The sequence below is a fragment of the Prosthecobacter sp. genome (assembly GCF_049294395.1).
Classification (GTDB): domain Bacteria; phylum Verrucomicrobiota; class Verrucomicrobiia; order Verrucomicrobiales; family Verrucomicrobiaceae; genus Prosthecobacter.
In genome coordinates this window covers 1-42,636 of sequence record NZ_JBAQCR010000100.1, presented here as the reverse complement: position 1 = coordinate 42,636, position 42,636 = coordinate 1, and the positions used below count along the sequence as shown (strand labels likewise).

Genomic DNA, 42,636 nt, shown 5'->3' with positions numbered 1-42,636 from the left:
GGACTAAAGTCCGCGCTCCGCTACCACTCGCTGAACGGCACCGCGCAGAGGTTCGAGTTCGTGTAGCGCATGTCATGGCTCACCTCCTCGCCGATCCACTCAGGCAGCGTGAACGGCGTGTCCTCCTCAGGCAGTTCGATCTCCGCCACCACGAGGCCCTCATTTGCCCCGTGGAAGATGTCCACTTCCCACAGCATGCCTTCATGCACGACATGATGCCGAGTTTTGTCGATCAGGGGCTGGTGGCAGAGCAGCAGCAAATCCCGCGCGTGCTCCAGCGTGATGGGGAACTCGATCTCCGTGCGCGTGATTCCCGTGCGGCGGCTCTTCACCGTCATGAAAGCATCCTCACCGACAAGGCGCACGCGCACGGTGCGGTCGGGATCGCGTGACAAATAACCCTGCGCCATGCGGCGGCCCGGGCCAGTGGGTTGCCACTGGCCGGGCTTGAGCAGGTATTTGCGTTCGATCTCAGTACCCATGGGGAGACTCAACCCTTGGAGGAGGAATACAGCGCTACGAGTGCGGCACCGATGGATTGAGAAAGTTCCCCCAGAGTTGCTGGCACGAGTTGGAGTTCATCGCGCTGTTTCGGGAAAAGGTAAGGCAGCGCTGCGGCGCGGATGCCGCCGAGGTAGCGTTCGCGGAACTCAGGCGTCGTGCTTTCAGGGTCCACCAAACCACCGCCGATGACGATGATGCCGGGGTCCAGGGCCATCGACAAATTCGCGACGTGGATGCCGAGGGCACGCGCCTGAATGTCGAAGATCTCAAGCGCAAGGGGGTCACCATTCTGCGCACGGCCGCGCAGGGAGAAGCCTTTGCTCCTCAGTGTGTCGTTGCTCAGAGCGAGTTCGTGATCCGGATATTTCGGCAGGAAGAACTCCAGGAACTGCGAGAGGCCGGAGATGGTGGAGTAGGCCTCGATGCAACCCCAGTCACGACCGCAGCCGCAGCGAAATGCGGGCACTTCATCCAGACCATGGCCAAGGAGGTGCCGCGGGATGGGCATGTGCCCGCCCTCCATGCCTGCGAGGTGATCGCCGCTCAGGGGCAGACCATTGGTATCGATGTAAGCAGCGCCCAGGCCTGAGCCAGGAGCCAGCAGGAGCACGCTCGCTCTGGTGTCGCCGCGCACGCGGGCGGCCTCGCCCACACCACCGAAGTCGCCATCGTTCCCCACGTAGAGAGGGATCTCACGGCCTGCTGCCTTGGCGATGGCTGCGGAGTAGTCGGCATGGAAATTCCAGCCGATGAAGCTGTCCGGCAGATTGGAAGATTTCTCGAGCACACCGTAGCGCTGGTAGGGGCCCGGAAGGGCAAGGCCCGCAGCAGCCACGCGATCCCACGTGAAACCATTGTCCTTGAGAAAACCTTCGGCTCCTTCGACCCAGCCAGCCACGACAGCAGCCGTTCCATTCTGGGAATTGGTCGAGCTCTGGCGGAGGTGAGTGGAGACGGGTTCACCATTGGCGAAGACGCCGCCGGTCTTGGAAGTGGTGGCTCCGGAATCGGTGCCGAGATAGATGTCGCGAGTAACAGATGGCATATCGGGGCGACGACTTTGGAGAGTAAATGGCCGGTGGTCGAGAGGAATGCGCCGCGATGGGCATGCTTACTCGGCAGGCAAAGGGCCAATCAACACCCGAAAAGTCCCACCTCAGTCCTGATTGAAAGCTCTGTGCTCATCGTGCCTCTGTGGTTAACTCTGATTCATTTGCCCTCGCACCGAAGACTATTACTGCAGAGGCACGATGAACACAGAGGTATGAATTTGTGATACTGAATGGAATTCTCTGTGGCTGCCGTGTCTCTGTGGTTTAAAAATCGCCCCCATGAACATCAGTGCAGACAATCAACTCACCGGGGCCATCATCGGAGCGGCAATCGATGTCCATCGCCAGCTCGGCCCTGATCTTGATGAGGCCGCTTATGAAGAAGCATTGAATCTGAAGCTCACCCAACTTGGCATCATGAACAAACGCCAGGTTCCAATGCCACTGATCTATAAGGACGTGCGCCTCGATTGCGGCTATCGGCTCGACCTCCTGGCAGAGGAGCGTGTACCGCTGGAACTCAAAGCAGTCGTCGAGACTCTGAGTGTGCATGAAGCCCAACTGCTGACCTATCAGCGTGTGGGGCGCTTCCCTCTGGGTTTGCTGATTAATTTCAACGTGCCCGTGCTCAAGCATGGCATTCACCGCAGTGCCGAAACCCGGGTCTGGACACCTCCAAACGCAACTTCAGCCGAGGTTGATTCCGTCAAGGCCTTCGACCCTGTCTCTGCAGCCATCGTCCTCGCAGCCGTTGAAGTTCATCGCCACATCGGCCCAGGCATGCTGGCCAGTTCCTACCTTGCCTGCCTGTGTCATGAGTTGAGTCTGCGCAAGCTCACTTTTGAGAAGGAAAAACGGCTCCCGATCCTTTTCGATGGCAAACCTCTGAGCGCGCATGCAGAAGTGCCACTCGTGATCGAAAACGAAGTGCCGGTGTTCCCTATGAGTGCAGACTGTATCACCGCGCTTCATGTTTCCACCGCTCTCGCACGACTTCGGCAAGGTGGTTGGAGACAGGGACTCATTTTGAATTTCAACTCGACCAGCATGCTGGGAGGCATGAAGCGTGTCGTTCTTTGACTGAACGCCTGCTCAAAACCACAAAACGATATACACAGAGGCCTGAATTTGATCCTGAATGGAAAACTCTGCGGCCATCGTGCCTCTGTGGTGAAATCTGGCACCTCTGTCGCCTCGCGCCAAAGACTTTCACCACAGAGACACGATGAACACAGAGGTCTGAATTTTCAGTCCTCTACCTGCCGATGACCCAAGGCATATCAATCCTTGGCTCCCTCACGCAGTTCCTTCATCCAGTCTGCCGTGGTGCGGGCGCGCGTCCACCTTGCACCGCAAAGCCAATCATCGCCCGCGCTCCAAGCGGACGCTCTTTGGGTGGTGTAGATTTGGCTGCCTGCTGGGTGTCGGGCCAGATCAGCAACTTGGAAGCAAGCTGCTCGTCGATTCCCGCAACGCGTTGGATGGCAAGGTCAATCGTGCTCATGAGTAGAAACTAGTTCAAAACGGCTGGGTGAGCAAGGAGCTGATCAACCCTTCCGACTTAAGGAAACGAACTAGTTAGCAAGCCTTAATTTCGCACTTGGTATTCCAAAAACAATCCGTCACAGTCCCAGATCATGACCACCCAAGAACTCTTTGCTCAAGCTGTACGCCTCCTCGTAAGAGGAGAGCACCGTTTCTCTATCCGGCGTCTCCGGTTGCACAGTCAATCATCTTGCCTAGTTTAAATGTAACACCTTCATGCAACTTTCACTAGAGCTCATCCTTGGGATTATTGGAACACTAACAGGAACTCTCGGCCTCGTGTTGCAGTGGCGACAATGGAGCATCGATCAGCCCGTTCTTAAGATGGAAGGAAAAATCAGCATAAGAAGATCAATTCAAATTCCGGCAGACCACTTGTCGCTTAAAATCAGCCTCAAAAATCATGGCAGACGGCAAATCAAGATCGTTGAGGTTGGATTTTTGGTCGCTCAGAACGAATGGCAGACACAGGGTAACAAGAGCGATTTTTTGCAAGAAAGTCGACTGAAACCTGGGTTTCTTCAACCAAAGCAGTTTGCGCTTAGCGAAGGAGATCGACAAGACTTTGAGATCTACCCTCTTGAATTGACATACATCAAACACGCTCGAAAAAAGGAAAAACGAGAACTGGTTTTTTACGCAATGGATTCGCTTGATCGCGAATATCGTCTATCAATCAATATACCTCGTGAGGAAACGATTAGTCGGCTAGAAAGCTCTTGATTGGCAACGCCTAATCAAATTAAGCTTTTCTCAAAAGGTAAGCAGAAAGCGCCCCTGACGGACCAACAACCAGCTCTGCTTCGTCAAAACTAGCTGGCTTCCCTTCCTCAACATGGCGGCCGAATTGAGAGGTATATCCCCACAACTTATCAATGCCAACTCCCAATGGCTGCGGAAAAGCGGATGGATTTTTCTTCAACCACTCACCTAGTGTTAATTTAGGCTCTTTGGTCACATCTCGCGCAACGCATTCTAGCGCGGCCATAGCATGCTGAATCGCGCCGGTAACTTCCGGTTCAGGACGGCGAGAAAGATCTTTTAGTGCTTCTTGTAGTTCTCTGCGAGCGACCTCTCGTCCACTGTTCACAGCCAACGATATCGCCAGATGAATAACTTGCTCGAAAATCTCCGGACCTCTGACTTGGATACATCCCTCCACCATTTGCCAGCCCACCCCTTTGCGGCGAAAACACTCATTGAGGCAGGACTCAAAGCTCGCCGCCATTTGACCATCGTATTCGATCTTTTTTTGGTAAATCCACTCCATCAGGTCGTAAACATGATACCATTCTGCTTCTTTGATCATCTGCCTTACTTCCTCATCAATATTCGGAAACTCGGACCAGGCATGGCTAGGGCTAGTCATTAGTAAACGGCAAAGATGGGCGCGTAGATTACTCGGTTTAAGTTCTGCCTCTTGGTAAGCTAGGTCCACAACATGATCACGAAGCCAGTCGGGAGCTTCGTGACGAATCGTAATCTCAGCGTCCTGTGGACTAAGACCTAGCCGTTGCGAAAATGTAGGCATACTTATCCCTCAGAGTGCATAAGGACCACTCACCCCACCGCCTCCACACACCGACCACACAGCGTCGGGTGCTCGGCATTGGCTCCCACATCAGGCAGATACTTCCAGCAGCGGCCGCATTTGCAGTGGGTGGACTCCTGCACGACGGCGGAGAGATCGCCGCCGCGGGTGATCTTGAGGTCGCTGAGGATGAGGAATTCGTGGAGGGTGGCGGGGTCGTTGAAAACGGGGTGGTCAAAGCCTTCGGCAGGCAGCGTGAGGGCCACGGTGGCTTCGAGGTTGGAGCCGATCTTCTTTTCCTGGCGGGCTTTTTCGATGGCCTGCTGGATGACGCCACGGACCTTGAGCAGTTCATTCACCGCGAGCGTGGCATCGCTGCCGGGGAAAGCAGGATTCGGCTGCGGGAAGGACTGCAGGTGGACGCTGTCGGTGTAGCCGAGGTGCTCCCAGGCTTCGTCCGCCGTGAAGGCGAGCATGGGGGCAAGGAGGCGGCAGAGGGTCTCGGTGATCTCGCGGATGGCGGCCTGCGTGGCGAGGCGGCGCGGACTGGTGGCGGCATCGCAGTACATCCGGTCCTTGGTGATGTCGATGTAGAGTGAGCTGAGGTCGCCGGTGATGAAGCTGTTGATGACACTGAAAACCTTGCGGAAGTCGTAGTGCGCGTAGGCGTCCACGCACTCCTTGGTGATGGCGTGCAGACGCTCAAGTATCCAGCGGTCAACGAGGGTGTACTGAGGGGCGACCGCAGCGGTTGCACGCGGCGTGTGGGAGCCCTGCGGTACGTCTTCATCGGGCAAGCGAGACGCCTGCTCGACGTCCACATCTGGCAGGCGGGAACCTTGCGTTGCTTCTCCGCTGAGGTTGCCAAGCAGCACGCGCAGGGTGTTGCGGATGCGGCGGTAGTTTTCGCTGTTCTGCTTGAAGAGGTCTTCGGAGAACGGCACTTCGTTTTGATAGTCCACACTGGCCACCCAGAGGCGCACCATGTCGGCGCCGTAGGTGTTGTAGTAGTGGTCGGCGGTCATGGGCTTGGAGCTCTTGCCCGCGCCCTGGTCGCTCTTGCTGATCTTCTTGCCGCTGGTGTCCACCACGAAGCCGTGGGTGATGACGGCCTTGTACGGCGCGTGCCCACGGGCGATGATGCTCATCATGAGGCTGCTCTGGAACCAGCCGCGATGCTGGTCCGTGGCCTCGATGTAGAGATCCGCCGGTGCGTGAAGCTCGGGATGGCGGTCCAGCACGCTGACATGCGAGCAGCCGGAATCGATCCAGACGTCGAGTGTGTCATTGCCACGTTTCGTGCCCGCAGGCAGGCCGACTTCCTCAGCCCACCAGGCGTCATCTTTTTCAAACCAGAGATTGCTGCCGTGCAGCTCGATGACGACGGCCACCTTGGCGATGACCTCGGGGTCCATGATGATCTCGCCACTGGCAGTGTAGAACACCGGAAGCGGCACACCCCAGGTGCGCTGGCGGCTGATGCACCAGTCCGGACGGCTCTCCACCGTGCCGTAGATGCGGTTGCGGCCCCAGGCGGGCATCCAGTGGACGGTGTCGATCTCGTAGAGAGCCTTGGCGCGGATATCGTCGATCTTGATGAAGAACTGCTCCACCGCACGGAAAATGATCGGCGTCTTGGAGCGCCAGCAGTGCGGGTACTGATGCACGTACTTCTCGTTGCCGAGGATCGCGCCTTTCTCTTCAAGCAGGGCAATGATGCCGTCATTGCTCTGGAACACATGCTTGCCCACGAACTCGGGCAGTCCGCACTCAGCGGTGTATTTGCCATCGGCATCCACAGGGGAAAGGATTTCCAGCCCGTGCTCGCGTCCTGCCTGGTAATCGTCCGCACCATGACCGGGGGCGATGTGCACCGCGCCGGTGCCGGTGTCATCGGTGACGAAGAGGGTGTTGATGACCTTTGAGGTGCGCGGGAGGAAGGGATGTTGCGCTTCGCAGCCATTGAGCGCGGTGCCCTTGAGTTCTTCGTTGGCGTGCTCGGTGTTCAGCTTGAAGCCGGTGGCAGCTCCGAAGGCTTCGACGCGGGATTTGGCGATGACCAGTTTCTCCACACGGCCGCTTTCATGCGTGAAGGTGCCGCTGACGTAGTCAAAGGTGGGGTGCAGCGCGATGGCGAGGTTGGCAGGCAGCGTCCACGGCGTGGTGGTCCAGATGACAAGGGATGCGCCATCGCAGCCGGGCGGCGGATTCACCAGCGCAAACTTCACGTACACCGCAGGGGAGGTTTTCTCCTTGTACTCCACCTCGGCCTCGGCCAGCGCGGTCTGCGCGCCGTAGCTCCACAGCACCGGGCGCTTCATGCGATAGACCAGCTTCTGCTCCACGGCCTTGCCAAAAGTGCGCAGGATGCCGGACTCGTAGCCGGGGTCCAGCGTGAGGTAGGGGTTCTCCCAGTCGCCGAAAACGCCGAGGCGCTTGAAGCTGTTGCGCTGGATGTCGATGTACTTGCGGGCCTCCGCCTCGGAGCGCTGGCGCACCTCCACCGGGGTGAGCCCGGCGGCGGATTTGACGACCTTGAACTCGATGGGCAGCCCGTGGCAGTCCCAGCCGGGGATGAAAGGCGTGTGAAAGCCCGCCATCGTCTTCGACTTCACGATGAGGTCCTTGAGGATCTTGTTGAGCGCGGTGCCCATGTGCACGTCACCATTCGCAAACGGCGGGCCGTCATGCAGGATGAAGGTAGGCTTGCCTTTGGACTGTGCCACGATGCGCTGGTAGAGCTTCCCCTCCTGCCACTTCGCCAGGCGCTGCGGCTCCCGTGCGACGAGATCGGCCTTCATGGGAAAGTCGGTCTTCGGCAGCAGGACGGTGTCTTTGTAGTTCTTGGCAGTGTCAGGGGCGCTCATGGTTCGGGAAAAGGAGCGCGAAGCCTAGCGAGATGGGGGCGTGTGGCAAGGACGGAGGGAGTTGGGAAATTCGTCCTCGTGCTCCTGCTCGTTCTCGTCCTCGATCCTACCACTCCGCTGGGACACAAAGCTCACGCAATTGCCTCAAATCCACCTCCCCCACGCCAATTCCCGCCCACAACACCCATTTGCCCTCACGGCAGCATGGCGTATCGCTGGGCAACCATGTTCCCGACCCGTTCTCTAATCCTCGCGTTCACTGTGTCCCTGCTTTTCACCGCCCATGCCTTGGAGGTGAAGGTCTCCCCTGCCCTCACGCTGCCCCAGGCGCTGGAACAAGTCCGCGCCGCACGGAAAGGCGGCGACAACTCCCCGGCGACCATTCTTCTGCCTGAAGGCACCACGGAGCTGACACAGCCGATCCAGCTCGAAGCGCAGGATTCGAACCTGACCATCACAGGCACCAAAAGCACGCTCATCGGCGCCCCCCTCGTGACCACCTGGGGGCCGGTGGCAGGCACGATCTTCAAGGCGGATGTCTCCAAACTGCTGCCGAAGGGTTTCATCCCCAAGCAGCTCCTCTGCAACGGCGAGCGTCAGATCCTGGCGCGCTACCCGAACTTTGATGCCAAAGATCCCCTCTACGGCGGCTGGGCCTTCGTGGCCGAGTTCCCACCCGCAGGCGCTCCCGAAGGCCACCTGTGGAAACGCACGCTTTATGTGAAGCCCGAGGATGTGCGCCAGTGGGCGCACCCAGAGGACGTGGAACTCGACATCTTCGCGCAGTACGGTTGGTGGAATTTCGTGGAGCCTGTGGGCTCGCTCGATCCGCAGACACGCAAGCTCACGCTGAAAAAGAACTGCGGCTACGACCTCCACCCGCACAACCGCTACCATTTTCAAAACGCCCTCGAAGAACTCGACGCACCCGGCGAGTGGTTTTACGACAAGCACACCGGCACGCTCTACTTCTGGCCTCTTCAAGGGCACTTGACCTCGCTTGAGGTCCGCATCCCCACTCTCGACAGCTTCTTCAAAGTGAAGGCGGGCGCGAAAAATGTCGTCATTCGCGGCCTCACACTCACCGGCTGCCATGGCAGCGCCATCACCTTTGAGCGCGCAGAGGACTGCCTCGTCGAACGCTGCGTCATCACCCAGGTCGGTGCCTTCAATGGCAGCGGCATTGGCGTGAGCGATGGCAAAAACGTGCGGCTCTCGCACAACGAGATCAGCTACACCGGCAGCAACGGCATCAGCCTGAGCGGCGGAGACCGCAAGACGCTCACCGGGCCGGGGCACATTGCGGAGGACAACCACATCCACCACATGGGAGTCTTCAACAAGAACGCCTGCGGCATCAGCATGTACGGCGTGGACAACACCGCCGCGCACAACCACATCCACGACGGCCCGCGCATGGGCGTGCAGATGAGCGGAAACAACCTCATCGTTGAGTACAACCACCTGCACCACCTCTGCCTCGAAACCCAGGACGGCGGCGCCATCTACACCGGCGGGCGGGATTGGATCAGCAGCCGCGGCAGCAAATGGCGCTACAATTTGATCCACGACATCATCGGCTGTGGGCAGGAGTCCGGCGGCCTGAAGCATCCGTGGTTCACCTTCGGCCTCTACCCGGACGACAACAGCGGCGGCCTCGACATCATCGGCAACATTGTTTATCGCGTGGCCCACACGCCCATCCACATGCACAACTCCCGCGACTGCATCGTGGAAAACAACATCTTCGCCCTCGGCGGCAAGTTTCAGTTCGACCTCCACGGCTGGACCAAGGACCAGCGCTTCTACACCGGCCACATCGAAACGATGATCAAGGGCTACGAATCCGTGGCCGGCCAGCCCGCGTGGAAGCACATGCGCCACATGGACCTGCACCCCAAGGACGCCATCCGTGACGACGGCACCATGATGAGCGGCAACAGCTTCCAGCATAACATCATGTTTGGCGACACCCCCGGCGTGAAATACGGCGACATCCGCAACGCCACGCCGAAGTGGAACACCATCGACTACAACATCGCCTGGAACAGCGGCCACCCCATCGTCACCGGCATCAATCAAGTCGGCCCGGACAAAGGCGCACCACTCGCCACCGAGAACTTCGACACCGTCGCACCCGGCAAAACACCTCCGGGCTGGGGCTTCAACCATCGCCCCAACAAGGACGTGCAACTCGTCGTCGCCGATGGCGCACTGCGTGTGGACTGCGCGCTCGGCACCGATCCCAAAAACCCCAAGAGCGTCTTCCACAGCCCTGATGTGCCGATCAAGCCCGGTGCCGCGTATCGCGTGAAGCTCCGCGTCAAATCCAGCGAACCCACCGCCAAGATCAGCCTCGCCTTTGCCGCCTTCAAAAACGGCGAAGGCTACTGGCAGGCCGGCAGCACCAGCATCACTGCTACGAATGAGTGGAAGGAAGTCGAAGCCACCGGCCGCATGCTGCGCGAAAACGAAGCCGGATGGAAACCCTGGATGACCGCCTTCTGGCTGCGCGTGGATTGCCACGAGCCCAAAGGCCAGGTCTTCTTCGACGACATACGCATCACCGAAGCCGAACCGCTGGATGAATGGGCCGCCTGGCAAAACGCCGGATGGGACAAGCATAGCATGGTTGCCGATCCGTTGTTCATCGACTGGAAGAACGACGACTTCCGCCTCAAGCCTGAATCCCCCGCCTTCAAGCTGGGCTTCAAAGCGATCCCGGTGGAGGAGATTGGGGTGAGGAAGGAGTGATGAATGCTTCGCAAATCATCAAGGTTCTCAGAGTCACCGCAGGGATCGCCCTTCTGCTGATCTCTTTGTTTGGTGGCTTGAAATTGTTGGTGGACAGCGAGTTCATGCTGGTAACCGAGTATCCTTCGATCGTACTCTCCAGAAGGGCTTTGCCTTCGCTCGGGATTTTCGTGGTAGCAGCGGCAGTCGCAGCCTTCTTGGTGCCGCGCTGCCTTCAAATTTATCTGCTTATCATTGTTGCCTTCAGCGCATGGCTCCAGTTCGGGTGCTTTTATTGGACCCCGCTTATGATGTCCTTAGCTGCCTCATTGCTGCTGACCCTCATGCGCTCCCGCTGGGTTCGCTGGGCATGGATACTTCCCTCTCTCACGATTGCCCTTTTGACGGTCGATGCCTTCGCGTTTCATCACCGCCTTGCTGTATCGGCGCATTCCCTGCATTCACTCTCATTCGATTCCAATCCGAAAATCATTAGATCACCTTCAGGCAAAACGACTGCGTATTTGATGACCGGCGGTGTTATGGACACTGTTTATTACGTCTGCATTTCCAGCAACCAGCTTTTGCCAGAGTCCCGTTTCATCCATTCAAATGAAGCTGGTCGCCCAAGATATGAGGACATGATTGCCCGATGGGACGGCCCGGTCTTCCTGGCCGGAGACAAGCTTGTCTCCTTGGCCTACGATGAGCGAACTGGCGAAATAATCGACAAAGAGTCATACAGTCGCGGCGGCATAAGAATCAACGATGAGGAGTTCATGAAGCGCACTAGAACGCCTGAAGCTTTTGCAGAGTATTTGCTTTCACTGCCGCCGAAAAGGTAACTGCTCCTTCAATTTTTGAATCGCTCATTCACGGGAGTCCACAGACTCAAAAACCGAATTGGAGTTCGGGAGCAATCAGCTTCACCGTCTCACGCAGTTTGTCCCTTTCTTTGTCAGTGTCTCCATCCTTCAAATTGACTTCACTCAGCCATAGCCCCCTCAGATGCCCCTTGCCGGTGCGAACCGCCTGCACGAGGGCGGATGATGTCAGGCTTGTGGCGGAAAATTTCAAATCTTCTAATTTCGGACTCTCAATCAATTGCACGAGACCCTTGTCACTGACGCGAGAGTAAGACATGTCGATGCTGCGAAGGTTGGGCATCAACGGAAACCTTTCACCTGTCAGTTCATTCGGCACCATTGTGAGGGTCTCCAGAGTGTGCCATTTTGCCAGCACAGGCAGAATGCGATCATCCACCTCGACATTGAAAATCAACAACGATTTTAGGTGAGGCTGGTCGCCGCAATGAGAGAGCAGAAGGTGAATCTCATCCGCTTCTCCCGCACCGATAGAAAGCGTTTCCAAGCTGCCAAAATGGCAGAGAAGATCGCCCAATGCGGCAGCATCCTTCATTGGGTAGTCGATCTGGACCTTGCCCAAAGTGGACCCCGGCCAAAGTCTGGCCAGATAAGGCTGATCCTCCGCCCAGGAAGGCATGCGCCATTCAACAAACAGCCCGGCCGCAGTTTCTGTTTCCAGCGCCGCCAGAGCCCGGCCCCGTTCAAGAATCCACCGGCAGGCCAGAAACCCCAGCACCAGCATGATGGCGGCGGCTGATATCCAAAGCATCCGCTTCTTGGTGAAAGAGGGCATGAGGGGTCTCATGGTGGAAAATAGGCCGGAGGGTTGCAGGGCTTATGCTGATCATGGCTCGTGCGCCTCCATCTGTCACCAAAAGTTTGCCACGCGGCCACTCCGCCCCACTGTGCAGAAAGCACAGCCTCATTCCCTTTCCCCACGTAATCCCTTCACCATGTCCCAGTTTCTTCAATTCGACCGCACCGGCAATCCTGCTGAAGTTTTGCAACTCCACGAGCGCACGCTCACACCACCTGAAGGGCATGAGGTACGGGTGCGCATGCGCTATGCGCCGGTGAATCCGGCGGATCTCAATTTCATCGAGGGCACCTACGGTCGTGCGGCGCATCCGCCTTGCATTCCTGGGCATGAAGGTTGTGGCGAGGTGGAGGAAGTTGGCAGCGCGGTGACATCGCTGGCGAAAGGCGATGTCGTCATTCCGCTGGTGGGCACCGGTTGCTGGACGCAGCATCTCACGGCGGCGGAACATCACTTTGCCAAGATACCTTCTCAAATGGATGCCGTGCAGGCCAGCATGCTGCGTGTCAATCCCGTCACCGCCTGGGCTTTGCTCAAGCACTACACCGACCTCCCGAAAGGTGCCTGGGTGGCGCAGAATGCGGCGAACTCTGGCGTGGGCCGTGCCTTCATCCAACTGGCGCATCACTTCGGACTGCGCACCATCAATTTCGTGCGCCGCGTCGAGCTCTTCGATGAATTGAAAACGCTGGGGGCTGACCTTGTCATGCTCGACACCGACGAAGGTGTCGCTGAAGCCAAATCCATCATTGGCGATGAGCCCGTGATGCTGGCCACCAATGCCGTCGGTGGTGACAGCGCCATCCACATGATGGACCTTCTCAGCCCCGAAGGCATCCTCGTCACGTATGGCGCCATGAGCCGCCGCAGCCTGAAGGTGCCGAACAAATTCCTCATCTTCAAAAATCTGCAGCTTCACGGCCTGTGGATCACCAAATGGTTTGAGAAAGCCAGCACGGCAGAACTTTACGAAGTGCTCGAACCTCTGACTGCCCTCATCCAATCCGGCGAACTCGTCACCGCCATCGACGAGATCGTGCCGCTGGCTGATTTCAAACAAGCCATCACACGCGCGCAGGAAGGCTCACGCGGCGGCAAAGTCATTCTTGATCTCGCGTAAACCCATGCACGTCCTCCTCACGAACGACGACGGCATATCCGCCCCGGGATTGCAGGCTTTGGAAAATGCGATGCAGCAGCTGGGCTGGAACTACACCATCGTGGCTCCGGCCACGGAGCAGAGCCAGTGCGGGCACCGCGTCACCACTCATCAGCATTTGAAGGTGGAGACGCTCGGAGAGAACCGCCACGCCGTGCATGGCACCCCGGCCGACTGCGTACGGCTGGCCTTGTTTGCGCTCGATTTGAAACCTGATCTGGTGCTCTCCGGTGTGAATGCCGGTGGCAACATGGGGCAGGACATCGTCATCTCCGGCACCGTGGCCGCAGCACGCGAGGCGGCCTACCATGGCTTTCGCTCCATGGCGCTGTCCCACTACCTGATCCGCGAACTCACCGTGGACTGGCAGCGCACCGCCGCATGGATGGCGGAGATCGTGAGGAGACGCACGCCCAAGACCACGCGCAAAGCACCTTCTGGAACATCAATCTTCCCCATCTGCCAGCGGATCAGAGCGCCCTGCCGCCACGCATCCTCAGCCAGCCGGCACGGTCGCCTCTCAATGTGAGTTATCGCAAGGAAGAGCACGGCTATGCTTACTCCGCCTCTTATGCATCACGCCCGCGTGATCCCGGCTCGGATGTGGAGACCTGCTTTAGTGGCAAGGTCTCCGTCTCGCTGCTGCAGGTTTGAGGCTGCCTGCTGATACAGCGGGCAGCCCCCTCCCATATGCCCGTCTATTTGGCAGTCTTGGGCTTGAGGATGAAGGCGTAGGATTCCGCCGTCACTTCCAACCCCGCGAGTTCCGCCGTGTATCGCAGCGCGTCGGTGAGCGGCACGGTTTTGAGATCCAGGGAGATGTTCACGTTGGGCGGCACGTCGGACTCGCGGATCAGGATGCTCACGCCTTTCTTGTCGGGATCAAACTCACGCGCTTTGGCTCGCAGGAACTCCAGGGCCTCAGGAACCGTCGCGCTGCGAAACTGCACTGTCGGAATGACGATAGACTCTGCTTTGACAATCAGTGGTGACTTCGGAGCTGCGGGCGCAGCAGGGACCGCAGTTCCTGGAGGCCCACCTGCGTCTCCTGCCACGAGAGTGCTGATCAGGTCTTCCACAACCCGCTGCTGCGCCTGGGTGTTTTTGACCACGAGTTGAGTGCCGTTGGCGACGAGCGCCGCTGAGGCTGCCCCTTCAAAGACCACCCCCTTGCCGTCAAGCCATTTCCTAGCATTGTCGACTTTGGCCGCTGCACCCGCAGGCAGCTTGTAGGAGCGCGTGACCATTTCTCCCGGTGCAGGCATGGGAGCGATCACGGTGGCCAAGGCTTCATATCGCACCACCCGGTTGCTCAAAGAAGCGACGTAGGACAGAGCTTCATAGAGCGGGATATTGGTCAGGTCGAGCGTGATCCTGGGACCCTTTTCATAGTCGGGCTTTTCGATGACGAGGTTCAGTCCCTTGTGCTCGGGATCCAGTTCAATGGATTTGGCCTGCAGGTACTCAACGGCCTGCAGCAGAGTAGTGTCACTGAATTTGACTTTTGTCAGGATGATCTCCCTGGCTTTGTCACGAAGCTTGCTGCTGTGAGTCGTAGCCTGCGCCGTTTTTTCATCAGCCCCACGCAACTGCGCTGTGGCGCACAGTACGAGCACCGCGAAGGCAGTGGCTAGACCGGTGAGCGCCCCGCGCATGCTGTAGGAACTGCGGTTTCGCGAATCGTCCATGATCGCCGAAAGCCGTGTCTCAAGAGTGGAGGGCTGGGCCATGGCCATGGCAGGAGCACGCAGTCCACCGGCGGCCTGCACACTGCGTGCGGCTTCGAGCAATTGCAGCGCATAGTTTTCCGCCACCGCACCCGAGCGGATGACCAGGTCGTCCGCAGCCTGCTCCTGCACTGTGCGCCATGCTTTGGCCGCCAGCCAGACAAACACATTCGGCCAGTAGGCAGCCGTGATGAAACAGGTGATCAAACGTGTCATCGCATCGCAGTGGCGGATGTGCCCCATCTCATGGCGCAGCGCGGCTTCCAGGTGCGCCTCGTCCCACGCCAGCGCCTCGGTCGGCAGCAGCAGCACAGGTTTTATCCAGCCCCATGTCAGCGGTACTGAGACGCTGGACGCCATGCGCAGCGAGATGCCCCGCTCCACGCCCAGATCAGCCGCCACGCGTGCGGTGAGCGCGAGAGTGCGCTCATCCTGCACAGGATGGCTCTGGGATCTCAAACGGCGCAGCTGCAAGCTGCCCACCATCCGATGAGCAAGAAGGCAGACCAAGCCTGTGAGCCATACCAGCGCGAGCCACTGTGCCATGCTCAAGCTTGGCAGCCACCTTTGCGTTTCAGGTTGCGCTGCCTGGACCGTGAGGTTTGAGGCTGACTGCGTGATCGCACCGTTGAGTGCGGGCAATGGCACCTCCCGCACCGACGGCATGAGAGCAATGGACCACTGCGGCTGCCAGAGCAGCGTGACCGGCAGCAGGAGCAGCACGAAGAATGCAGCCAGCCAGACCGCACAACGCTGCGCGGCGGAGGCGCTGCGCCAGAGGCTCAGCGTGGCGAAGGCGAGAAGAACGATGCCAGCGCTCTTGGCCAGCAGGTCGACGACATGGAACAGCAATGGATTCATAGGTGGGTTGGTTAGCGGTTCTTGGCCTGTTTGATGATGGACTCGAGACGTTGGATCTCTTCGGGGGAGATTTTCTCGCGCCCATCCACCAGCGCGGCGACGGTGTTCACCAGCGAGCCTTCGAAGAACGTGTTCACGATGTTCTTGAGCGCGGAGCGGCTGGCTTTCTGGATGGGTTCGGTGGGCAGGAAGATGTAGCGCTTGCCGTCTTCGCGATGCTTGAGCATCCCCTTCTCCTCCAAGATGCGCAGCAAGGCGCGCACGGCGGAGTAGCTCGGGGCATCCGTCATGGCACCCGCGACCTCGGAGGCGGTGGCCTCTCCCTTCGCGTAGATGATGTCCATGATCTGGCGTTCGCGACGGCTTAACTGGCTGGCTTTTTCCGACATGCTAAATTATTAGCACATCGAGCCGGATCAACGCAAGCCCAATGTGCTAAATAATTAGCACATGATTCATGCAGAGCTGTTTTCTCTGGAGTGTGGTCAAACCACACCTGCAAACCTGCGTGGCAGGCGTCCCACATCTCCTGTCTTTCCACATTCCCTGGACGGCGCACCTGTTTGAATGCCCGCGACGCCACAGACCCGAAACTTCGGACCCGCACAGCGGTTCCCTACCAGCCCTGAGGCACGCGCTGCTCTGGATGGTAGGGATGCGCTGTGCGCGTCCCTAGAAGTCTTCGTCCCATCGTGGGCTGCTGCCTCATCACATGCCCCCCCCTTTCCAAAAGCTCACTCCCCAAGCGCATACCAGCTGGCCTTGCATGCGCTGTCTGTCATCTGTCCCCTGGATCTGCACAGAAGCAGTGATGCAGCTTGGAGCGCCGTGCGCTTCAACGGCCAAGTTTTCATCTCATTGCTGCAAGCTTTGATGCAGCTCACTTGGGAGCGTTTTGCAGAGTCGTGACGAGCTGCTGCAGATCTTTCGTGCTGGGGTGATCATTACCCAGTTTGTTCTTCGCCATCGTCAGCCCCGCCTCGACTTCCTTTCTGGCCTCGGCATATTTCTTTTCCAGCGTCAGGCAAAGGGCGAACTGGTAGCGGAACGTCAGCGTGTCCACGTGCGCCTCACCGGGGTTGATATCCATAAACAGCAGCACTTTTCGGAACTCCTGCTCGGCTTCCGCCAGCTTGCCCTGCTCGCGCAGGTTGACGGCCAGAGCGCCCCGGGCCATGAGGGTCGGCTGCTTGTCGATGCCGAGAACGCGCACATCGATCTCGACCACGTCCCGCAGTTCCTTCTCGGCCTCGGCAAATTTCTTCTCATCGCCCAGCACCACGGCAAGGTTGGTGCGGTTCAGCAAGGTCGCAGCATGCTCGGCTCCGTACACCTTGGTCATCTCCTTGACCACCGCACGGATCTCCTTCTCCGCTTCCTCAAATTTCCCTTCTTCGTGCAGAGTCTCCGCCAGAGCGTTGTGAATGCGCAGCGTCTCAGGTTTGTCCGCCCCTGAGTACTTCACATGTCCTTCCCATGACGCACGGAATTCAATCTCCGCTTCCGCTGGTCTGCCCTGCGCGCGCAGGCAGGTGCCCAGAGCCCCCTGGCACTCCGGCAGCAGTGCATTGCCTGGACCGAAGTAGCTCTTGAAAGCTGCGATGAGGGAGCGCAGCACCGGCTCGGCCTCCGCGTATTTGCCCGCCTGCATGTACTCACGCACGGTCGCCTGCTGCTTCTTGAACTCCAGCGCCTGCTTCTTGAGGTCCTCAGGCAGTTTTTCCGGCAGTTTGACTTCAGCAGGCGGTGTCTCCGCTGAGTGCAAGACAGCAGAACCCGAGAGGAGTGCGGCAAGATGAAAAGCGACGATGGTTGACTTCATGGCAGGCCGCAAGGAACGCCAAGTGCGCCGGATGTCTTGTATTTTTAGCGTGGAGTTGAAACGAAACGGCACCCTCCTCAGGCAAGCTGGGCAATCACCTGCGCCGCCACAATGCGCAGCAGCATGGTGAGCGGATACACCGTGGCGTAGGCCACCGCGGGGGAATCGCTGCGAGCCATGGTGGTGGCAAAGGCGAGCGCGGGCGGATCGGTCATGCCCCCGGAAAGAAGCCCGCACAGTGTCATGAAGTTAACACGGTGAAATTTGCGTGCCACAAACCCGACCAGGAGCAGCGGCAGCATGGTGACGAGCACCCCAAGCAGCACCCACTGCAGCCCCTGCGCCGAGAAAACCGTGGCGGCAAAATGCTCCCCGGAAAGCAGGCCCACATTCGCTAGGAAGAGGATGATGCCCAGCTCACGCAGGGCGCGGTTCGCATTGATGGGCATGTGCATCACCATGGGGCCCAGACGTCCCAGATGACTCATCAGGATGGCCACAATGAGCGGCCCGCCGGCCAGCCCGAGACGCACCGGCGCTGGAAGTCCCTCAATACGGATGGGGTAGAGGCCCAGCAGCACGCCGAGAAGGATGCCAGCGAAGATGGCGGCAAACTTTGTTTCCTGCAGCATCTGCACCGCATTGCCGAGCCTTTGTGTGGCCGCGTTGAGGGAATCCTCGTCGCCCACAAGCTGGAGCATGTCGCCAAACTGGAGGCGCAAATCGGGCAGCGCCGTGAAGATCAAATCCCCACGGCTCACACGGGTGACGGCCACGCCATGAAAGTGATCGAGGCCGAGTTCACGCACCGTTTTGCCCAGCAGCTTTTTGTTGGTGAGCACCACGCGGCGGTAGGTGATCCTGCCAGGAGCTTTCATGAGGTTCTCTTCGCTCACACTGCCGATGACCAGCCGGAACTGCTCCAGATGCGTCTGCGTGCCCACGGCCATGATCACATCCCCCACATGCAGTTTCGTTTCCGGCGTGGCGGCGGTGACTTCAACCTCTGCGGCCGCGCGATGCCGCGAGATGACGACGCTGGTTTCCTGCACACCGGGAACGTTGGCGATGGCGACACCGTCAAGATTCGGATTCTCCACCCGCAGATTCATGCGTTGTAGCGGCTCGATGCCAGCCCCCTGCTCCTGGCGGAAGGTCTCAGCCTCCTGCGTCACATCCACCTTGAAAAAAGCCCGCATGAGAATGAGTGAGACAATGATCCCGACGACGGCCAAGGGATAGGACGCCGCATAGGAAAGCGCCGGCAGCGTGATCAGCGCAGGGTCCACATGGGCCGAAGCGAGCGCCTGCTGCGCGGCTCCGAGTGCGGGCGTGTTCGTGGTGGCACCGGCAAACAAACCCGCCACGGCAGGCAGCGGCATGTTCAGCATCCAGCCCCCCGCCAAAGCCACCACGGCCCCCAAAAACACCAAGGCAAAGGCATAGGCATTCAGCATGCGTCCCTGCCGCCGCAGCGAGGCAAAGAAGCCCGGCCCCATCTGCATGCCGAGCGCAAAGACGAAGAGCACCAGCCCAAACTCCTTCAGAAAGTGCGCCACCTCCGCATTGGGACGCATGCCAAAATGAGAAACGGCCAGACCGGCAAAGAGCACGCCCGCGGTGCCCAGCTTGACTCCCCGGAAACGAATGTTGCCCAGGCCGATGCCGCCGAGAATGACGACGCTGAAGATGAGCAGGTCACTGGCCACGGGATTGTCCTGATGCAGTTGCTGAAAAAATGACATTTCCCTCTCATAGGCATGATTAGTGCCAGAAACGCAATGGGATTGTATGTCATTCTTGCGGGCGTATCACGCGGCAGCTGGCATTCGCTGCGCATTGTTTGTCCGGAGCTGTTTTGCCACGGCATGACGGCGCTGTTTGTGCTTAAAGCATCCCTGCATGAATACGAACAAACCCTCTCTCTATGAACGTCTCGGTGGTGAAGAAATGATCTCCGCCCTCATTCCCGCCTTTTATGTCCGCGTGCTGGCCGATCCTGAACTCGGGCCTTTTTTCATCCACACCGAGCTGGAGAAACTGCATGCCATGCAGCGCGAGTTCTTTGCCATGGCCACCGGCGGGCCGATCCACTACAGCGGCCGTCCCCTGGCGCATACGCATCATGGACGCGGCATCACCCGGCAGCACTTCGCCCGTTTCACCGGACATCTGGTGGAGACGCTTCTCGACATGGGCGTGACCCAGGAGGAAACGGATGAAGTCATCGAACGAATCAACGCCATGACCAACGAGATCATCGGCGCCTCCTACTGATTCACCGGATGCGCCTGCTGCTGATATTCCTCTGCCTTCTTTCAACTCTGACCGCACAAGCCGACGAGTGGTGGGCCTGGTCAAATGTGGACTATTATCGCAAGCCGCCGTGGACCGGCAGTGTGTTCATGGGCAACTTTGCCGATGAAGTGGACGGTTCCTACGCGCAGATGGTGAGCCCGCGCGTGAAGTATGCCGCTTCCAAGTGGCTGGATCTCGGACTCGGGCTGTCGATGATTAGGCTCGAAAACACCGCCACGCACGACCGCTACGACCAGCTCCGCCCGGAGCTGGAAATCAATCCCCACTACGAACTAAAGCAGGTGCGTCTGGACTGGCGCAACCGCATGGAATGGCGCGAGAACCAAGGCGCCCCCTCCACGGCAAACCGCACCCGGCACCGCATGCAGATCGCCTGGACACTGCCCCAGCCGCTGGGCCCGCTGACACGCCTCTATGCCAGCGATGAATGCCTGATGGACCTGCATCTTCGCCGCCCAACAGAGAACCGCATCATCCCGCTGGGAATCACCTTCAAGCTCACCGATTCGATGGACCTCGACCTCTTCTACATGATCGACTCCAGGCGCACCAAGACGACCTGGAAAAGCGAATCCGTGCTGGGCACGTATCTGCGGGTGCGGTTCTAGAGAATGAATGAAGGCGCGGCTTTGCGTTGCCCGCGTCCTGATTTGAAGCGTAGAGAGAGGCATGCCTGAGCATTCCAATGCACGCCTGTTTGTATGGTTCCGCATCCTCTTCAACTGCCGGTTTTACTACCCGGTGTTCACGATTCTGTTCCTCGATCTAGGCCTGAGCATCGGTGAATTCGCGGCGCTGAACGTGGTGTGGGCGCTGACCAGCGTGGTGCTGGAGGTGCCCTCCGGGGCGCTGGCAGACCGCTTTGGCCGCAGGCCGCTGGTGGTGGCGGCAGGTGTGCTGATGGTGCTGGAGATGACGGTGCTGTGCCTGATGCAGCCGGGACACCATGACCTCGTGCTGTGGCTGTTTGTGGTGAACCGCGTTCTCAGCGGGGCTGCCGAAGCCTGTGCCAGCGGGGCGGATGAGGCGCTGGCCTATGACTCCCTGCCGGCTGCTGAACGCACAGCACTGTGGCCACAGATCATGGCGAAGCTTTCACGCGGCATGGCTCTGGGCTTTGTGGTGTCCTCGATCACCGGATCGGTGCTCTATGATGCGCACAGCCTGACGACGGCGCTGCATTGGATCGGACTGGATGTAACGGTGGCCAAGCAGGTGTCCATGAAGCTGCCACTGCTGCTCGGCCTGGGCACCGCGCTGGCCTGTCTGGTGGTGACCCTGCGCATGACCGAAGTGCGCGCCCCTGCCCCCAAGACTTCCCTGCTGCAGAGCATCCGCGAAACCTGGATCTCCATCCTGCAGACAGGCGGCTGGATCTGGCGCACGAAAGCCGCCTTCGCTCTGATTCTGTTTGGGCTGGTCTTTGACAGTGTGATCCGTCTCTTCCTGACCGTGGCCAGCAATTTCTACCGCCTCGTGGGCATCGAGGAAGGCTGGTATGGCGTCATCGGCACCGGGGTGTCTCTTCTCGGGCTGGTGACCGCAGGTCTGATGGAAACGAGCGCCAAGGTCATGACCGCACGGCAGAATTTCATCTGGCTGGGCCTCGTGGTGTTTGGCGGCTTGCTCGCGGCGGCGCATCCGCAGCCGGGCTGGGCAGGCATCGTGCTGGTCATGCCGCTGTTCCTGGGCATGCGTTTCCTGCAGTTCTTCCTGTCCCATTACCTCAATGAGATCGTGGACTCCGAACAGCGGGCCACCGCGCTGAGCTTTCGCGGGCTGACGATCAATCTGGCCTATGGCACCCTCACCCTGCTTTTCGGCTGGCAGACCACCTGGGTGGGCGGCCATTTGCACCTGAGCGCGGACGATCCCCGCGTGTTTGCCGCAGCACTGGGACTGTGGCCGTGGTGGTTTGCCGGAACCGTGCTGGTGGCGGGCGGCTGGATGCTGCTGCGCGTTTTTACAGCCAGCAAAGCTGAACGAAACGTAGAGTCATCAGGTCATTAAGAACATTCGACAAGTAACTTCACCGGCAACAAAATGCTCCCAGCCATGAAAAAGCCCTTCTTCGTCCGCCTCTGTCTGGTTCTGGCCGTCGCCATCCTTTTTGTCCAGTGCTCCTCCACGCCCAGCACGCGCATTGAGAAAAACCCGCAGATGTTTTCCAAACTGAGCGCCAAGGACCGCCAGCTCGTGACGCATGGCCTGATCCGTGAGGGCATGACCCGTGATGCGGTTTTCCTGGCCTGGGGACGTCCTGACGCCGTCTCGGTGGGTATCAATCGCGGCAGAGAAAGCGAAACCTGGACCTATGAAGGCCAGCGTCCCGTGCGCTCCATGAACATGAACATGGGTTTTGGCTACGGTTACGGTGGCTTTGGTTATGGCGGTTTCGGTTACGGCGGCCTGGGTGGTTTCGGCCCCTTTGGCTACGGTGGCTATCCCATGTGGGGCAGCGGCACCTCTGTGACGTACATCCCCTACACCGCAGGAACGGCGGATTTTGTCAACGGCCGGGTGGTGAGCTGGAAGTCCACGGCACGCTGAGTTCGAGCTCCCTCCGCCGATGAGCGTGCCCGAAGAACATCTGGCGTCACGCCGCAGTCTGAAATCCCGCGATACCCGCTGGGCGCATGCGCTGGCAGGCTGGCTGGCGCGCTCCGGTCTGACACCGAATGCGATTTCTTTGCTAAGCGTGGTCTTTGCCGGCGGAGCGATGGCCTGCTTCATGGTCGCCGGAGATCAAAGCAGCCTCACCGGCATTCTCGCAGCCTGGCTGGGTGCCCTCGTCTGCATCCAGATGAGGCTGGTATGCAATCTGATGGACGGCATGGTGGCGGTGGAAGGCGGCAAGGGCTCACCTGTGGGAGCGATTTATAACGATGCACCTGACCGTGTGGCAGATGTGCTGATCATGGTGGGGGCGGGCTACAGCGGTGCGGGAGACCCCGGAGTGGTGAAGCTCTTCCATGTGATTCCGCTGGGCTGGTGCTGCGCGGTGACGGCGGTGTGGACGGCCTACATCCGCGTGCTGGGCGCCTCCCTCACCGGCAAGCACGACTTCCGCGGCCCCATGGCCAAACAGCACCGCATGGCCGTGCTGTGCGGCGGGCTTTTGATCGAAATGATTCAGCATCTGACCGGGCACGAACGCTGGGGCATCCTGCTGGCGCTGACGCTGATCTTTTTCGGCGGACTCTGGACGTGCTGGCGGCGGCTGTCCGTGATGGCTCAGGCACTTCGTTCAGGCGACAAGTCGGCGCTTTGATGGCATGCCCGCGAGGAGTTGAAATATTCATGCCGTGGTTTGCGTCCCTATCCACGCACCCTCATGAAAAAAGCGCTCCTCGTACTCGCCACCCTGTTCTCCCTCAGCCTTCACGCCGCTGATTTCCCCAAAGGCAGCCCGAAGTTTTTCACCTCCTCGGGAGCAGTTTTGAAGGCCGCGAAGGGGAACGGCAAGCCCGTTATCCTCGTTTTCTCCGCCGCCTGGTGCGGCCCCTGTCAGAAAATGAAAAAGGAGGTCTACCCGAGCAGCGAGGTGCAGCCGCTGCAGGACAAGTTCAACTGGGCCTACCTCGACATCGACGAGGAAGCCAACAGCAAGCTCGCCGAAGGCTTCAAGGTGGAGACCATCCCCCACCTCTTTTTCCTCGATTCAACGGGCAAGACCACCTTGGACGACCTCAAAGACGTCACTCCCCCCAAGGATTTCGCCAAAAAGCTGACCAAAGTGCTGAAAAAAGCGGAAGCCGCCCCCAAGAGCGGCAGCGGAAGCTGAGCCTGATTTTGCCACGGCCATTGCAGGCTCAATCACAGCCAGGAATGCACACAGAGTTTCCTTTCACGGCCGGAACTCCTGTCTTTTTTACCCTATTCAGCCCCCTTCTCAAAAGTGGTCCGAAAATCAAAGATTGATTTCAGCGGCGATTTACCCCACAATAAGTATTCTAAAAGGAAAGTTAACAATCAGATATTGTTAATAAAAATGCGATACCACACACTCCTTCTCTTCGGCCTCTCCGCTTTACTTCTGGCGTCTTGTGAATCCTCAGGCTTCATCGGCCGGGGCACTCGGATCACCTCTGTTCGCACCACCGCCTACACTCATGGCGAGTCTGACCACATCATTTACGGAGCCAAGACGGCCGTCGGAACCCAGCTCAAGTATGGAAACGTGCGCAGCGCTGCTGCCGACTGGTCGGTATATCCAGTAGGCACGATCTTCCAGATTGAAGGACTCCCTTACGTTTATCAGGTGGATGACTATGGTTCCGCCTTGGTGGGCACCAACACCATCGACCTCTACAAGCCGGACAAGGCCACCATGAATGCCTGGGGTGTGCGCAACGTGAACATTCGCGTCATCAAATGGGGATCGTTTTCCAAGAGCCTGTCCATCATGAAGGAGCGCACCGGCTACGAGCACATCCGTCGCATGGTGGCGCGCATTGAACGCAGCTCCTAGTCCCGGCTTCTCTGACCTACTCCAGTGACCAAGCAGGAGCGCGCGGATTACATCCGGAATCGGCTGGGTCAGTTGTACCCTTCACCTCCCGTTCCTCTGGATCATGAGGATGCCTTTACCCTGCTGGTGGCCGTCCTGCTCTCTGCCCAGTGCACCGACGTCCGCGTCAATCAGGTGACGCCAGCCTTGTTTCGGCTCGGCAAAACCCCGGCTGCACTCGCAGCCGCCCCGCTCGATCAAATCGAAGCCATTGTGCGCCCCTGCGGCCTGGGACCGCAGAAAGCCAAGGCCATCAAACAGCTTTCCGGCATCCTTCTGGAGGAACACCAAGGGCAGGTTCCCGCCTCGCTGGAGGCCTTGGAGCGCCTCCCGGGAGTCGGCCACAAAACCGCCCAAGTCGTGATGGCTCAGGCCTTTGGCATTCCTTCTTTCCCGGTAGACACCCACATCCACCGGCTTGCACAGCGCTGGGGCCTCACCAATGGCAAGTCCGTGCTACAGACCGAACGGGATTTGAAGCACCTGTTTCCGGAGGAATCCTGGAACAAGCTGCACCTGCAGATCATCTTCTATGGCAGGGAGTTTTGCAGCGCACGCGGCTGCGACGGGACCGTGTGTGAAATCTGCCGCACCTGCTACGCGAAGCGGCGGAATCCCGTCAGCACCAAAAAGGCCTGAGAGTTCCGCCGTTCCCAAAGAAAGACCTGCCCCATGCTTACCAGCGCAGACGCAGGCTGGTGCGGAAGGCGCGGGTGGTGTTGCCGAAATCGCCGCCGATACCGATGTCAAACATGGGCAGCACCCGGAAGTAGGTCGACAAATCCACCATCTTGCTGTCGTACTTGTCGGCGCTGCTCACGGTCACGCCGGCCTGCACTTCCAGCCAGGTCAAAGGAGTGAAGCGCAATGCAGGACGCACATAGATGGAACCATCGCTGAAGCTCACGGAAGTGTCCTGCGCTTTCAAGCTGGCGTAAACCAGACCGGCCTCAGCCACAAAGGTGAGCTTTTCGTTGATCAAAGAAGTGTGGAAACCAGCGCCTGCCTGGATGCTGGCGAAGTCATAATTCCCCTTGGTCGCACCGGTGACACTGCCACCACCGCCGCTGCCCCATGAAGCGCCAAATTTCAAATAGAGCGGATTGAACAGGGCCACCGTCAGCGTTGCGCCAATGGTGTTGGCTCCAGACAGGTTGTCGGCCTTGGGAGCCACGTAGCGGTAATAGGCTTCCAAGTTGTTGAAATTGACCATGTTAGGCCCGCTTGGCTGTGCGCCGTAACCGGCTGCACCTGTCGGCGGCGAACTGTAATTGCTCACCCCCTGAGGCGTGTACGAGGAGACGCCACCAGGCTGTGGAGCGGCGGCGTATGGATCTGCATAGCCCGGAGGGGCCGTCACGGCCGGCGTGACGGAGGCTGGCGGCAGTGAATTGGGATACGCAGGAACATTGGGTGGTGTGCCGTATCCCGGGGGCGGCGTACCATAACCGGGAGGAGGCACCCCCATGACGCCATAACCAGTCTGAGCCACGGCACTTTGACAAAAGGCAACGCTGACGCTGAAAGCGTAAAATAGGATCCTTTTCATGAGAAGTGGGGCATCTATTGATTATTTAGATATGTTAAATAATCTCTCAAATCAATAGATTGAGCAAATCTTTTTTTTGGTTTTGAGATTTCCATTCAATCCAGTCGCTATGACACTGTCTTAGCAATCAGCCATAGAATGGACCTTACGGGACCTATACGTCCTATAAAGGGCCCCCGGCGCACGAAAACCGCCGCTACTTTCTCAGCCAGCGTGGGATCAGTACCAGCAAGGCCAGTCCCGCTGCCAAACCGGCAATCAGTCGGCCTTTGTGGCTTTCAGCCGGTTTCTCAATCTCGGGCAGGATCGTCACCAATTCAGGAACCGCGAGGGGTTTGAACTCCGGGAGGGTCGGAGGCGGAGTCGGAGGACTGGCCGCTTCAGATCCCGCAGGCTGGGCCGCGCTGGCGGCCGCTGCTGGCAGCGCCTTTTCCCAGTCAAGATTGAGCAGGATGTCCCAACCGGGGCTTTCGTTTTTCAGCCGGCAGCCGCAGCGGCCCACGAGGAACATGCAGGCATCTTCCAGCGACGCATCATCCAGAATGTCCAGCGGCCAGGCTCCCAGCACCCTGCCCCGGCCAAAGACCGCCCCGGCAAAGCTGGTGCTCGTGGGATCAAAGGTCCCCCTCGGTCCGGCAAGCATGTGCAGCAGCATGGCCTCCGCAGGATCATCGCGCCGCAGCCTGAGGGTGCTGAATTTCAGGCGCAGCGGCGGCCCGGGTCCAAGCTGGCTGTCTGGGTCGTTGGGGTCCTGAATGGGCAGCGACGCACCTGCTCCAGGAATTTGAGCCGCTTTTCGATCCGCTCCACCTCCAGCACATCCACCGGCGATCCGCTGTCAGCGATCACCCAGATGACCGAATCCCCCGCCAGCAGCTGCTGCACGAGTTTCTTACGCGCCGGGGAATCCAGCACAGCACTGAGCGTGGCAGCGTCCAGCTTGCCCGCCCACACCTGCTTCTCGCTCTCCCGCGAATAGCGCAGGATGGTGTCCTGCTGCGCGGGGTCCTTGGAGGTGGAGAAGTCGAGGTTGGCCTTGCCATTGGCGCGCAAGGGGCGCAGCAAATCCTGCACCTCCGGCGTTTGCGAGACGGCGGCAGGCATGACGAGGTGAAACTTGTCCGCCTCCCAGCGGTCCAGCGCAAAGCGGAACACCGGGATGGTACAGGCACAGGCACCACTCGTGCAAATGGCTATGATGAGGGTGGCGAGTCGCATGGCGCTATTTCCCAAAGCACTGCAGCCTGCCGTCCATCGTGCTCACATACACACGTCCTTGAGCGACGGTGATGCCATCCCACACGGCGGGACTCGTCAGTTCAAGGCCCGCACTTTGCTCACCGGTCTCGGTGTTCACGGCCCACATCTTGGCGCCGCGTTTGCCGTCCAGAGCTTCGTCCTGTTCTTTGAGTTCCTGCAGAATGGCAGGGTCTTTAGCGGCGAGACGCTCAAAAGCATACTCCTCATCAATCGTGTCCGGCGCACCGCTAACGAGCACTGTCTTGCCGGCCAGCGCCATGCTGCGGGCCACGATGGGCACAAAGCGGTCCCAGGTGTGTTTCACAAAGCTGCCGCTGCCTTTGCCTCCCTTGCCGCCTTCGTCGGCACCGCCCTTGAACCAAAGAGCGCCACCCACCTTGCCTTTGCCGGATTCCACCCCGGCCCCCACGCCATGCACCTCATTGCCGGAGCTGTCGCGGGAGTCACCATTGTCGAAGTTGCAGACCAGCACGGCATCCGAGGGCTTCACTTCCGGTTGCTCGAAGCGCTGCTGCACCTCGGCGGCGCTCAGCGCCTTGTGATAGACGACGAACTGATCCAGCAGGCCGCTGTAGCCACCGGCACTTTCTTCTGCCACGCCACTTCCATTGCCCACGATGAGCGGATTCGCCGGTTTGCCGGCCACCAGCTCCCCAGCCATGCCTTCGGCGACAAGCTTGCCATCAATATAGAGAGTCATCTTTTTGTCAGCAGCAAGGACACCCGCAATGTGATGCCAGCCGTCGGTCAGCGCCTCGGCGGAGACGATGCTGCTCACTTTCGAATCACTGCGGATGTGGAACTGCGGTTTTTTGTCATGGAAGTCGAGACCCACGCCAAGGCGAGGCCCGCCATGGTTGATGATGGTGCCGCTGGGCTTGTCCGGAAGCACCCAGGCCTCCACGGTGATCGGGGTCTTCGTAGGATCCAGCACCGGGACATCCGGGAACTGCACGCTGCCAGGCATCGGCGCGCCTCTGGCCCCTCCTTTTCCACCGCCTTTTTTCGGAGCGTCTGCATTCTTGCCTTTGCCCTTCTTCTTGGCCTCCGCCTGCGCCTTCAGAGTCTCGCTGTGGCCCACCTGCGTTTCACCTTTGGGCTGCACGGCGAGTGGTTTGCCATCCTTGTCCAGCACCACGCTGTTGCCCTTGCGTTCGGTGGTGGCGGACTCGGTGTCGTAGGCTTGCTCCGGTGGTGCCTTGGGCGTGGCGAAGAGCGTGTACTCCATCGTGGTCGTCCACTTGTAGTACTGCGCTTCGCGACCGTAGGAGTACACGTTCTTGTCATCGTGCACGAGGATGCGGCCTGCCGGGGCATACTTGCCCGCCTGGAAGTAGCCGCTGTGACCACCGGCAAAACTTTTGCCATAGACCCAGTAGCTGCGGTGGAAATTGGAGTCATCGAGGAAGCCCATCGGCGCAAAGAGGTGCTGCCCCTCGCCTTTGTGCGCGCCGCCCTGCTTGTCGAAGTCTCCGCTCACCGGGCCCACTTCCACACGCTTGCCATCGACCCCGATTTTCTGCGTGCGCAGGAAGGTCCACTTGCCGTCGCTGCTCAGGATGTCGTTCAAAGCGACCGGCATCTGCAGCGTCTTGTGGCGGTCGTTCAAGTCGCCACCGGTTTCAGGATCGCGGTCGTCGTAGTTGATTTTGACCTTCATCTCGCCGGTCTTCGCATCCACGCGGTAGAACCACAGGCCGCCATCGAGGAAACAGGAATGGCCGGAGACAAAGCTCACCAGACCGTTTTCCACCAGCACGCTGCCGTGCACGGGCCACACGCTCTCCATCATCTCCCACGCGCCATGGCTCAGCATGACCGGCGCCCCCTGAAACTTCCACACCAGCGCGCCGTCTTTGGCACGCAGGCAGTACACATTGCCGTCATTCCCGCCGATGAACACCCTGCCCTGCCAGTAGGTCGGCGGTGAATCCATGCGACCACCTGCGATGAAATGCCAGGCTTCCTTGCCTGTGGCGGAGTCGAAGGCATGCAGCGTGTGCTTGTCCACCTCGGAGACAAAGGTCAGGCCAGCGGCGCTCGTCGTGGTGCTCAGCGGTGGCGTGAGCTTCACCTCCCAGGCCATGCCGAGGTCCTTCTTCAGGTCCTGGTTCGAATACCCGCTGCGGGCATTGTCGGAGCGGTAGGTGGGCCAGTCCTTGGCATCGGCGGGAGTCTCCGCAATGGCTTCGGCATAGGCGGGTCCCTTGGTCAGACGTGCGCTGTCCGCTGTGTGCGGCGGCATGGGATAACGCGGCGCGGAGGCCATGGCGGCCATGCCATCCAGCTTCGCTTCGGGGTAGCAGGCGCAGTTGTGCGGTCCGGCGTAGGTGAGACCGTTGCATGGCAGCACACCATAGAGGCAGGCGCCGCGCACCCAGTGGTTCAGGTCCCAGTGCTGCTTCTCCATGTCCACATACTCGATGCCGGTGCGGGAGGGCATGATGAACTTCTCCGTGGCCTTCGCCATGTAGCAGCGGTGGTGGAACCAGTAGGTGCCCTGCGGCACGTCGGGAAAAAACTGCTTTTTCACCACGCCCGTCAGCGGATCGCGGCCCGTGTATTCACCCGTCTGATTCCCCTGCGTGGTGCCCGCATTCCAGACGAGCCCCTGCGCCACGATGACATCCTCCATGCTGCGATAGCCACTCTTCTCATGCGAGGAACTCCACAGTTCCTTGCCCGTGTCCGCGTTGATGCCTTTCATCAGACCATCGCCGCCAGCATACAGAATCACGTCATTGTTCAGCACCACACGCGGGGCAAAGTTGAACTCATAAAGCTTGCGGCGGGCCTCGGGCACATCGGCAAAGAGCACCGCGCCCGTCTTCACGTCACGGCTCGTCAGACCATCGCCATTGTAATAGACCATGCGCTTGTCATCGAGGGCTAGGGTGATGGGCCCGACCTTGTCGTCCACTTTCCAGAGCGTCTTGCCGCTCTCCGCGTCGAGCGCCATCAGGTGGCGAGTCTTGCCATCCCAGTTGAACTCCGTCTCCACGCGCTTCTGATCACTCTGCTGCTTCACGGCAAACTCTTCGTTCAGACGCCACGCTTCGGGGTTCACCAGGGCATACAGGTTGCCGTTTCTATACAGCAACTCTTCCGCGCCCTTGGTCTGCGGATACTCACGGATCACCTCGCCCGTCGCTCCATCCAGGCAGGTGATGGGATCTGAAATGCCCAGCGTCACATAGACCTTGTCACCGATCGCCGCGAGCCGACGCGTCAACTGCGTGGGGCCGGACTTCAGGGGCCACAGATGCGTGCTCCACTGCGGGATCGACTTTTTCCAAAGAATGGTCCCATTGAAGGCATCGCGCGCGATCAGCGCAAACTTGGCCGGCATCAGGATGGAGATGCGGCTGCCCTCATCCATGATGTAATAGAGACGTCCGCCCGCGCTCACCTCGGCGCTCACGGATGACATACGGTCATGGTGGCGGCTCCAGCGTGGATTTCCCACCCACTGCATGCGTGAAGGCGGGCCGGTGAGGATGTCCTTGGAGGTGGGATTGCCCTTCGAGTCATACGCAAAGTGCGTCCACTCATCCATGCCCTTGGGCCATGGCTTCACGATCTTCTCCCAGCCGCTGGCCTTGCGAACCATCGCCACGCCCAGCGGTGTCAACACGCGATCAATCTCCGCCTTGTCCACCGCAGCGGCATCTTCGACCACCAGCAGGTTCACGTAGTTCTCAATATAAGGCAGATGCTTCCCATCCCAGGAATCCACCGCAACGGGGCCATACTTGCCCGCCTGATAAATCGTTTCGCGAATCCCCGGCAGCGCCGCAGAATCCTGCGTGAGTCCCTGAACTTGGTAGCGATCACTGGCCCGCAGCGCCTGCGTCACTTTCCCATCCCCGCAGCGCACATGCACCACGATCCCGCCTTTGACCCCGGACTGGGAGATCAGGTCGGCGGCATCATCAGCCAGCAGCGCGGAGGAAAACAGGAGGCAGGTCAGAAGTCTTTTCATGGTGGGATCGGTCACGCGTAACGAAGGGCTGATGCAGGATGTTTCCGCCCATTTGACGTTGAATCAGATTCTCGACAAACCGCGCCAGCCTTGTTACAATCAAACAACCATGACCCGAGTAGCCATTCAACTTCCCGATGAGCTGAATCAGTTCGTGAACAAATCGGTTCAGGCCGGTGATTTTCACAATACGGACGAGTTTTTCATCAGCGTCGTTTCAATGTACAAGGATCAGGTCGAAGAAGGACTCAGCGAAGCTGAACAAAAAAAGCTCGAAAGTCTCCGTCGTGATATTCAAGTCGGAGTCGATCAACTCGACCGTGGCGAAGGCAGCGAAATGAATTGGGATGCGTTTTTCGCAGATCGTCACCGCGCCTATGCAGAGCGTCACGGCGTCTCCTAGGTCATGGCCAGAGTCGTCTATTCAGAGATTGCCAAGGCGGATCTCCGTGAGATTTGGGACTACGTTTCTGACGACAGCCAGCTCCAGGCTGACCGGCTCATGGAGCGGATTCGATCAAAACTCGAACACCTGGCCCAATGGAACACCCTTGGCCGCCCTCGCCCAGAAATGGCGCAGAATTGCCGCAGCTATCCCTTCGGCAAATACTGTTTCTTTTTCCGACCTGTCGACAATGGCATTGAAGTCATACGCGTGATTCACTCTGCCCGTGATCTCGATCAAATCGAGTTCCGCGAATAACACCCTACGAGATGAAATGGTGGATTTAAGCCGCCGCTTGTGTGACAGGCTCCGCTCACTCTTTTCCATACCCATGCTCCGCTTCACGCTCTTCGGCTTTCCAATCCAGATCCACTGGATGTTCTGGTTGAACACCGCACTCATGGGCGGAGGCATGAGCGCCAATACCCCCGAGCAGTTTCGCGGTCTGCTGGCCTGGGTGGTCGCTGTCCTGCTTTCCATTGTAATTCATGAACTGGGCCATGCGCTGGCCATGCGAAACTACGGTGACCGCCGCGTCGGCATCGTGCTGTATGCCTTCGGCGGGCTGGCGATCGGCAGCAAGCCACGCACCCGGCAGGAAGACTTCCTCGTCAGTGCGGCAGGTCCGGGGCTGCAGATCCTTTTTGGCCTTGCCGTCGGCTGGTCCATGACCCTCTGGCCGCCGCCATGGCTCTGGCTGCATCAGATGATGGATGCCTTCACCGTGGTCAGCATTTTCTGGGCGCTGCTCAATCTGGTGCCCGTGCTGCCGCTGGATGGCGGTCACCTCTGCCAGGCTTACCTCGGCCCGCGCAAGAAGCGGCAGGTGCTGCTCATCAGCATCACGTGTGCGGTGGCCCTGGCTCTCTTGTCGGTGACCAGCGATCTGTGGCTGGGCCTGCAAAACGGCGTCCTGCGCCTGCTGGACATCGACGCGGATATTCGCGTGGGCAGCGGCATTTTCACCCTGCTGGTGTTTGGCATGCTCGCCTGGAACAATTGGAAGGAGTTGCAGAATGAGCCGCAAATTCCTTGGATGAACGCGCGTTGAGAGTGCATTGGACTGTTTTCGTCCCCTGATGCGCCTTCTCCGAACACTTTTTATCCTTGCTGCGGCCACCACCCTCGCCGCCGCACAATCGCCCAAACCAGAACTGATCTCCCCGCAGGTCAAAGCTGCGGTGGACAAGGCCGTGGCCTGGCTGATCCGGCAGCAGAAATCAGCGGGCTTCATCGTCGATGAAAAATCAGACGCCAAGCCCAAGCGCGGAGATCTGCCCTCTCACAGCGCGGCGATGACCTCCCTCGCCCTCATGGGACTGGCCTCCGTGGGGCACATGCCGGATGATCCCACCCCGGAAGGCATCGCCTGCGGCAAGGCCCTGCGTTACATCGTGGAAGGCGTGGAGCCCGATGAAAACGGCTACCTCGGGCGCAGCGACCGCTCACGCATGTACGGCCACGGCATCATCTCCCTCATGATGGCCGAAATGATCGGCCACGCGCCGGATGAAGCCACGGACAAACGCCTGCACAAACAACTGGAGGGCGCGATTCAGCTCATCCTCCGCTCCCAGCAGGTGCCGAAGAGCGAGGCCAACCGCGGCGGCTGGCGCTATGAACCAAGCTCCAGCGACAGCGACATCTCCGTCAGCGTCTGGCAGGTCATGGCGCTGCGTGCCGCCAAGGACGCCGGGTTTGAGGTGCCCAAGGGTGCCATCGACAACGCCGTGGCCTACATCAAGCGCAGCTATCGTGTGGAGCGCGACTCCAATGGCAATCCCAAGAGCGATGCCGCCGCCTTCAGCTACGAGCCTTATGGCGGTCGCCAGACCTTCTCCACCACCGCGGCCGGGCTGCTCTCCCTCCAGGTCTGTGGCCAGTATGAAACCGCCGAAGTCCTCGGCTCCGCCAACTGGCTTCTCAAGTCCCCGCCCGAGATCAACGAACCCTGGTTCTTCTACGGCTGCTACTACTACGCCCAGGGCATGTACCAGCGCGGTGGCGACCACGCCGCCACCGCCCGCCAAAAGACCGAGCAAACCCTCATCGCCGCCCAAGGCCAGGACGGCAGCTGGTATCCGCGCAATGGCAACGAGAAGAGCGCCGGAGCCGTGTATGCCACGTCATTGGCGCTGCTGAGCCTGAGTGTGCATCATCACTTTTTGCCGATTTATCAGAAGTAGGCGGGGACGGCTAGAGTGCAGTTGCCCACTGAGGCACTGCTTTTCAGCAACAGCTTTAACAAAAGAGGAAACGCAGCCACCGTTCATGCAGACTGGTCCGCGAGCAAAGTTCTTGCAGAGCCCTGGCTAAACATGATTGGCTGCTCGAAGCCTCATGCATGCCCACGCATCCCCCTCATGCCTCCTCCTGCTACTGCTTGCAGTCGCGAGTTCCCCGAGTTGCACCTCCACGCGCCCGCAGACGGACATGAAGTACCGGACCTTGCGCATGTGGCATCAAACGGATCCGAGATCCGCGCACAATTTCTGCCCATACCAAAACGAGCTGGAGATGTTTGGCTGCACGGCGGCTGAGTATGGAGCGATGCACACGGCCCGTGTGGAGGTCTTGCGCATCGGCGAAGGTGCAGACCAGTACCAAGGCGCGGCAAGCCGTCCCATCGTCCTGGACCACGAGGATGACGGAGCCGTGCTGGGCAGGCTGCTCGACTACGACAGCTACGGAGAGCCCAACCTTTGCGACTTCGATCCCGCCATCCGAGTGACGGTGGATGCCCCTCATGGACGCTACCAGTTTGATGTCTGCTTTGCCTGCGATGGCGTCTTCGTCCAATCACCCCGCACGCCCAAAGGCCGCAAATCCGGCTCATTCATGCTCCACATGTCTCCGCTGCTGCGTCGAGACATGGTGCAGCTGGCGCAGCGCTTCTTTCCTGGCGACCGCACCCTGAAGCCGGTCTATCAGCGGCAGAAGCAGGAGCGGTGAACACTCTCAAAAACAACACTGACAACCGCCGACACAGAGGTTTCGGCAGTTTTGGCAGTTTGTTTTCGGAGGGGGACGTATTTTTTAACCGAGCACCACCGCGAGGGGGTATTGGCGGTTTCGGCGGTTTTGGCGGTGCTTTTTAAAAGGGGGACTATTTTTTCGCCAGGGGCAGAGCGTGCTCAAGCGAACCAGCAAAACCAACGAAACTGGGGGTTTTGAGGGTTTCGTTGGTTTTGTTGGTCCTTTTTGGAAGAGGGAGTGTTTTTCTACTGGCTTTCGTGGATGACCACACCGGAAGCGGTCCAGAGGGTCTTGTCAGTCCCTTTTCAAGAGGTACACCATTCATGAGGATGGCCAGTAAGCGGTGGATGAATGGAGAAACCAGGTAAGTGAGGGGGGAAATCACCCTCAATCCATCTCCTGCCATGATTTGCAGTAAAGCAGCCCTGCTGCTGCGTAGCCAAGATGACTGCTCCACAAGGGAACACCATGCTTCTATTTACCACATAGTGCTATTATAAAGCATTGAATACCTCATCCTATCTTGACCTGCCCCTCCCACAACAGACCGGTTTGTCATCCGGCTCTTGTTTGGCTCACATCTGCCACCTAGCACACCACCAGCTCCCTCACGACCAGAGCCGATGAAACATCAAGGCTACGTGTTGATGTTTCAGCCCTCCCTGCCTGCGAATACAAAATTCGTCCCCCTTTTAAAAAGCACCAACAAAACCAACAAAACCCTCAAAACCCCCAGTTTCGTTGGTTTTGTTGGTTTCGTTGGTTCGCTTTTGCACGCTCCGCCGCTCGCGAAAAATATCTCCCCCTTTTTTAAGTCACTGCCAAAACCGCCGAAACCGCCAATACCCCCTTTGGGCGGCAGTAAAGGCAGCTCGGCATGCATGGTCCGCCCGTTTCCCGCCGTATGTCACGGCACCATGAACACGCTCAACCGCCGTCAGTTCGTCCGTCGCACCGCTTTGGCATCGTTCGCTGCTCCCGCCTTTCTGAAGGCGGCAGGGGCAGACAAGATCAACCTCGCCTTCATCGGCCCCGGCGGGATGGGCACGAACCACATCAACACGATGTGCAAACGCGATGACGTGATCTACTCGTGGGTCTGCGATGCGGACTCCAAAAAGGCGGAGGCGGCGGCGAAGAAGATTCAGGAACTCACCGGCCAGACGCCGAAGATCGCCAAGGACATGCGGCAGGTGTTTGATGACAAAGCCGTGCAGGCCGTGCTGATGGCCACGCCGGACCACTGGCACGCGCCGGGGGCGATCCTCGCCGCGAATGCCGGCAAGCATGTGTACGTGGAGAAGCCCTGCTCGCACAATCTGCATGAAGGACGGCTCATGATCGAGGCGGCGGCGAAAAACAAGGTGGCCATGCAGGTGGGCACCCAGAGCCGCAGCACGGCCAGCATCAGCCAGATCATTGAAAAACTGCGCAGCGGCGTCATCGGCGAGGTCTTGGTGGCAAAGGCATGGAACAGCCAGCTCAGAAGGAATCAAGGTCACATGCCGGAGACGGATCCGCCCGCGAACCTCGACTACGACCTGTGGCTCGGCCCGGTCCCGAAGGTGCCGTTTAAAAGCACCTACCATCCCGGCAGCTGGCGCTGGTTTCATCATTTCGGCGCGGGAGATTTTGGTAACGACGGCGTGCACGACATCGACATCGCCCGCTGGGGCCTCGGTGTGGACCAGCACCCGAACCGCATCATCGGCCAGGGCAGCAAGCTCTTCTTTGACGATGACCAGGAATGGCCGGACACGCTCTACTGCGCCTTTGAGTACGACATTGCAGGCAAGACCAAGCAGCTCATTTATGAGCAGCGCGACTGGTCGCCCTACGTGCAGGAAGGCCACGAAAACGGCTGCTCCTGGTATGGCACCGAAGGCATGATCATCGGCGGCAAGCAGAAAGGAAGCTGGCAGATCTACGGCCGCAAAAACAAGCTCATCGAAGACATCAAACCCACCTCCGGCCCCGATCTGGCCGCGCATCATGCGAATTTCTTCGACGCCATCCGCACCGGCGCGAAACTGAACGCCGACATCACCATCAACCACCTCTCCACCTCCCTCTGCCATCTCGGCAACACCGCCGCCCGCACCCGCAGCGCCCTGGTGTTTGATCCCGCGAAAGAGCAGTTCATCGGCGCCGCCGACACCTCGAAGCTGCTGAGGCGTGAGTATCGTGAGCATTGGGCTACGCCTGTCGGATAAGGGAACCGTTGAAGGTCGTTTACAACAGAGGGGCGGTGGCGGGCGGTTGATCTGCCGCTTGTCCTTCTGTCCTCTCGAGCTCATCGTAAAGCCATGAACCCATTGATCCGCATTCTCACCGTATCACTCCTTCTCGCTGCGGCCTGCAAAGCTGATGAATTGAAGCAGCCCACTGTGGACGTCTCCGTTCAATATCTTGAAGTGACCGACGCCTACCAAAGGCTCAAGTCTTCATTTTCGGACATCGGCAAAATCGTAAAGGCCATTCAAATCGACAAAAACGCATTCACTCTCCACTCAGATCACGCCAGGTATGCCGAGGTCCGTCAAATGCTGGCCAAGATGGATGTGCGCCCCACCCCAGTGCTTCTCGACATGGTCATCACTGAAATCAAGAAAGACGGCACTGAGACAGTGGTTGGGCATCCCACCTGCGTGACGCTTGAAGGCCAGCCTTGGGAGGTGTTTTACACGCTCGATCAGGGAAGGAAGTTGAAGTTCACCATTCGCTCCTCCTCGAAGCCTGGAGACCTGGCTGCGGTACAGGCTCCCCGCCGATGAATCCTGAGCGTGGGACAACATGCATCATCCAAACTGGACACCTCAAGTTTCGTGCGTCTTGATGCGCCAACGATGACTCTCCCTCCCGCTCTGCGCCTGCCCTTCCTCGCCTGCCTGCTCGCACTCTCCGGTGCCTGCGCGCTCGTCTATCAAATGGCATGGCTGCGGGAATTCCGGCTCGTCTTTGGTGGGGCCACACCGGCCACGGCGGCGGTGCTGGCGATCTTCATGGGCGCGATGGGCGCAGGCAGTGCGCTGTTTGGTCGCAAGGCGGAGGCCTCCGCGAATCCGCTGCGGCTGTATGCATTCATCGAACTCGGCGTAGGAGTTGCGGCATTGCTCACACCGCTGCTGCTTTCGCTGGTGCGCTCCCTCTATCTCAGCACCGGCGGCATTGCGGCACTGGGGCAGGTGCCAGCGACATTGCTGCAGCTTCTGCTCGCGACGGTGGTTCTCGCGCCGCCCTGCCTGCTCATGGGCGGCAGCCTGCCTGCGGCCTTCAAATGGGTGGAGACAGATCAGGACACGCAGCGTGGCAGCCTGGGCGTGCTGTATGGCGTCAACACCCTCGGCGCTCTTACCGGCGTCCTCGTCAGTACTTTCTGGCTGCTCGAACTCTGGGGCATTCGCACCACCGTCATGGCGGCTGCGGGAGTGAATCTCCTCATTGGTGCGGCGGCGTGGTTCGTTTCGCGCAACGAGACCATGCCAAAGCCAGCGCCGCTGACTGCCCAAGATGCAACCGTGGCTCCAAGCACGCTGACAGCGCGCTTCCTCTACCTCGCCGCAGGCATCACAGGCTTCACGTTTTTCCTCAGTGAACTTGTCTGGTTCCGCATCCTCGCGCCGCTGCTGGGCAGTTCGGTCTATGGCTTCGGTTTGATCCTCGCGCTGGCACTTGCTGGTATCGGTTTGGGTGGACTGCTCTACCGCATGCTGTGGGCGTCGCGGGCCGGTGCGGTCACGCTGGCGGCACTGGCACGTGTGGCGGCATGGCAGGCGTTGTTTCTAGCCCTGCCTTTCGCGCTGGGAGATCGCATCGCAGTTTTCGCCATCGACGTGAATCAGTTGCGCTCCTTGGGCCTGCCGGGCCAGATCACCGGTTGGACCTTGATCGCCAGCCTGCTCGTCCTGGGGCCGTCGATCCTCGCGGGCGTGCAGTTTCCGCTGCTCGTCGGTTTGCTGGGCAGCGGCAGCCGCGATGCGGGCCGGCATGTAGGATTCGCGTATGCAGCCAACACCCTCGGAGCCATCACCGGTTCGCTCGCCGGAGGTTTCATCCTGCTGCCATGGCTGACGGCACTCGGAGCCTGGCGCTGGGTCTTTGTGCTCACCCTGCTGCTGAGTCTGGGCGCGGCAGTGCTCGGAGCACGCTCCACTTCAAAATGGGCGTGGCCTGTGATCGCAACCCTATGGCTCAGCGCAAGCTGCCTCATGTTCCTTCCCACCGGCCCCACGGCGGCTTGGCGTCACAAGCCCATCGGCTACGGTCGCGTGGAGTCGCTGCCGAATTCCATCAATGGCCTGCGCGGCTGGCTGCATGCCAGCCGCTGGAAGATCGCGCATGAATTTGAAGGCCGTGAGGCCAGCGTGGCCGCCGTGGACAGCGATGACGGTTACTGCCTCTACGTGAACGGCAAATCCGACGGCTCGGCCTTTGGCGATGCCGACACGCAGATCATGCAGGGCCTCGTGCCCGCCATGCTTCATCCCGCACCGCACACCGCCTTCATCGTCGGCCTCGGCACCGGCACCACCGCTGGCTGGGTGGCCGATGTGCCCGAGATGCAGCAGGTGGATGTGGCGGAACTGGAACCCGCCATGGCCGGACTCGCGCGCCATCAATTCGCGCCCGTGAACCGCGATGTGCTGAGCAAAGCCAACGTCCGCCTCATTTCCGGCGATGCACGCGAAGCTCTGCTGGCTGCAGGCAGCCGCTATGATCTGATCATCTCCGAACCTTCCAACCCCTACCGCGCCGGAGTCTCCACCTTGTTCACGCGGGAATTCTACGCCGCTGCCAAAGCCCGGCTCCATGAGCACGGTCTCTTTGCCCAGTGGGTGCAGGGTTATGAGGTGGACGCCCAGGCCATCCGTCAGGTGTATGCCACGCTCACCTCCGTGTTTCCGCACGTGGAGACCTGGATCTCCGGTCCGAACGATCTGCTCTTCATCGGCCACCTCACGCCACCAGAATATACCATGAAGCAGCTGCGCACGCGCATCACGCAGCCGCTGTTTGCCGAAGCGCTCAAGCGCGTGTGGCTCACGAACTCCGTCGAAGGCATGCTCGCCCATCATCTCGCCTCGCCAGAGTTTGCACGCAGCCTGCTGCAATCCAGCCCGACCACCGTCAACACTGACGACCGCAACCTGCTGGAGTACGGCTTTGCCCGCGCCCTTTCCAAGGACAACACCTTTGAGACCACTCAGGTGCTCAGCATGGCCATCGAGCAGGACCTGGATGTTCCCGCGCATCTAGCGGCCCAGATCGACCGCACACGCCTCACCTATGAGCGCCTGCGCATGCTCACAGCAGATGGTGCCAGCTTCGCGATGCTCGATGAGCTGACCGGGGATGATCAACGCCGCGCTGAAGGCGTCGCCGCCTTTGCCAAAGGGAACTTCAATGAAGTCCTCACAACATGGGCGGGCACATCCACCAGTCCCTTTGAGCAGTTGATGCTGCTGGAGTCCGCCGCCCATGCAGGCACGGCCGAGCAACTGCCTCCCTACATGGCAGCCGTCCGCCATGACTGGCCGGCTGACGCACACTTCGCTGCCGCACTGTCCGCCTTCCGCCATGAATCCTACGACGATGCCGCATCTCAATTGCTCGATGGATTCAAAGACATGCGATCACAGGTCTGGGTGCGACTCTCCTCCGTGCAAACCGCGCTCTCGCTGGTACCGCCCCTCGCAGCCAACAATCGCGATCTCGTCCCGCAATTCATGGCCGCATTGCAGCAGCCCTTTCCCGGTGGCCTAGCCGAGCCCAGTCGCCTGAACACGCTGATTCAGATCATCACCCTGCTCTCCCCGGCGCAGCAGATTGAGGTGCTTTCCGAGTTTGAACCCAACCCACCTTGGCAGCGTCAGTTCCTGGAGTTTCGCCTCAAAACCTATCGCACCGCCTCACACGCGCTCACGCCGCAGGCGGAGCGTGATTTGCAGGAATTTCTGCGCCATGCCGACCGCCGTTTGGATGAAGCACGGTAATAGCTGCGCAGAAAACGGAGCGCGGACTTTAGTCCGCAGCACTGATTCGCTTCGCTCCCCTTCGGGCTCCCTGCGGTCGTCTATCTCGCTTCGCTCGGTTCCGCCAGCCCCCATACTCCGCATTCCTCTTCCACATTCACACCTCCAGCGTCACCCTGCTTGCCATGCGCAGCGCGCGTAAAATCCTTCTCTGTGTGTGCGACCTGCTGCGGACTAAAGTCCGCGCTCCAGGACTCTTTGTCCTGCAACGCTGAGCGGTCGAAGCGCGTTGATTCCATATGCTCTCCACCCTTGTCGTGATCCTTGCGGCTGCGGCGGTTGAACCGTTGCCGAATACAAAGATCGAGGCGCTGCCGAAATCGGCTGCGCTGCCTGGCGACACGCCTGAAAAGATCGCCCTCGGCCGACTGCTGTTTTTTGATCCCATCCTCTCTGCCACGCGAGATGTCGCCTGCGCCACCTGCCACCATCCGCAGCACGGCTGGGCGGATGGCAGACCGACACCGCTCGGCGTGCATGCCAGCGGCATCGGGCCCGCGCGCAAACTCATCCAAGGCGCTCCCTTCCTGCCGCTGAAACGCAACACGCCCACCATCCTCAACACCGCCTTCAACGGCATCGAATCTGGCAAGCCCTTTGATCCCTCCAAGTCCCCCATGTTTTGGGACAACCGCGTGAGCAGCCTCGAAGCGCAGGCCCTGGCCCCCATCCGCCAGCGCGAGGAAATGCGTGGCGATGTTTGCAGCGAAGCAAAAGCCGTTCCCGCAATGGTGGAGCGCCTGAAGAGCATCCCCGAATACGTGAAGCTTTTTCAAACCGAGATCACCGCCGAGAAAGTCACGCAGGCCATCGCCGCGTATGAGCGCACGCTCATCACTCCCGATTCCCCCTTTGACCGCTTCATGCGTGGCGACAAAACCGCCATGACCGCCGAGCAGCAGCAGGGCATGGCCTCCTTTCAGAAAGCCGGATGCGCCCTCTGCCACAACGGCCCCATGCTCTCCGACTACAAACTCCACGCCATCGGCCTCACCGACTCCGCCACGAACCGCACCGAGTTCCGCACGCCTTCGCTGCGCAATCTGAAACACACCGCGCCCTACATGCACCATGGCGGCAGCACCACGCTCGATGAAGTGCTGCTCTTCTACGACCGCCTCATGGATCAAGCCGCCGAAACCTTCGAAGGCGGTGACACCACCCTGCCCCCGCTCGATCCCCTGCTCCGCCAGATGAACATGCTCCCCGAAGACCACGAGCCGATCAAAGCCTTCCTCGAATCACTCAACAGCGACGACTACGACAAGTCCGTGCCCGAGCGCGTGCCGAGTGGCTTGAAGTGATGCCCGTTCCCTAGAGACGGACGGGCAGCTGGGACTCGACAAAGCCGCAACTCTTTGATACCCTGAAAACGTTATGACAGCCGTCGTGGAAAACATCCGTCAGCAGATTGACCGCCTTGCGCCCGAGGAGGTGCAGGAGCTTTTCGCCGGGCTTGAATGCGATTACGCCATCCGAGTCGTCCACACTGAGATCAAAGTCGAGGAACTCAACGCGGCAGATCAAGCCAAGATCGCGGCCTTGCGCCAGGACATTCAGCTTGCAGCTGACGGACTTGATCGTGGAGAAGGCATTGAGATCGACTGGGATGCCAAGCTGGCACGCAGGCATGCGGCTTTTGCGCTTCGGCAGCAGACCGCCTGATCCGCCATGCCCATGGTCATCTACTCCGAGCAGGCAGATCGTGATCTAGACGACATCTGGGACTACATCGCTCAAGACAGCGTACTTCAGGCTGACAGGCTTTGGGATCGTTTTAGAGCTCGGCTGGAATACCTCGCCAAGTGGAACACGTTTGGGCGGCCACGATTCGAACTCTGAGCAAACTGTCGCAGCTATCCGTTCGAAAAATACTGCTTCTACTTCCGCCCCACAGAATCAGGCATCGAGGTGCTGCGAATCCTCCATTCCGCACGCGACCTCGACCAGATCAATTTCTCCGAGTGACCTTCACGCCTTACCACGCATCCGTCCTGAACGGCTGCGCTGGCAGGCCATCCAGGTTAAACAAGTTCGCCCACTGAAACGCATTGCTCCACGCATAGCGCACCGCAGCAG

Annotated in this window: 39 protein-coding genes; 25 read left to right on the top strand and 14 right to left on the bottom strand. The window is 59.6% G+C overall.

Features of this window, described 5'->3' with window-relative positions; genetic code table 11:
- Positions 1-20: 20 nt before the first annotated feature.
- Together WAW39_RS06420 and WAW39_RS06415 are read right to left on the bottom strand one after the other, a co-directional pair.
- Positions 21-482: a CYTH domain-containing protein gene (locus tag WAW39_RS06420; protein ID WP_422316951.1), complete on the bottom strand. Its 462-nt coding sequence runs from the start codon at positions 480-482 to the stop codon at positions 21-23.
- An 8-nt stretch (positions 483-490) separates the two neighbouring features.
- Positions 491-1,549: an ROK family protein gene (locus WAW39_RS06415; protein WP_422316949.1), complete on the bottom strand. Its 1,059-nt coding sequence runs from the start codon at positions 1,547-1,549 to the stop codon at positions 491-493.
- A gap of 286 nt (positions 1,550-1,835) precedes the next feature.
- On the opposite strand from WAW39_RS06415, the gene WAW39_RS06410 reads away from it, so the two are divergent.
- Positions 1,836-2,636: a GxxExxY protein gene (locus WAW39_RS06410; RefSeq protein ID WP_422316947.1), complete on the top strand. Its 801-nt coding sequence runs from the start codon at positions 1,836-1,838 to the stop codon at positions 2,634-2,636.
- A 229-nt stretch (positions 2,637-2,865) separates the two neighbouring features.
- Here WAW39_RS06410 and WAW39_RS06405 read toward each other — a convergent pair whose 3' ends face one another.
- Positions 2,866-3,060: a hypothetical protein gene (locus WAW39_RS06405; protein WP_422316945.1), complete on the bottom strand. Its 195-nt coding sequence runs from the start codon at positions 3,058-3,060 to the stop codon at positions 2,866-2,868.
- A gap of 257 nt (positions 3,061-3,317) precedes the next feature.
- On the opposite strand from WAW39_RS06405, the gene WAW39_RS06400 reads away from it, so the two are divergent.
- On the top strand, positions 3,318-3,824 hold the full coding sequence (locus tag WAW39_RS06400; protein ID WP_422316943.1) for a hypothetical protein: 507 nt from the start codon (positions 3,318-3,320) through the stop codon (positions 3,822-3,824).
- A gap of 19 nt (positions 3,825-3,843) precedes the next feature.
- On the opposite strand, the gene WAW39_RS06395 is transcribed toward WAW39_RS06400, so the two are convergent.
- Together WAW39_RS06395 and ileS are read right to left on the bottom strand one after the other, a co-directional pair.
- Entirely contained in the window at positions 3,844-4,632 is a 789-nt protein-coding gene (locus tag WAW39_RS06395) for an AbiJ-NTD4 domain-containing protein (protein WP_422316941.1), read from the bottom strand.
- A 29-nt stretch (positions 4,633-4,661) separates the two neighbouring features.
- Entirely contained in the window at positions 4,662-7,499 is a 2,838-nt protein-coding gene (gene ileS, locus WAW39_RS06390) for an isoleucine--tRNA ligase (RefSeq protein ID WP_422316939.1), read from the bottom strand.
- A 225-nt stretch (positions 7,500-7,724) separates the two neighbouring features.
- Between ileS and WAW39_RS06385 the strand changes: the two genes are divergently transcribed.
- Positions 7,725-10,253, top strand: a complete 2,529-nt coding sequence (locus tag WAW39_RS06385; RefSeq protein WP_422316937.1) for a right-handed parallel beta-helix repeat-containing protein — start codon at positions 7,725-7,727, stop codon at positions 10,251-10,253.
- Positions 10,253-11,077 carry a hypothetical protein gene (locus WAW39_RS06380; protein WP_422316935.1) on the top strand — a complete coding sequence of 275 codons (825 nt, stop codon included), beginning with the start codon at positions 10,253-10,255 and terminating at the stop codon, positions 11,075-11,077. Before WAW39_RS06385 ends, WAW39_RS06380 begins: the two co-directional genes overlap by 1 nt.
- A 46-nt stretch (positions 11,078-11,123) precedes the next feature.
- Here the strand turns inward: WAW39_RS06380 and WAW39_RS06375 are convergent, their stop codons facing one another.
- On the bottom strand, positions 11,124-11,891 hold the full coding sequence (locus WAW39_RS06375; RefSeq protein WP_422316933.1) for a hypothetical protein: 768 nt from the start codon (positions 11,889-11,891) through the stop codon (positions 11,124-11,126).
- 160 nt (positions 11,892-12,051) lie between these two features.
- Between WAW39_RS06375 and WAW39_RS06370 the strand changes: the two genes are divergently transcribed.
- Positions 12,052-13,035, top strand: coding sequence for an MDR family NADPH-dependent oxidoreductase (locus tag WAW39_RS06370; RefSeq protein ID WP_422316931.1), 984 nt, complete (start codon positions 12,052-12,054; stop codon positions 13,033-13,035).
- A 4-nt stretch (positions 13,036-13,039) separates the two neighbouring features.
- Entirely contained in the window at positions 13,040-13,603 is a 564-nt protein-coding gene (gene surE / locus WAW39_RS06365) for a 5'/3'-nucleotidase SurE (protein WP_422316929.1), read from the top strand.
- A 169-nt stretch (positions 13,604-13,772) separates the two neighbouring features.
- Here surE and WAW39_RS06360 read toward each other — a convergent pair whose 3' ends face one another.
- The 4 genes from WAW39_RS06360 to WAW39_RS06345 form a co-directional block, all read right to left on the bottom strand.
- Positions 13,773-15,662, bottom strand: a complete 1,890-nt coding sequence (locus WAW39_RS06360; RefSeq protein ID WP_422316927.1) for a M56 family metallopeptidase — start codon at positions 15,660-15,662, stop codon at positions 13,773-13,775.
- An 11-nt stretch (positions 15,663-15,673) separates the two neighbouring features.
- Positions 15,674-16,051: a BlaI/MecI/CopY family transcriptional regulator gene (locus WAW39_RS06355; RefSeq protein ID WP_422316925.1), complete on the bottom strand. Its 378-nt coding sequence runs from the start codon at positions 16,049-16,051 to the stop codon at positions 15,674-15,676.
- A 491-nt stretch (positions 16,052-16,542) separates the two neighbouring features.
- On the bottom strand, positions 16,543-17,484 hold the full coding sequence (locus tag WAW39_RS06350) for a tetratricopeptide repeat protein (RefSeq protein ID WP_422316923.1): 942 nt from the start codon (positions 17,482-17,484) through the stop codon (positions 16,543-16,545).
- 77 nt (positions 17,485-17,561) lie between these two features.
- A complete protein-coding gene (locus WAW39_RS06345; RefSeq protein WP_422316921.1) occupies positions 17,562-19,229 on the bottom strand; it encodes a putative transporter in 1,668 nt (555 codons plus the stop codon).
- Positions 19,230-19,386: 157 nt separating this feature from the next.
- Between WAW39_RS06345 and WAW39_RS06340 the strand changes: the two genes are divergently transcribed.
- The 8 genes from WAW39_RS06340 to nth all read left to right on the top strand — a co-directional run bounded on the left by WAW39_RS06340 (position 19,387) and on the right by nth (position 24,952).
- The gene (locus WAW39_RS06340) at positions 19,387-19,761 is read left to right on the top strand and encodes a group I truncated hemoglobin (RefSeq protein WP_422316919.1); all 375 of its coding nucleotides are present in this window, start codon (positions 19,387-19,389) and stop codon (positions 19,759-19,761) included.
- Positions 19,762-19,769: 8 nt separating this feature from the next.
- On the top strand, positions 19,770-20,411 hold the full coding sequence (locus tag WAW39_RS06335; protein ID WP_422316917.1) for a DUF2490 domain-containing protein: 642 nt from the start codon (positions 19,770-19,772) through the stop codon (positions 20,409-20,411).
- 61 nt (positions 20,412-20,472) lie between these two features.
- On the top strand, positions 20,473-21,813 hold the full coding sequence (locus tag WAW39_RS06330) for an MFS transporter (RefSeq protein WP_422316915.1): 1,341 nt from the start codon (positions 20,473-20,475) through the stop codon (positions 21,811-21,813).
- A gap of 45 nt (positions 21,814-21,858) precedes the next feature.
- Positions 21,859-22,353, top strand: a complete 495-nt coding sequence (locus WAW39_RS06325) for a hypothetical protein (protein WP_422316913.1) — start codon at positions 21,859-21,861, stop codon at positions 22,351-22,353.
- A 19-nt stretch (positions 22,354-22,372) separates the two neighbouring features.
- Positions 22,373-23,074: a CDP-alcohol phosphatidyltransferase family protein gene (locus tag WAW39_RS06320; RefSeq protein WP_422316911.1), complete on the top strand. Its 702-nt coding sequence runs from the start codon at positions 22,373-22,375 to the stop codon at positions 23,072-23,074.
- A 63-nt stretch (positions 23,075-23,137) separates the two neighbouring features.
- Entirely contained in the window at positions 23,138-23,587 is a 450-nt protein-coding gene (locus WAW39_RS06315) for a thioredoxin family protein (RefSeq protein ID WP_422316909.1), read from the top strand.
- Between the two features lie 207 nt (positions 23,588-23,794).
- Positions 23,795-24,274 carry a 3D domain-containing protein gene (locus WAW39_RS06310; protein ID WP_422316907.1) on the top strand — a complete coding sequence of 160 codons (480 nt, stop codon included), beginning with the start codon at positions 23,795-23,797 and terminating at the stop codon, positions 24,272-24,274.
- Positions 24,275-24,298: 24 nt separating this feature from the next.
- Positions 24,299-24,952: an endonuclease III gene (gene nth, locus WAW39_RS06305; protein ID WP_422316905.1), complete on the top strand. Its 654-nt coding sequence runs from the start codon at positions 24,299-24,301 to the stop codon at positions 24,950-24,952.
- Between the two features lie 37 nt (positions 24,953-24,989).
- Here nth and WAW39_RS06300 read toward each other — a convergent pair whose 3' ends face one another.
- From WAW39_RS06300 to WAW39_RS06285, 4 genes are all read right to left on the bottom strand, one after another.
- Positions 24,990-25,862: a hypothetical protein gene (locus tag WAW39_RS06300; RefSeq protein ID WP_422316903.1), complete on the bottom strand. Its 873-nt coding sequence runs from the start codon at positions 25,860-25,862 to the stop codon at positions 24,990-24,992.
- Between the two features lie 196 nt (positions 25,863-26,058).
- Positions 26,059-26,517: a hypothetical protein gene (locus WAW39_RS06295; RefSeq protein WP_422316901.1), complete on the bottom strand. Its 459-nt coding sequence runs from the start codon at positions 26,515-26,517 to the stop codon at positions 26,059-26,061.
- Positions 26,518-26,561: 44 nt separating this feature from the next.
- Positions 26,562-27,080 carry a hypothetical protein gene (locus tag WAW39_RS06290; protein WP_422316899.1) on the bottom strand — a complete coding sequence of 173 codons (519 nt, stop codon included), beginning with the start codon at positions 27,078-27,080 and terminating at the stop codon, positions 26,562-26,564.
- Between the two features lie 4 nt (positions 27,081-27,084).
- Positions 27,085-31,104: a PQQ-binding-like beta-propeller repeat protein gene (locus tag WAW39_RS06285; RefSeq protein ID WP_422316897.1), complete on the bottom strand. Its 4,020-nt coding sequence runs from the start codon at positions 31,102-31,104 to the stop codon at positions 27,085-27,087.
- Here WAW39_RS06285 and WAW39_RS06280 point away from each other — a divergent pair.
- The 11 genes from WAW39_RS06280 (at position 31,103) to WAW39_RS06230 (ending at position 42,399) form a co-directional block, all read left to right on the top strand.
- Entirely contained in the window at positions 31,103-31,507 is a 405-nt protein-coding gene (locus WAW39_RS06280; protein ID WP_422316895.1) for a ribbon-helix-helix domain-containing protein, read from the top strand. The two genes, WAW39_RS06285 and WAW39_RS06280, sit on opposite strands and share 2 nt — an antisense overlap.
- A gap of 3 nt (positions 31,508-31,510) precedes the next feature.
- Entirely contained in the window at positions 31,511-31,807 is a 297-nt protein-coding gene (locus WAW39_RS06275) for a type II toxin-antitoxin system RelE/ParE family toxin (RefSeq protein WP_422316893.1), read from the top strand.
- Between the two features lie 73 nt (positions 31,808-31,880).
- A complete protein-coding gene (locus WAW39_RS06270) occupies positions 31,881-32,600 on the top strand; it encodes a metalloprotease (RefSeq protein ID WP_422316891.1) in 720 nt (239 codons plus the stop codon).
- A 28-nt stretch (positions 32,601-32,628) separates the two neighbouring features.
- The gene (locus WAW39_RS06265) at positions 32,629-33,735 is read left to right on the top strand and encodes a hypothetical protein (protein ID WP_422316889.1); all 1,107 of its coding nucleotides are present in this window, start codon (positions 32,629-32,631) and stop codon (positions 33,733-33,735) included.
- A gap of 247 nt (positions 33,736-33,982) precedes the next feature.
- Positions 33,983-34,501, top strand: coding sequence for a hypothetical protein (locus tag WAW39_RS06260; protein WP_422316887.1), 519 nt, complete (start codon positions 33,983-33,985; stop codon positions 34,499-34,501).
- A 941-nt stretch (positions 34,502-35,442) separates the two neighbouring features.
- A complete protein-coding gene (locus tag WAW39_RS06255) occupies positions 35,443-36,738 on the top strand; it encodes a Gfo/Idh/MocA family protein (protein WP_422316885.1) in 1,296 nt (431 codons plus the stop codon).
- Between the two features lie 93 nt (positions 36,739-36,831).
- A complete protein-coding gene (locus tag WAW39_RS06250) occupies positions 36,832-37,299 on the top strand; it encodes a hypothetical protein (protein ID WP_422316883.1) in 468 nt (155 codons plus the stop codon).
- 72 nt (positions 37,300-37,371) lie between these two features.
- Positions 37,372-40,518 (top strand): fused MFS/spermidine synthase, encoded by a 3,147-nt coding sequence (locus tag WAW39_RS06245; RefSeq protein ID WP_422316881.1) that lies wholly within the window; start codon positions 37,372-37,374, stop codon positions 40,516-40,518.
- Between the two features lie 278 nt (positions 40,519-40,796).
- Positions 40,797-41,861 carry a cytochrome-c peroxidase gene (locus WAW39_RS06240; protein ID WP_422316879.1) on the top strand — a complete coding sequence of 355 codons (1,065 nt, stop codon included), beginning with the start codon at positions 40,797-40,799 and terminating at the stop codon, positions 41,859-41,861.
- 73 nt (positions 41,862-41,934) lie between these two features.
- Complete coding sequence (locus WAW39_RS06235) at positions 41,935-42,222, top strand: hypothetical protein (protein ID WP_422316877.1); 288 nt, start codon at positions 41,935-41,937, stop codon at positions 42,220-42,222.
- Positions 42,223-42,228: 6 nt separating this feature from the next.
- On the top strand, positions 42,229-42,399 hold the full coding sequence (locus tag WAW39_RS06230) for a type II toxin-antitoxin system RelE/ParE family toxin (RefSeq protein ID WP_422316875.1): 171 nt from the start codon (positions 42,229-42,231) through the stop codon (positions 42,397-42,399).
- The last annotated feature ends 237 nt before the right edge of the window (positions 42,400-42,636 follow it).

What these genes read in the sequence shown, in the direction of transcription:
- WAW39_RS06290 (WP_422316899.1), bottom strand. Translation starts at nt 27,080, where the DNA reads ATGCGACTCGCCACCCTCATCATAGCCATTTGCACGAGTGGTGCCTGT.
- WAW39_RS06400 (WP_422316943.1), top strand. Translation starts at nt 3,318, where the DNA reads ATGCAACTTTCACTAGAGCTCATCCTTGGGATTATTGGAACACTAACA.
- WAW39_RS06280 (WP_422316895.1), top strand. Translation starts at nt 31,103, where the DNA reads ATGGTGGGATCGGTCACGCGTAACGAAGGGCTGATGCAGGATGTTTCC.
- WAW39_RS06235 (WP_422316877.1), top strand. Translation starts at nt 41,935, where the DNA reads ATGACAGCCGTCGTGGAAAACATCCGTCAGCAGATTGACCGCCTTGCG.
- WAW39_RS06245 (WP_422316881.1), top strand. Translation starts at nt 37,372, where the DNA reads ATGACTCTCCCTCCCGCTCTGCGCCTGCCCTTCCTCGCCTGCCTGCTC.
- WAW39_RS06420 (WP_422316951.1), bottom strand. Translation starts at nt 482, where the DNA reads ATGGGTACTGAGATCGAACGCAAATACCTGCTCAAGCCCGGCCAGTGG.
- WAW39_RS06325 (WP_422316913.1), top strand. Translation starts at nt 21,859, where the DNA reads ATGAAAAAGCCCTTCTTCGTCCGCCTCTGTCTGGTTCTGGCCGTCGCC.
- WAW39_RS06360 (WP_422316927.1), bottom strand. Translation starts at nt 15,662, where the DNA reads ATGAATCCATTGCTGTTCCATGTCGTCGACCTGCTGGCCAAGAGCGCT.
- WAW39_RS06395 (WP_422316941.1), bottom strand. Translation starts at nt 4,632, where the DNA reads ATGCCTACATTTTCGCAACGGCTAGGTCTTAGTCCACAGGACGCTGAG.
- WAW39_RS06230 (WP_422316875.1), top strand. Translation starts at nt 42,229, where the DNA reads ATGCCCATGGTCATCTACTCCGAGCAGGCAGATCGTGATCTAGACGAC.
- WAW39_RS06300 (WP_422316903.1), bottom strand. Translation starts at nt 25,862, where the DNA reads ATGAAAAGGATCCTATTTTACGCTTTCAGCGTCAGCGTTGCCTTTTGT.
- WAW39_RS06295 (WP_422316901.1), bottom strand. Translation starts at nt 26,517, where the DNA reads ATGCTGCTGCACATGCTTGCCGGACCGAGGGGGACCTTTGATCCCACG.
- WAW39_RS06415 (WP_422316949.1), bottom strand. Translation starts at nt 1,549, where the DNA reads ATGCCATCTGTTACTCGCGACATCTATCTCGGCACCGATTCCGGAGCC.
- WAW39_RS06410 (WP_422316947.1), top strand. Translation starts at nt 1,836, where the DNA reads ATGAACATCAGTGCAGACAATCAACTCACCGGGGCCATCATCGGAGCG.
- WAW39_RS06255 (WP_422316885.1), top strand. Translation starts at nt 35,443, where the DNA reads ATGAACACGCTCAACCGCCGTCAGTTCGTCCGTCGCACCGCTTTGGCA.
- WAW39_RS06380 (WP_422316935.1), top strand. Translation starts at nt 10,253, where the DNA reads ATGAATGCTTCGCAAATCATCAAGGTTCTCAGAGTCACCGCAGGGATC.
- WAW39_RS06275 (WP_422316893.1), top strand. Translation starts at nt 31,511, where the DNA reads ATGGCCAGAGTCGTCTATTCAGAGATTGCCAAGGCGGATCTCCGTGAG.
- WAW39_RS06310 (WP_422316907.1), top strand. Translation starts at nt 23,795, where the DNA reads ATGCGATACCACACACTCCTTCTCTTCGGCCTCTCCGCTTTACTTCTG.
- WAW39_RS06375 (WP_422316933.1), bottom strand. Translation starts at nt 11,891, where the DNA reads ATGCCCTCTTTCACCAAGAAGCGGATGCTTTGGATATCAGCCGCCGCC.
- WAW39_RS06335 (WP_422316917.1), top strand. Translation starts at nt 19,770, where the DNA reads ATGCGCCTGCTGCTGATATTCCTCTGCCTTCTTTCAACTCTGACCGCA.
- WAW39_RS06345 (WP_422316921.1), bottom strand. Translation starts at nt 19,229, where the DNA reads ATGTCATTTTTTCAGCAACTGCATCAGGACAATCCCGTGGCCAGTGAC.
- WAW39_RS06340 (WP_422316919.1), top strand. Translation starts at nt 19,387, where the DNA reads ATGAATACGAACAAACCCTCTCTCTATGAACGTCTCGGTGGTGAAGAA.
- WAW39_RS06270 (WP_422316891.1), top strand. Translation starts at nt 31,881, where the DNA reads ATGCTCCGCTTCACGCTCTTCGGCTTTCCAATCCAGATCCACTGGATG.
- WAW39_RS06250 (WP_422316883.1), top strand. Translation starts at nt 36,832, where the DNA reads ATGAACCCATTGATCCGCATTCTCACCGTATCACTCCTTCTCGCTGCG.
- WAW39_RS06405 (WP_422316945.1), bottom strand. Translation starts at nt 3,060, where the DNA reads ATGAGCACGATTGACCTTGCCATCCAACGCGTTGCGGGAATCGACGAG.
- WAW39_RS06355 (WP_422316925.1), bottom strand. Translation starts at nt 16,051, where the DNA reads ATGTCGGAAAAAGCCAGCCAGTTAAGCCGTCGCGAACGCCAGATCATG.
- WAW39_RS06260 (WP_422316887.1), top strand. Translation starts at nt 33,983, where the DNA reads ATGAAGTACCGGACCTTGCGCATGTGGCATCAAACGGATCCGAGATCC.
- WAW39_RS06265 (WP_422316889.1), top strand. Translation starts at nt 32,629, where the DNA reads ATGCGCCTTCTCCGAACACTTTTTATCCTTGCTGCGGCCACCACCCTC.
- WAW39_RS06370 (WP_422316931.1), top strand. Translation starts at nt 12,052, where the DNA reads ATGTCCCAGTTTCTTCAATTCGACCGCACCGGCAATCCTGCTGAAGTT.
- WAW39_RS06330 (WP_422316915.1), top strand. Translation starts at nt 20,473, where the DNA reads ATGCCTGAGCATTCCAATGCACGCCTGTTTGTATGGTTCCGCATCCTC.
- WAW39_RS06385 (WP_422316937.1), top strand. Translation starts at nt 7,725, where the DNA reads ATGTTCCCGACCCGTTCTCTAATCCTCGCGTTCACTGTGTCCCTGCTT.
- WAW39_RS06350 (WP_422316923.1), bottom strand. Translation starts at nt 17,484, where the DNA reads ATGAAGTCAACCATCGTCGCTTTTCATCTTGCCGCACTCCTCTCGGGT.
- WAW39_RS06315 (WP_422316909.1), top strand. Translation starts at nt 23,138, where the DNA reads ATGAAAAAAGCGCTCCTCGTACTCGCCACCCTGTTCTCCCTCAGCCTT.
- WAW39_RS06240 (WP_422316879.1), top strand. Translation starts at nt 40,797, where the DNA reads ATGCTCTCCACCCTTGTCGTGATCCTTGCGGCTGCGGCGGTTGAACCG.
- WAW39_RS06285 (WP_422316897.1), bottom strand. Translation starts at nt 31,104, where the DNA reads ATGAAAAGACTTCTGACCTGCCTCCTGTTTTCCTCCGCGCTGCTGGCT.
- surE (WP_422316929.1), top strand. Translation starts at nt 13,040, where the DNA reads ATGCACGTCCTCCTCACGAACGACGACGGCATATCCGCCCCGGGATTG.
- WAW39_RS06320 (WP_422316911.1), top strand. Translation starts at nt 22,373, where the DNA reads ATGAGCGTGCCCGAAGAACATCTGGCGTCACGCCGCAGTCTGAAATCC.
- ileS (WP_422316939.1), bottom strand. Translation starts at nt 7,499, where the DNA reads ATGAGCGCCCCTGACACTGCCAAGAACTACAAAGACACCGTCCTGCTG.